The sequence below is a fragment of the Moorella naiadis (nom. illeg.) genome, from assembly GCF_051020825.1.
In the GTDB taxonomy this organism is placed as follows: Bacteria; Bacillota; DSM-521; order Neomoorellales; family Neomoorellaceae; genus Neomoorella; species Neomoorella naiadis.
This window is the reverse complement of record NZ_JAXGFQ010000007.1, coordinates 56,472-113,148: the sequence shown is the minus strand read 5'-3', so window position 1 is coordinate 113,148 and position 56,677 is coordinate 56,472. Positions and strand designations below refer to the sequence as shown.

58 protein-coding genes and 2 tRNA genes (2 of these 60 only partly in view) are annotated in these 56,677 nt (G+C 58.3%); 6 read left to right on the top strand and 54 right to left on the bottom strand.

Annotated elements, in window-relative coordinates; genetic code table 11:
- From SDD30_RS06630 to SDD30_RS06600, 7 genes are all read right to left on the bottom strand, one after another.
- A protein-coding gene (locus SDD30_RS06630; RefSeq protein ID WP_434074133.1) for an aminopeptidase crosses the window boundary here: on the bottom strand, positions 1 to 516 show its beginning. The gene continues 915 nt to the left of window position 1, outside the view; only the first 516 of its 1,431 coding nucleotides appear in the window; it begins with the start codon at positions 514 to 516; its stop codon lies off the left edge, out of view.
- A gap of 274 nt (positions 517 to 790) precedes the next feature.
- Entirely contained in the window at positions 791 to 1,507 is a 717-nt protein-coding gene (locus SDD30_RS06625; protein WP_434074132.1) for a CvpA family protein, read from the bottom strand.
- A 14-nt stretch (positions 1,508 to 1,521) separates the two neighbouring features.
- Complete coding sequence (gene panB / locus SDD30_RS06620; RefSeq protein WP_434074131.1) at positions 1,522 to 2,361, bottom strand: 3-methyl-2-oxobutanoate hydroxymethyltransferase; 840 nt, start codon at positions 2,359 to 2,361, stop codon at positions 1,522 to 1,524.
- Between the two features lie 270 nt (positions 2,362 to 2,631).
- Positions 2,632 to 3,087 (bottom strand): DUF441 domain-containing protein, encoded by a 456-nt coding sequence (locus SDD30_RS06615; protein WP_434074130.1) that lies wholly within the window; start codon positions 3,085 to 3,087, stop codon positions 2,632 to 2,634.
- Between the two features lie 102 nt (positions 3,088 to 3,189).
- Positions 3,190 to 3,924, bottom strand: a complete 735-nt coding sequence (locus SDD30_RS06610; RefSeq protein WP_434074129.1) for a 2-phosphosulfolactate phosphatase — start codon at positions 3,922 to 3,924, stop codon at positions 3,190 to 3,192.
- Between the two features lie 95 nt (positions 3,925 to 4,019).
- On the bottom strand, positions 4,020 to 4,835 hold the full coding sequence (gene comA / locus SDD30_RS06605; protein ID WP_434074128.1) for a phosphosulfolactate synthase: 816 nt from the start codon (positions 4,833 to 4,835) through the stop codon (positions 4,020 to 4,022).
- A gap of 130 nt (positions 4,836 to 4,965) precedes the next feature.
- Positions 4,966 to 5,238 (bottom strand): YqhV family protein, encoded by a 273-nt coding sequence (locus tag SDD30_RS06600; RefSeq protein WP_434074127.1) that lies wholly within the window; start codon positions 5,236 to 5,238, stop codon positions 4,966 to 4,968.
- Between the two features lie 75 nt (positions 5,239 to 5,313).
- Between SDD30_RS06600 and SDD30_RS06595 the strand changes: the two genes are divergently transcribed.
- Positions 5,314 to 6,534: an MFS transporter gene (locus SDD30_RS06595; RefSeq protein WP_434074126.1), complete on the top strand. Its 1,221-nt coding sequence runs from the start codon at positions 5,314 to 5,316 to the stop codon at positions 6,532 to 6,534.
- 90 nt (positions 6,535 to 6,624) lie between these two features.
- On the opposite strand, the gene phoU is transcribed toward SDD30_RS06595, so the two are convergent.
- The 16 genes from phoU to SDD30_RS06515 all read right to left on the bottom strand — a co-directional run bounded on the left by phoU (position 6,625) and on the right by SDD30_RS06515 (position 22,108).
- On the bottom strand, positions 6,625 to 7,296 hold the full coding sequence (gene phoU / locus SDD30_RS06590) for a phosphate signaling complex protein PhoU (RefSeq protein WP_434074125.1): 672 nt from the start codon (positions 7,294 to 7,296) through the stop codon (positions 6,625 to 6,627).
- Positions 7,297 to 7,400: 104 nt separating this feature from the next.
- Positions 7,401 to 8,159, bottom strand: coding sequence for a phosphate ABC transporter ATP-binding protein PstB (pstB, locus tag SDD30_RS06585; RefSeq protein ID WP_434074124.1), 759 nt, complete (start codon positions 8,157 to 8,159; stop codon positions 7,401 to 7,403).
- Between the two features lie 21 nt (positions 8,160 to 8,180).
- Positions 8,181 to 9,113, bottom strand: coding sequence for a phosphate ABC transporter permease PstA (pstA, locus tag SDD30_RS06580; protein ID WP_434074123.1), 933 nt, complete (start codon positions 9,111 to 9,113; stop codon positions 8,181 to 8,183).
- Positions 9,110 to 10,012, bottom strand: coding sequence for a phosphate ABC transporter permease subunit PstC (gene pstC, locus SDD30_RS06575; protein ID WP_434074175.1), 903 nt, complete (start codon positions 10,010 to 10,012; stop codon positions 9,110 to 9,112). Before pstC ends, pstA begins: the two co-directional genes overlap by 4 nt.
- A 129-nt stretch (positions 10,013 to 10,141) precedes the next feature.
- On the bottom strand, positions 10,142 to 10,666 hold the full coding sequence (locus SDD30_RS06570; protein ID WP_434074122.1) for a phosphatase PAP2 family protein: 525 nt from the start codon (positions 10,664 to 10,666) through the stop codon (positions 10,142 to 10,144).
- Between the two features lie 87 nt (positions 10,667 to 10,753).
- A complete protein-coding gene (gene folP, locus SDD30_RS06565; RefSeq protein WP_434074121.1) occupies positions 10,754 to 11,947 on the bottom strand; it encodes a dihydropteroate synthase in 1,194 nt (397 codons plus the stop codon).
- A 115-nt stretch (positions 11,948 to 12,062) separates the two neighbouring features.
- Positions 12,063 to 13,775, bottom strand: coding sequence for a formate--tetrahydrofolate ligase (locus tag SDD30_RS06560; protein WP_434074120.1), 1,713 nt, complete (start codon positions 13,773 to 13,775; stop codon positions 12,063 to 12,065).
- A 225-nt stretch (positions 13,776 to 14,000) separates the two neighbouring features.
- Positions 14,001 to 14,366, bottom strand: coding sequence for a hypothetical protein (locus tag SDD30_RS06555; RefSeq protein WP_434074119.1), 366 nt, complete (start codon positions 14,364 to 14,366; stop codon positions 14,001 to 14,003).
- A gap of 328 nt (positions 14,367 to 14,694) precedes the next feature.
- Positions 14,695 to 15,204: a transcription repressor NadR gene (locus SDD30_RS06550; protein WP_434074174.1), complete on the bottom strand. Its 510-nt coding sequence runs from the start codon at positions 15,202 to 15,204 to the stop codon at positions 14,695 to 14,697.
- 75 nt (positions 15,205 to 15,279) lie between these two features.
- Positions 15,280 to 15,699: a nucleoside-diphosphate kinase gene (gene ndk / locus SDD30_RS06545; protein ID WP_434074118.1), complete on the bottom strand. Its 420-nt coding sequence runs from the start codon at positions 15,697 to 15,699 to the stop codon at positions 15,280 to 15,282.
- Positions 15,700 to 17,640 (bottom strand): ATP-dependent zinc metalloprotease FtsH, encoded by a 1,941-nt coding sequence (ftsH, locus tag SDD30_RS06540; RefSeq protein WP_434074117.1) that lies wholly within the window; start codon positions 17,638 to 17,640, stop codon positions 15,700 to 15,702.
- 82 nt (positions 17,641 to 17,722) lie between these two features.
- Positions 17,723 to 19,099 carry a tRNA lysidine(34) synthetase TilS gene (gene tilS, locus SDD30_RS06535; RefSeq protein ID WP_434074116.1) on the bottom strand — a complete coding sequence of 459 codons (1,377 nt, stop codon included), beginning with the start codon at positions 19,097 to 19,099 and terminating at the stop codon, positions 17,723 to 17,725.
- A 125-nt stretch (positions 19,100 to 19,224) separates the two neighbouring features.
- The gene (locus tag SDD30_RS06530; protein WP_434074115.1) at positions 19,225 to 21,264 is read right to left on the bottom strand and encodes a SpoIIE family protein phosphatase; all 2,040 of its coding nucleotides are present in this window, start codon (positions 21,262 to 21,264) and stop codon (positions 19,225 to 19,227) included.
- Positions 21,265 to 21,395: 131 nt separating this feature from the next.
- Positions 21,396 to 21,470: transfer RNA gene (locus SDD30_RS06525), tRNA-Glu, on the bottom strand.
- 10 nt (positions 21,471 to 21,480) lie between these two features.
- Positions 21,481 to 21,557: transfer RNA gene (locus SDD30_RS06520), tRNA-Met, on the bottom strand.
- A gap of 119 nt (positions 21,558 to 21,676) precedes the next feature.
- Positions 21,677 to 22,108 (bottom strand): DMT family transporter, encoded by a 432-nt coding sequence (locus tag SDD30_RS06515; RefSeq protein WP_434074173.1) that lies wholly within the window; start codon positions 22,106 to 22,108, stop codon positions 21,677 to 21,679.
- A gap of 210 nt (positions 22,109 to 22,318) precedes the next feature.
- On the opposite strand from SDD30_RS06515, the gene SDD30_RS06510 reads away from it, so the two are divergent.
- Positions 22,319 to 23,269 carry a L,D-transpeptidase family protein gene (locus SDD30_RS06510; protein WP_434074114.1) on the top strand — a complete coding sequence of 317 codons (951 nt, stop codon included), beginning with the start codon at positions 22,319 to 22,321 and terminating at the stop codon, positions 23,267 to 23,269.
- A gap of 48 nt (positions 23,270 to 23,317) precedes the next feature.
- On the opposite strand, the gene lpdD is transcribed toward SDD30_RS06510, so the two are convergent.
- The 23 genes from lpdD to SDD30_RS06395 form a co-directional block, all read right to left on the bottom strand.
- A complete protein-coding gene (gene lpdD / locus SDD30_RS06505) occupies positions 23,318 to 23,713 on the bottom strand; it encodes a prenylated flavin chaperone LpdD (RefSeq protein WP_434074113.1) in 396 nt (131 codons plus the stop codon).
- A 335-nt stretch (positions 23,714 to 24,048) separates the two neighbouring features.
- Positions 24,049 to 24,786, bottom strand: coding sequence for an ABC transporter permease (locus tag SDD30_RS06500; protein WP_434074112.1), 738 nt, complete (start codon positions 24,784 to 24,786; stop codon positions 24,049 to 24,051).
- Between the two features lie 322 nt (positions 24,787 to 25,108).
- On the bottom strand, positions 25,109 to 25,849 hold the full coding sequence (locus SDD30_RS06495) for an ABC transporter ATP-binding protein (protein WP_434074111.1): 741 nt from the start codon (positions 25,847 to 25,849) through the stop codon (positions 25,109 to 25,111).
- Entirely contained in the window at positions 25,846 to 26,832 is a 987-nt protein-coding gene (locus SDD30_RS06490; protein WP_434074110.1) for an ABC transporter substrate-binding protein, read from the bottom strand. Before SDD30_RS06490 ends, SDD30_RS06495 begins: the two co-directional genes overlap by 4 nt.
- Positions 26,833 to 26,870: 38 nt before the next feature.
- On the bottom strand, positions 26,871 to 27,728 hold the full coding sequence (locus SDD30_RS06485; protein WP_434074109.1) for a UbiA-like polyprenyltransferase: 858 nt from the start codon (positions 27,726 to 27,728) through the stop codon (positions 26,871 to 26,873).
- Positions 27,715 to 29,151 (bottom strand): menaquinone biosynthesis decarboxylase, encoded by a 1,437-nt coding sequence (locus tag SDD30_RS06480; RefSeq protein ID WP_434074108.1) that lies wholly within the window; start codon positions 29,149 to 29,151, stop codon positions 27,715 to 27,717. The genes SDD30_RS06485 and SDD30_RS06480 overlap by 14 nt, the downstream gene beginning before the upstream one ends.
- Positions 29,152 to 29,212: 61 nt before the next feature.
- Positions 29,213 to 29,788 (bottom strand): UbiX family flavin prenyltransferase, encoded by a 576-nt coding sequence (locus tag SDD30_RS06475; RefSeq protein WP_434074107.1) that lies wholly within the window; start codon positions 29,786 to 29,788, stop codon positions 29,213 to 29,215.
- The gene (locus SDD30_RS06470) at positions 29,785 to 30,675 is read right to left on the bottom strand and encodes a Ppx/GppA phosphatase family protein (protein WP_434074106.1); all 891 of its coding nucleotides are present in this window, start codon (positions 30,673 to 30,675) and stop codon (positions 29,785 to 29,787) included. Before SDD30_RS06470 ends, SDD30_RS06475 begins: the two co-directional genes overlap by 4 nt.
- Positions 30,676 to 30,755: 80 nt before the next feature.
- Positions 30,756 to 31,148 (bottom strand): S1 RNA-binding domain-containing protein, encoded by a 393-nt coding sequence (locus SDD30_RS06465; protein ID WP_434074105.1) that lies wholly within the window; start codon positions 31,146 to 31,148, stop codon positions 30,756 to 30,758.
- Positions 31,149 to 31,240: 92 nt separating this feature from the next.
- Positions 31,241 to 31,585 (bottom strand): FtsB family cell division protein, encoded by a 345-nt coding sequence (locus SDD30_RS06460; protein ID WP_434074104.1) that lies wholly within the window; start codon positions 31,583 to 31,585, stop codon positions 31,241 to 31,243.
- Entirely contained in the window at positions 31,560 to 31,802 is a 243-nt protein-coding gene (locus SDD30_RS06455) for a sigma factor-like helix-turn-helix DNA-binding protein (RefSeq protein WP_109208124.1), read from the bottom strand. The genes SDD30_RS06460 and SDD30_RS06455 overlap by 26 nt, the downstream gene beginning before the upstream one ends.
- Before the next feature lie 109 nt (positions 31,803 to 31,911).
- Positions 31,912 to 32,415 (bottom strand): spore cortex biosynthesis protein YabQ, encoded by a 504-nt coding sequence (gene yabQ / locus SDD30_RS06450; protein WP_434074103.1) that lies wholly within the window; start codon positions 32,413 to 32,415, stop codon positions 31,912 to 31,914.
- Positions 32,394 to 32,660, bottom strand: coding sequence for a sporulation protein YabP (yabP, locus tag SDD30_RS06445; RefSeq protein ID WP_434074102.1), 267 nt, complete (start codon positions 32,658 to 32,660; stop codon positions 32,394 to 32,396). The genes yabQ and yabP overlap by 22 nt, the downstream gene beginning before the upstream one ends.
- A gap of 67 nt (positions 32,661 to 32,727) precedes the next feature.
- On the bottom strand, positions 32,728 to 33,663 hold the full coding sequence (locus SDD30_RS06440; protein WP_434074101.1) for a SpoIID/LytB domain-containing protein: 936 nt from the start codon (positions 33,661 to 33,663) through the stop codon (positions 32,728 to 32,730).
- 75 nt (positions 33,664 to 33,738) lie between these two features.
- Positions 33,739 to 33,999 carry an RNA-binding S4 domain-containing protein gene (locus SDD30_RS06435; protein WP_434074100.1) on the bottom strand — a complete coding sequence of 87 codons (261 nt, stop codon included), beginning with the start codon at positions 33,997 to 33,999 and terminating at the stop codon, positions 33,739 to 33,741.
- Position 34,000: 1 nt separating this feature from the next.
- Positions 34,001 to 34,276, bottom strand: coding sequence for an HU family DNA-binding protein (locus tag SDD30_RS06430; protein ID WP_434074099.1), 276 nt, complete (start codon positions 34,274 to 34,276; stop codon positions 34,001 to 34,003).
- 76 nt (positions 34,277 to 34,352) lie between these two features.
- Positions 34,353 to 35,882 carry a bifunctional methyltransferase/pyrophosphohydrolase YabN gene (yabN, locus tag SDD30_RS06425; protein WP_434074098.1) on the bottom strand — a complete coding sequence of 510 codons (1,530 nt, stop codon included), beginning with the start codon at positions 35,880 to 35,882 and terminating at the stop codon, positions 34,353 to 34,355.
- 84 nt (positions 35,883 to 35,966) lie between these two features.
- Positions 35,967 to 36,518 (bottom strand): stage V sporulation protein T, encoded by a 552-nt coding sequence (gene spoVT / locus SDD30_RS06420; protein ID WP_109208117.1) that lies wholly within the window; start codon positions 36,516 to 36,518, stop codon positions 35,967 to 35,969.
- Between the two features lie 168 nt (positions 36,519 to 36,686).
- Positions 36,687 to 37,601 carry a mechanosensitive ion channel family protein gene (locus SDD30_RS06415; protein WP_434074097.1) on the bottom strand — a complete coding sequence of 305 codons (915 nt, stop codon included), beginning with the start codon at positions 37,599 to 37,601 and terminating at the stop codon, positions 36,687 to 36,689.
- A gap of 101 nt (positions 37,602 to 37,702) precedes the next feature.
- On the bottom strand, positions 37,703 to 41,326 hold the full coding sequence (mfd, locus tag SDD30_RS06410) for a transcription-repair coupling factor (RefSeq protein WP_434074096.1): 3,624 nt from the start codon (positions 41,324 to 41,326) through the stop codon (positions 37,703 to 37,705).
- Between the two features lie 135 nt (positions 41,327 to 41,461).
- The gene (locus tag SDD30_RS06405; protein ID WP_434074095.1) at positions 41,462 to 41,905 is read right to left on the bottom strand and encodes a hypothetical protein; all 444 of its coding nucleotides are present in this window, start codon (positions 41,903 to 41,905) and stop codon (positions 41,462 to 41,464) included.
- A gap of 92 nt (positions 41,906 to 41,997) precedes the next feature.
- Entirely contained in the window at positions 41,998 to 42,561 is a 564-nt protein-coding gene (gene pth, locus SDD30_RS06400) for an aminoacyl-tRNA hydrolase (RefSeq protein WP_434074094.1), read from the bottom strand.
- Positions 42,562 to 42,911: 350 nt separating this feature from the next.
- Positions 42,912 to 43,532: a 50S ribosomal protein L25/general stress protein Ctc gene (locus SDD30_RS06395; RefSeq protein ID WP_434074093.1), complete on the bottom strand. Its 621-nt coding sequence runs from the start codon at positions 43,530 to 43,532 to the stop codon at positions 42,912 to 42,914.
- A 110-nt stretch (positions 43,533 to 43,642) separates the two neighbouring features.
- Between SDD30_RS06395 and SDD30_RS06390 the strand changes: the two genes are divergently transcribed.
- On the top strand, positions 43,643 to 44,305 hold the full coding sequence (locus tag SDD30_RS06390; protein ID WP_434074092.1) for a PRC-barrel domain-containing protein: 663 nt from the start codon (positions 43,643 to 43,645) through the stop codon (positions 44,303 to 44,305).
- Here the strand turns inward: SDD30_RS06390 and SDD30_RS06385 are convergent.
- The 5 genes from SDD30_RS06385 to ispE all read right to left on the bottom strand — a co-directional run bounded on the left by SDD30_RS06385 (position 44,302) and on the right by ispE (position 49,471).
- Complete coding sequence (locus SDD30_RS06385) at positions 44,302 to 45,249, bottom strand: ribose-phosphate diphosphokinase (protein ID WP_434074091.1); 948 nt, start codon at positions 45,247 to 45,249, stop codon at positions 44,302 to 44,304. The genes SDD30_RS06390 and SDD30_RS06385 overlap by 4 nt on opposite strands.
- 61 nt (positions 45,250 to 45,310) lie before the next feature.
- On the bottom strand, positions 45,311 to 46,711 hold the full coding sequence (glmU, locus tag SDD30_RS06380; RefSeq protein ID WP_434074090.1) for a bifunctional UDP-N-acetylglucosamine diphosphorylase/glucosamine-1-phosphate N-acetyltransferase GlmU: 1,401 nt from the start codon (positions 46,709 to 46,711) through the stop codon (positions 45,311 to 45,313).
- Between the two features lie 322 nt (positions 46,712 to 47,033).
- Positions 47,034 to 47,750, bottom strand: a complete 717-nt coding sequence (locus SDD30_RS06375) for a nucleotidyltransferase family protein (protein ID WP_434074089.1) — start codon at positions 47,748 to 47,750, stop codon at positions 47,034 to 47,036.
- A gap of 12 nt (positions 47,751 to 47,762) precedes the next feature.
- A complete protein-coding gene (locus SDD30_RS06370; protein ID WP_434074088.1) occupies positions 47,763 to 48,461 on the bottom strand; it encodes a GntR family transcriptional regulator in 699 nt (232 codons plus the stop codon).
- Between the two features lie 152 nt (positions 48,462 to 48,613).
- Positions 48,614 to 49,471 carry a 4-(cytidine 5'-diphospho)-2-C-methyl-D-erythritol kinase gene (gene ispE, locus SDD30_RS06365; protein ID WP_434074087.1) on the bottom strand — a complete coding sequence of 286 codons (858 nt, stop codon included), beginning with the start codon at positions 49,469 to 49,471 and terminating at the stop codon, positions 48,614 to 48,616.
- A 216-nt stretch (positions 49,472 to 49,687) separates the two neighbouring features.
- Here ispE and SDD30_RS06360 point away from each other — a divergent pair, with 216 nt between their 5' ends.
- The gene (locus SDD30_RS06360; protein WP_434074086.1) at positions 49,688 to 49,999 is read left to right on the top strand and encodes a late competence development ComFB family protein; all 312 of its coding nucleotides are present in this window, start codon (positions 49,688 to 49,690) and stop codon (positions 49,997 to 49,999) included.
- On the opposite strand, the gene SDD30_RS06355 is transcribed toward SDD30_RS06360, so the two are convergent.
- Both SDD30_RS06355 and SDD30_RS06350 read right to left on the bottom strand, forming a co-directional pair.
- A complete protein-coding gene (locus tag SDD30_RS06355) occupies positions 49,996 to 50,685 on the bottom strand; it encodes a response regulator (protein WP_434074085.1) in 690 nt (229 codons plus the stop codon). The two genes, SDD30_RS06360 and SDD30_RS06355, sit on opposite strands and share 4 nt — an antisense overlap.
- A 303-nt stretch (positions 50,686 to 50,988) precedes the next feature.
- Positions 50,989 to 51,315 carry a winged helix-turn-helix domain-containing protein gene (locus tag SDD30_RS06350; protein ID WP_434074084.1) on the bottom strand — a complete coding sequence of 109 codons (327 nt, stop codon included), beginning with the start codon at positions 51,313 to 51,315 and terminating at the stop codon, positions 50,989 to 50,991.
- Positions 51,316 to 51,552: 237 nt separating this feature from the next.
- Between SDD30_RS06350 and SDD30_RS06345 the strand changes: the two genes are divergently transcribed.
- Together SDD30_RS06345 and nifJ are read left to right on the top strand one after the other, a co-directional pair.
- On the top strand, positions 51,553 to 52,833 hold the full coding sequence (locus SDD30_RS06345) for a DUF4830 domain-containing protein (protein WP_434074083.1): 1,281 nt from the start codon (positions 51,553 to 51,555) through the stop codon (positions 52,831 to 52,833).
- A gap of 214 nt (positions 52,834 to 53,047) precedes the next feature.
- The gene (nifJ, locus tag SDD30_RS06340; RefSeq protein WP_434074082.1) at positions 53,048 to 56,563 is read left to right on the top strand and encodes a pyruvate:ferredoxin (flavodoxin) oxidoreductase; all 3,516 of its coding nucleotides are present in this window, start codon (positions 53,048 to 53,050) and stop codon (positions 56,561 to 56,563) included.
- A gap of 47 nt (positions 56,564 to 56,610) precedes the next feature.
- Here the strand turns inward: nifJ and SDD30_RS06335 are convergent, their stop codons facing one another.
- Positions 56,611 to 56,677 carry the end of a glycosyl hydrolase family 18 protein gene (locus SDD30_RS06335; protein WP_434074172.1) on the bottom strand. Its footprint extends 851 nt past the window's final position, so 67 of the gene's 918 nt are visible here — the last part of the coding sequence; its start codon lies beyond the right edge, outside the window; it ends in the stop codon at positions 56,611 to 56,613.

The window sequence follows — 56,677 nt, the reverse complement described above, 5'->3', positions numbered from 1 at the left end:
GACTACCTCAATGCGGCGCCCGTCCCGTAGCATAATGACCCCATGCAGGGCCAGGGGCAGGGCCGTCCACTGGTATTTCTTAATCCCCCCGTAATAGTGGGTTTTAAACATGGCCAGGCCGTCCTTTTCGTAAAGGGGCATGGGCTTCAGGTCCAGGCGTGGCGCGTCTACGTGGGCGCCGACCAGCCGCACCCCCTCTTCCATGGGAGTGGCACCCATAACGCCCAGGAGCACGACCTTATCCCGCCAGGACAGGAAAAAGCGGCTGCCGGGCTGCAACCCTTGGGCGGCAGGGAGATCCATGAGGGAAGTAAAGCCCCGGCCCCGGGCGGCTTCCAGGGCGGCACGGGCGGCTTCCCGCTCGGTCTTCGCCCGGCTCAAAAAGCCCTTATACCCTTCAGCGAAGGTAAAGACCCTTTCTTTTTCGCCGGCCTCAAGGCGCTCCCAGGCGCTCTTTTTGGGTAAAGAGAGCTCCTTTTGCAGTTTTTGGGCCCTGCTTTCTTCTTTTTCGGTCACGATAATTACCTCCTGCGAAAATAGGGTTCTGGTAAAACGGGGTCCACTTACGACGCAGCAGGATTCACTTAATGTTACGGTCTGCTGATTTGCTCGCACCCTTTTTCGGGTACTTTGTCACGGCGCTTTGACGTTGGGATTTCTCCTCGCGTCAGCCGTCAGCTACCGGGCGGCTTGACCCTTACCCGGATTGGACTTTCACCAACTAGCAAGCAGAAGCTTGGCTAGGCACGCCATCCTTCGTGGCGGGGGCGTCGCCCCCATGAGGGGCTCCCTAGATTAGAGTATGCAACAAACCGGCCAGCCAATCATAAAAATCGCCCAGCACCCCGGCCACGCCGGAGCTGTAGAGCTGCCTGGCCAGGGGTAAAAAACCCGGGGCCGACGCCATAACTGGGATAGTAAGCAAGGGGCGCAGGGTGCCTATGATCAAGGCCAACCAGAAGACAGGGCCTAGGAGGCCCAGGGCCAGGCCCAGGCCCCGGTCGGCCACCCCTAGGGCCGTATTGCTGTGCAGGCCGGGAGAAAAGCGCCGGGTCAGGCGTCGCAGGAGAAAGAGGCTGGTGTAAAAAACGATTACCAGGAGTAGCAGTTCCAACCCCAGGAAAACCAGCTGCCCGGCCAGGGCCTGACCGATGGTTCCCCCGGAGGCCCGGTCCAGGGCCCCGACCAGGTTTTGCTGGACCGGCCCCGGCACAGGCAGGCCCTTTAAAAAACTCTCCGCCTGCTTGACGGCCAGGCTGCTCACCGGCTGCTCCAGGATCGGTGCCGGCAATGGTAGGTGGGCCGCCAGCCCCTGGCTCCAGCGGGCGGTCAGGTGCCAGGCCTGGTTCAAGATCTCGGCCAGGGGGCGGGCATAAAGGAGGGCAACCAGGCCGGCCACCAGATAACTAATCCACCCCGTCAGCAGGTTGACCAGGCCCCGGCGGTAACCCTGCCAGGCCCCCCGGGCTAGGATTAAAAGCAGAATCAGGTCCAGGTAGTTCAACAAAGGGTAGCCATCCTTTACTGAAAGCTATGTTCTTCGCCCGGGAACCGACCCTGGCGGACTTCGTCCCGGTATTGCTCCAGGGCGGCGACCGTCGCCGCGCCCAGGTTGGCATACTGTTTGACGAATTTGGGCCGGAAACGATCAAAGAGGCCCAATAGATCGTGGTAAACTAGGACCTGGCCGTCGCACCCCGGCCCGGCGCCAATGCCAATAACCGGCACCGCCAATTCAGCCGTTATCCGGCGGGCCAGTTCCGCCGGGACACACTCCAGAACCAGGGAAAAGGCCCCCGCTGCCACCAGGGCGGCCGCGTCGGTGGTTATCTTTGCTGCTACGGCTTCGTCCCGGCCCTGGACGCGGAAACCGCCCAGTTGCACCGCTGATTGCGGTGTTAAACCTAAATGGCCCATTACCGGGATGCCGGCGGCCACGATGGCCTGCACTGCCGGTACCACGGCCTGGCCGCCCTCCAGCTTGACAGCGTCGGCGCCACCCTCTTTGATCAACCGGCCGGCGTTAGCCACAGCCTCGGGGACACTGACCTGATAGGAGAGAAAGGGCAGGTCAGCTACCACCAGGGCGGTGGGGTTGGCCCGCATGACCGCCCGGGTATGGTGAATCATATCGGCCATGGTCACAGGCACCGTGCTCTGGTAGCCCAGGACTACCATCCCCAGGGAATCCCCGACCAGGATCATCTCCACCCCGGCCCGGTCGGCCAGTAAGGCCGAGGGGTAATCATAGGCCGTAACCATGGTGATCTTTTCACCCTGCTCCTTCATGGCCTGCAGCCGGGGCAGGGTAATCTTGGCGTGTTGTGCCACCGTTAATCCCCCCAATCCATCTATTGCCATTATAACAGTAAAAGCTTTAATAAAAAACCCCCCTGGGGGGGACTGGTTACCGGTTCAGTCTGGATCGGTGTTTCCGGCGGTGCGATTTCGGGATGAGGTACGCTATTGGGCTCCGGGGCCTCCCGGGGCCAGTTGGGATTGACAACGCGGTTGAACAGTTTTACTACACCTGCCTTTTTTAATTATTCTCCCCTACCGGTGCCGGACTATACTACCCGGCGCCGGTAATCCGAAGCCTGAAGCCCGTAGCCGCCAGCCACTGCCTGGCCATCAGTGCCAAAGGGCCATCAGCTGGACCAGGAGGGCGGCAATGCCCCCGGCCATAAGAGGGCCTACCGGGATGCCGCCGAAAAAGGCGACCCCGATAATCGAGCCGATAACCATGCCGATCATCATCTGGGGAAATCGCTGCAGGAGCTCCAGACCCTGGCAATTCATATGGGTGGCAATTATCCCGCTGGCAATGGCGATCAAACCTGGCACAGAGATAAAGGACTGCAGCATATCCCGGGGAGCCACCCGGCCCGAAGCAAAGGGGACCAGGACCGAAACCACCAGAAAAATAAGGCCGGCCTCCAGGGCCCGGCGTTCCAGAAGCGGGTATAGCCTTTGCAGGTTGGTAAACTGTAGTAATAAAAGAATGGCGGCGGCAGCCGCAATAACATTAGAGCGTCCCAGGATGCCCAGCAGCATCAGCAGGAGTAAAATGATAGTCGCTGCGCTCATGAAGCCAACGCCCCTTGTCCGGCCATCTCATCCCCATTATATGCCGGGGCAGCCCCGGCAAGAACCCGGGGCTGCCCCCGGTTGACAGGGGGCGGTTCCCGCCTACTCCAGTTGTTTAATAATCCCGCCCTGATATACCGGCACGACAGCTGTTGTGCCCACCCGGGAGCAGTAAGCAACATCGTCTTCCATACCCAGGCTGGCCAGGAGGCGGCCATGGTAACTATCCATCATGGCTGCCCCGGGGTCTTGCCGGTGCAGCCGAAAGTATTCCCGGGCCACCCGGGCGCCATCCCGCAGGATATATTCTCCCAGGTTATCCAGTTCCTCTACCAGCAGGCCGGCCGTTAAGAAATCCTCCAGGGAAAAGTGATCCCTGGTGCCGGCGCAGATAATGGTTATATCGGCGGCGCCGGCGGCGGCCGCCCGGGCTACCGCCGGCCCGTTGCCCATGGCCCCCAGGAGGACCTGCCGCCCGCCGGCAGCCCGGCGAATGGCCCGCGTACCGTTGGTGGTCGTTATGATTAACCTTTTGCCGGCTACAACCTGGGGCGTATACTCCAGAGGAGAATTACCTAGATCGAAGCCTGATATCTTCAAGGCATTGCGTTCGCCGCCCAGGAGAACTCGCTCATCTTCCAGACGCTGGCGCATTTCAATGGCTTCTTCCGGTGTCAGGACGGGTATGACCTCCAGGCAACCGGCGGCCAGGGCCGCGGTTATAGTCGTTGTTGCCCGCAGGACGTCGATAACAATGATGGTTTTTTTGTTTATGGCTTCGTCGGGTATGCCATTTAAAGTGGTAAAGACTTCTATTTCCAAACCGTAGACCTCCAATCATCACCCTCCTGTATATATTCGCATCCGGAAGCCGGGATTCCTGCCTTTTTCCTCCGCAAACAGGGCTCTGCCGAAAACGGTCCAGCTGGGGGTTACCCAACTCCGGCCCGGATCAGCGTCGTCCGCAGGGTATCCCCCCGCAGCCCCACCCGCAGGGCCTCCAGGGCCAGGACATCCCCGGGCTGGACGTTCCCCAGGTTGACGTTGGCTCCCAGGTGCATAATCAAGGCTTGCTGCTGCTGCTTCTGGGGCGCCTCCCAAATAATCCGGTCCAGGTCGCTGATACCGGCTACCAGGTTGGCCAGGACATCATCCTTAACAGCGCCCCGGCCGTCATAAATAACAACCCCCTGGCCGGATTCCCGGCCTTCGATAATTACATAATCAGCTCCAGCTTCCAGGTCAATAGCCATCTGGTCCAGGATATAGGCTTCAGTCAGGGCATCCCGGGGATCTTTCTTGCCGACCTCAGTAATAACACCAAAACCGGCGGCGCGGGCCTGGCGCAAGGCCGCCAGGCGCAGGGTGGAACTCAAATCAATGGTGCCATCAGAGATTTCAATAAAAGTATACCCCAGTTCCCGGGCCGTTTGCAGGTAAAGGGACAGGCGGCCCTGCAGGACGGCCACTTCAAAGAAGGTACCTCCGGGGAAGATATCCACACCCCGGGAGAGGGCCAGGCGGATCTTCTCCCGCAGGATAGCTGCCGGGTAAAAAATCGAGGTGCCGAAGCCCAGTTTAATGAAATCGATATAGGGTGCTGCCACCTCCAGCAAATCTTTAAAATCCGTCAAGCCCAGGCCTTTATCAATAACCATGGTCTTCCCCGTCCGCCGTGGTTTTTCCTGGCGGCCGCCAATGGGAAAATCGAGAATATCCCGCCATGCACTCTTTTCTTGCAGTTGCATCTCCAAGTCGCCCCTTCCAGATTTTATTTTGCACTGCTGCTTTACTATCTTTATGCCTGCAGCCATCGGGGGGCAACAGGACAGGACCCGGTACTTTTTCACAGGTCTGATGACAGTTCCCCCACCAGCGTTAGCGCCGGATGCCATAGAAAATCAAACCCACACCCAGGATAATGACCAGCATCCTGGCCGGGTTAATTTTACCCGCCAGGCCCCAGAGTCCCAGGGCCATAACAAGCATCATAATTGTCGGGCCGACCAGGGCCAGGGTGGCATTGATCTTTAAAGCAGCCTCTACCCTGTTTAACTTGAGCATGAGCATGGCCGCCGTCAGCTCAATCAAGCTTGATAGCATGCGCATGGCGGCCATGGCCAGGACGTATTTTTCAAACAGGAAAAACATGGCATCTCCTCCCCTTATCTTTTATGCTCCGGGAGGACAAAATAGAAGCAGTTGTTTGTGAAGGAGTAGGGTAAATTGAAGCCTGCCATGAAATTACCCTTTGCCATCCTGTGTACCGTGCCCTTCATCATGGTCCTGGGCAACTCCATGCTGGTCCCCCTGCTACCCCTGATGCGCAGTGTCCTTAATATCAGCCTGGTTCAGGTCAGCCTTTTTATTACGGCTTTTTCCCTGCCGGCCGGGATTGTTATCCCCTTTGCCGGCTTTTTATCCGATTGTTACGGGCGCAAAACGATCATGGTTCCAGCCCTGATCCTTTATGGTGCCGGTGGCTTGCTGGCCGGCCTGGCTGGCTGGCTGGTGGCTTCCCCCTACTACCTTATCCTGGGAAGCCGGATTCTCCAGGGCATCGGTGCCGGTGGCACCTACCAGCTGGCTATGGCCCTGGCCGGCGACATCTTCCAGACCAAAGAAAGGACCAAAGCCCTGGGCTTGCTGGAGGCAGCCAATGGCCTGGGTAAAGTCGTCAGTCCCATCGCTGGGGCGGCCGTGGGCCTATTGCTGTGGTTTGCTCCTTTCTTTGTCTATGGCCTGCTGGCTCTTCCCATTGGCGTAGCCGTATGGTTGCTGGTCCGGGAACCCGACCAGGGTAATAAGAGCAAGATCGGTGTCCGCAGCTATTTCTGGCAGCTGGGACAGATCTTCCAGGAAAAAGGGCTCTCCCTGCTGGCAACTATCCTGGCCGGAATGGTTGTTCTCTTCATCCTCTTTGGCGTTCTCAGCTATGTATCCGACGTCCTGGAGGCTGTCTATGGCATTACCGGCCTGCGCATCGGCCTCCTGATTGCCATACCGGTAGGCACCATGGCCCTGACTTCTTATTTATCAGGCAGTTACCTGCAAAAGACAACCGGCCAGTTACTTAAAGTCGTAGTCATTACCGGTCTGATCCTGGAGGCAAGCGCCCTGGTAATCATGGGCTTCTGCGCCAATATCTACATCTTCTTCCTGGCCATGGTCTTCATGGGCTGCGGGACGGGCATCGTCCTGCCGGCGGTAAACACCCTGGTTACCAGTGCCTCGGCGAAAGAACGGGGTGGTATTACCTGCCTCTATGGTTCAGCCCGTTTCTTCGGCGTTGCCCTTGGTCCCCCCGCCTTCGGCCTGGCCATGACCCTGGGCCGCGTGCCCCTCTTCCTGAGTGCGGCTGTGCTAGTGGGAATCATTGCTTTCCTAACTGTGGCCTTTATCCAGACCGAAAAACTGCTACCGCCGGAGTTTTTGCCGGGTCACTGAGACCCTGTAAACCCCAACCGCCACCGGCTGTTCTGGAATCAAAAACCCCGGGTTAGGTAGAACCCGGGGTAGCTTTTACATTACTAGGTTTTAATCGTTTAATTCCTTGCGCTCACCAGTAACCAAATAGATGGCATCTTCAGCGATGTTGGTAGCATGATCGGCGATTCGCTCCAGGTAACGGCTGACAAAAAGGAGATGGGTGGCCTGGTTGATTGTTTTAGGGTCCTCCATCATCAAGATCAGCAGCTCCCTGAAGACCTGGTTATGCAGGGAGTCGATCTGATCGTCGGCCCGGGCCACACTGTAAGCCAGCTCCGTATCTTCACGGACGTAGGCGTCCAGGGATTGTTTAACCATTACCTGGGCCAACTCAGCCATCCGGGGAATATCAATCAACGGCTTGATGAGGGGCTGCCCGGTGACCAGAATCCGCTTGGCTGTCCGGGCAATATCCACCGAGTAGTCGGCCATCCGCTCCAGGTCAGTAATGATCTTGAACCCGGCGGCGATTTTACGTAAATCCTTGGCCATAGGCTGCTGGGTGGCGATCAGCTTTAAACACTGGTTTTCAATCAGCAGTTCCAGGTCGTCGACGACTACATCTCCCTCAATTACCTCGCTCGCCATTTTATCGTCCTGTTTCGCCAGGCATTCTACTGATTTGGCAATTGTCTGTTCGACGATACTACCCATGCGCAAAATATTTTGTTGGAGATCATCCAGGGAATTCTGGAAACCCTGCCTGGTAGTTGCGGCCATGGCTAGCCCTCCTGCCGGTTTGTTTCCCTCCATTATACTAACCTCACCCCCCTTTTACTACCTGTTAGAGCTAAAAAGTTATCCTGCCGGTGTTTAAAAGTCTTTTAACCGAAGCGACCGGTAATGTAATCCTCCGTCCGCTGGTCCCGGGGTTTAGTAAAGATGATCTCCGTTTCATCGTATTCTACCATTTCCCCATTGAGGAAGAAAGCCGTGTAATCGGAAACCCGGGCCGCCTGCTGCATATTATGGGTGACGATAACTATTGTGTATTTCTCTTTTAGGGTCTGGATCAATTCCTCAATTTTTAAGGTAGAAATGGGATCCAGGGCCGAGGAGGGTTCGTCCATCAGGACCACCTCCGGCTCCACCGCCAGCAGCCTGGCGATGCAAAGGCGTTGCTGCTGGCCCCCGGATAACCCCAGGGCCGACTGGCGCAGGCGGCCGGCGACCTCATCCCACAGGGCGGCAGCCTTGAGGCTGCGCTCGACGATGGCATCCAGTTCCCGGGACTTGGTAATACCGTGAATCCGGGGACCATAGGCAATATTGTCATAGATGGACATGGGAAAAGGATTGGGCCGCTGGAAGACCATGCCCACTCGCTTGCGTAAATCCACAACATCCACTTCCGGGGCATAGATATTCTGGCCGTCCAGGAGAATCTCCCCGGAGATCCGGACGCCCTCAATGAGGTCGTTCAGGCGGTTTAAAGTACGTAAAAAAGTAGATTTGCCACAGCCCGAAGGGCCGATCAGTGCCGTAACGGCATTGGCCTCGACCTCCAGGTTGACGTCCTTCAAAGCCCGGTTGGAGCCGTAATAAAAGTTCAGGTTATTGATAGTTATTCTCGCTTGCGCCATTCTCCGGTATGCCTCCTGCGCCTAGCTGGCCGTCATGCGCCGGTAGAGGACGTATCCCAGCCAGCGGGCCAATAGATTGAATACCAGGACTACAATTATCAACAGGGCCGCGGATCCGTCAGCCACCCGCCGGACATCGGGGATTAAACCCTCCGAATTGATCTTCCAGATATGGACCGCTAGGGTGGCAGCCGGCCGGAGGGGGTTTAAGGGCGAATTGGGATGCAGGGGATTCCAGTCGGTGAAGTCCAGGACCGGGCTACTCATACCGGCGGTGTAGAGCAGGGCTGCTGCTTCCCCGAATACCCGGCCGGCAGTGATAATCCCGCCCGTCACCAGGCCGGGAAAGGCCGCCGGCAGGACAACTTTCCAAATGGTTTCCCAGCGCGAAGCCCCCAGGGCCAGGCTGGCCTCTTTGAGATCCCTGGGTACAGTATGCAGGGCCTCCAGGCTGATCCGGACCATCACCGGGAGATTCAAAACCGTCAAGGCCAGGGCGCCGGCCATCAGGGAATAACCCCAGCCGGTACTAACGACAAAGACCAGCAGGCCAAAAAGGCCGACAACAATAGAGGGTAGGGACGCCAGGGTCTCGATGGATAGATTCAAGGCCCCGAGTAGGAAATTGGTTGCCCCCTTACTCTGGGGCAGGGCCAGGGTGGGATTAACGTCACCCCGGCCGGCGTATTCCGCCAGGTAAATTCCGGCCCCTACTCCCAGGGGAATGGTGAAAATCATGGACAGAAACAGGAGGTAAAAGGAATTAAAGAGCTGGGGGCCGACACCGCCGCCGGCCTTGAGGTTCTCCGGTGGCCGGGTAATAAAGGCCCAGTTCAGCCAACGACCTCCCTTAAAAAGCAGGTAACCCACCAGGGCAATCAATAAAAGCAGGATGACACCTGCTCCCAGCCAGAAAAAAGCCGTGGCCAGGCGATCCACCGTTCGTGCTTTCACCGGTAAACCCTCCTCCGGCCCACCAGGCGAATAAGGATAATAAAGCCAAAGGTTATTAGCAGCAGCAGGAGGCTCATGGACCAGAGGGCGTTGTTCCAGGGGGTGCCGGGAATAGTATAACCCATATCAATGGTTATAGCACTGGTCAGGGTAGTCATCGGGGACAGAAGGGATGCAGGCAGGCTGCGGGTGTTACCAATAACCATTTGTACCGCCAGGGCCTCCCCAAAGGCCCGGGCCAGGCCCAGGACAACGGCCGTCAGGATGCCTGGACCGGCAGCCGGCAGTAGGACGCGGGAAATAGTTTGCCAGCGGGTGCTCCCTAACGCATAAGCAGCCTCCTTGAGATCCCGGGAAAGGGACCGCAGGCTGTCGGCGGTAAGGCTCACGACGGTGGGAATAATCATCACCGCCAGCACCAGGCAGCCTGCCAGGAGGCTGAAACCAAGGGTATGGAGTTGGTTGCGTAGGAAGGGCACCAGCAGGCTGAGGCCGAGCCAGCCATAGACTACCGAAGGAATGCCGGCCAGGATTTCAATAGCCGGTTGGAGGATCTTGCGTCCCCAGCCTGGGGCAATCTCCACCATAAAAACGGCGGCCACGACGCTTAAAGGACCACCGATTAAAACCGCCAGGAGGGAGACAGCAATAGAACCTACCGTGAAGGCCAGGGTACCCACCAGGGGCCCGCCTTCACTTAAGGGACGATCCGGTTGCCACCTGGTACTAAAAAGGAACTGCCCCAGGTTTATATGGTTAGTTAGAAAAGTGGCCAGGCCCTGCATGGCGATATAAACAACAATGGCCAGAGTAATGATAATTAACAGGGCCGCGCAGGCAAAAGTTAGATAATGGCCCAAGTATTCCCGGTAGAGTTGCTTCCGCCTGGTCGCCGTCATGGTACCAGCACCGCGCTGCACCGGTAGTCCCACTCCCTATCCGCGGACAAAATTCGACTAACAATACCTTTATAAATTATAAGCCGCCCTTGTTAAGTCCTGATTAGAAGTTTGTTAAGCTTAAGTTAATTACCAGGGCCAGGAATGAATTAAAAAAGCGACAAAGGCGCCCATAGTTGCACCGCCAAGGACGTCCGTCGGGTAATGCATACCAACATACATCCGGCTGATACCCGTTATACCGGCGACGGTCACCAGGGGCCAGGTGAGGTAGGGGAAATTGAGGGCGAAGACAATGGCCAGGGAAAAGCTGGCCGCCGTATGCCCCGAAGGGAAAGAGTAATCCTGCCAGGGCCGGTCCAGGTAACGGGTCCCCGGTAGGGCCAGGTAAGGGCGGCAGCGGCCCACCCAGGCCTTAAAGAATCGAACCATCAGGTGACTCCCCGAAAGGGCGAATAAGGCCTGCCAACCCGCTGTCCGTGCCTGTTCCCGACCCAGCATCGCCGTTACCAGGGCCAGGAACAGGGCGAAGGCCGCACTCCCCAGCAGGGTGAACAGGGGCATTACCCGGTCGAGGAAAGCACACTGCAACCGCCGGTTAATGTAATAAAAAAGATAATAATCCCCGTTTCGTACCCAGCGCCTGATCGCCAAACCCCGGCCTCTCCCTCCCGTTAAATTTCACTCCCATTGTACCTTATTTGTAATCCCGGCGACAATACGGCCCCGGTAAAATTTCTGTTAAGATCGCCGCACGATGGCGTCAGTCATCCGGGCGACCCGCACCATGGCCTGGACGTCGTGCACGCGGACGATATCCGCCCCACCGGCAATCCCCAGGGCAACCGTGGCGGCCGTTCCCTCCAGGCGCTGGTCGATGGGTAGGTCCAGGGTCTTGCCAATCATGGATTTGCGGGAGGTCCCCAGCAATAGCGGCTTGCCCAGGACCTTAAATTCGCCCAGGCGGGCCATTACCTCCAGGTTCTGGTCCAAATCCTTACCAAAACCGATGCCCGGGTCAATAATAATCTTTTCCGCCGGGACACCATTGTCCTCAGCCAGCTTGATACTGGTTCGTAAGAAGTTGAGGATGTCGAACATTAAATCCCGGTATTGGGTCCCGTCCTGGTTGTGCATGAGGATTACCGGTGCCTGGTACTGCCCGCAAATCCGGGCCATTTCCGGGTCAGCCTGGAAACCCCAAATATCATTAATCATATCAACCCCCAGGTCTAGAGCGCGGCGGGCAGTAATAGCCTTGTAGGTATCAACCGAAATGGGGACTTTGATCTCCTTGATCAAGCGCCGCAGTACCGGTTCCAGGCGGCGCCATTCCTCGACCGCGTCTACCGGCTCATGGCCGGGACGGGTAGACTCGCCGCCGACGTCGATGATGTCGGCCCCTTCGGCGATCAATTGATGGGCATGTTCTACAGCTACACCTGGATCATAGAATCGGCCGCCGTCGGAAAAGGAATCCGGGGTGACGTTGACGATGCCCATGACCAGGGTGCGCTGCCCCAGGCTCAGGGGTCCCCGCGGGCAGGCTATCTGCCGGCAGCCCTCCTCCTCCCAGCTGGCCAGGGCCTTCCTGATACCCTCCGCCAGCAAGTCCAGACCGAAACCCTGCCGGGGCAGCTTGGCCAGCAGGAGTTCCAGCTGCCGCCGGGTGGCAAAAATCAGGATATCCGTCTTATCCACTGACCAGCCCGCTACCCCGGCGGCCATGGCGGCCTCACCGCCCCGGGCCAGGAGTTCTTGTTTGAGAATATTGGCGGCCCGGGCCGGCACATCCTTAAGCTTCAGGCAATAGTGGCGGGCTTTGGGCAGCATGAGTTCAATCCCGGCGCTATCGGCCCCCACTTCGCCCATGAACCGGGCGGCTGTCGCCGTATCGGTAATGTTAATTATTGCGATCTGGTCCTGCCAGGACATATTGGTTTCCTCCCTCGCAAATATTCTAGGCTCCATTATATCACTGCCGGCGACACAGCAAAAACCCCACCCGCCAGGGAGTGGGGTTTTAGGATTTATTACCTGCCTGATATTGTTAGAACAGCCCGGTGATGACGCCGTCAGCGTCGATGTCGATGTTGCAGGCAGCCGGCCGCTTGGGCAGGCCGGGCATGGTCATGATCGCCCCGGTGATGGGGACGATAAAACCGGCCCCGGCTGAGAGGCGGACCTCCCGAACGGTAATAGTAAAGTTGCGCGGCCGGCCCAGTTTGGTTAGATCATCGGACAAGGAATACTGGGTCTTGGCCATGACTACCGGCAGGTTGCCGTAACCTAGGGCTTCATAACGCTCAATAGCTTTATCGGCTTCGGCCGTATAGTTGACCCCATCGGCCCCGTAGATCTCGGTGGCGATCCGGGCAATCTTGTCTTTAATACTCAAATCAAGGTTATAGAGGACGTGGAAGTTTGAGGGTCTAGTCTCCAGGGTCTGCAAAACCTTACGGGCCAGTTCCAGGCCTCCCGCGCCGCCTTTAGCCCAGACCTCTGAGAGGGCGACCTCGGCACCAGCTTTGGCGCAGAGCTCGTAGAGAAGCTTCAGTTCAGCCTCGGTATCGGTGGGGAAGGCGTTAATGGCTACTACTGCCGGCACGCCATACTTGCTGATGTTTTCGATATGTTTTTCCAGATTGGCAAAACCCTCCCGCAGGGCCGCCAGGTTTTCCGCAGCCAGTTCGCTTTTGGGCACGCCGCCGTGCATCTTGAGGGCGCGGACGGTGGCTACAATGACGGTCACGTCGGGCTTTAAGCCGGCGTAACGGCATTTAATATCATAGAACTTCTCCGCTCCCAGATCGGCACCGAAGCCGGCCTCAGTGACCACATAATCCGCCAGTTTTAAGGCCGTCTTAGTGGCGGTAATGCTGTTGCAGCCATGAGCGATATTGGCGAAGGGACCGCCGTGGATAAAGGCCGGCGTATTCTCCAGGGTCTGAACCAGGTTGGGCTTAATGGCGTCCTTCATGAGCAGGGCCATGGAACCCTGGGCCTCCAGGTCCCCGGCTGTAACCGGTTTGCCGTCGTAGGTATAGCCGACAACAATGCGGCTAAAGCGTTCTTTGAGATCCATTAGATCACTGGCCAGACACAGGCAGGCCATAACCTCAGAGGCCACGGAGATGTCAAAACCGCTCTCCCGGGGCACACCGTTGGCTTTGCCCCCCAGGCCGAGCACGATGTTCCGCAGGGCCCGGTCATTGAGGTCAATGACCCGCCGCCAGGTGACAGTACGGGGATCGATATTCAGGGTATTGCCCTGCTGCAAGTGGTTATCGAGCATAGCTGCCAGGAGGTTATGGGCATAGGTAACGGCGTGGATGTCGCCGGTAAAATGTAGGTTGATATCCTCCATGGGGACCACCTGGGCATAGCCGCCCCCGGCAGCACCACCCTTAATACCAAAGCTGGGTCCCAGGGAGGGTTCCCGCAGGCAAACCATCACTTTTTTACCCAGGCGAGCCAGGGCATCGGTAAGACCGACGCTGGTGGTTGTCTTCCCCTCCCCTGCCGGGGTGGGGGTAATGGCGGTCACCAGGATCAGTTTCCCGTCAGGCCTGTCTTTGAGGCGGCGGTAAACATCCAGGGAGATCTTGGCTTTATACTTACCATAAAGCTCGACCTCGTCTTCCTCCAACCCCAGGACCTGGGCTAGTTCCATAACGGGCTTCATCTTAGCTGCCTGGGCGATTTCGATATCAGTGGGTACCTTGGCCAATGTGAACACTCCTCTCTTGGGGAAAATGGACATCCAGCATTTCGTTTCTTATTGTGAAGTTCTACACAATGTCCATTTTTCCTGCTGCTGTTGTTGTAGATTGAAAAGTAAATTTTATGTTTCTTTATGGCCCATCGGGCGTACCAGCGACTATGCACTATTATATACTATTAATCGCAAAAGACAAACAACATTTTTTGCCTTATAGCAATCCAGGGAAAGCAAATAATTAAACCTGCCGCAACTACCGGGCCCCCTCTATGGCTTACAGGATACAGGGTTGGCCTCTGTAGCCGGCTCGCTCATAATTACCGGGGAGTGCGCCAGCAGGAGGGCGTGTTGCGCCACCGCCAGGATGGCTGCCACCGGAGCAGGGCCCAGGTCAGCTCCCTTGACCAGCACGTTCAGGGGCCGGGCGGCGGCCTGGACAGTCTCCAGGACCCGGATCAAGGGGAACTCCTGCCAGTCGTTGAGCCGGACTATCACGGCCGATCCTTTCTCGGTTTCCTGGCCGCAAGCGCTAACGGCCTGGCCACCCCTCTGTTTTACGATCCTGGCCAGGTGGTGGGCCACCCGCACATCATCGCTGCTGAGGTAAAGGGTATACTCCAGAATGCCGGCCATAGGCCCCCCCTCCCCGAAAAATAGGCTTCTGACAAACTGGTTACAACTTACAGCAACCGTTACATGGCTGGCGATACAGTCTTCAGGCTCCGTGGTTCTCGGCGAGCAAACTTAGCGCTCAGCCTTCCTCGGCGCCGGGGGTGGCTGGGCTTTATCCCTTTGAGCAATCATGCCGGGGCGTGTTACTTCTCGTTTCTTAAGCCACGTTACGATCCCCATCCCGTTCACCGTCACCTCGCTACGGCACAGCTCGAGTTTGCCGGCGCCTCGAACCAAGTCGCCTTCCGCCTGTACCCGCCAGCCCCGCGACCTGAGTTTACGAACCTTTTCACTTTAACAGAAAGCCCGCCTGGGAGAGTTTCTCTTCAATGCGATCCAGGATGTCCTCTCTGGCTGCTTCAACTGTGTGCAGGTGGACCCCTTTACCAGTGAGGGTATAGAGGGGGCGGGCGCCGCTGCCCGCCAGGTTGGCGACAAACCTTTGAACATCATAGCGGGAGGAGAGCATTAAGTAGCCGCGGATTTCACCGTAAAGGGGATGTTCCACGATGACGTCAATGACCTTGCCGCCGTAATCCACTATCAAAAGAAGCTCTTGCTCCAAACCGGCCAGGTCATGGCGGCAGGGGAAGGTCCGCCGGCAGGTTTCCTCCTGGCCGGGAAGGAGGTAGCCCTGGGGCGTAGCCAGGATATTAACCCCGGTAGCCCGCAGAACGGCAATGTCCTGCACGATCACCTGGCGGCTGACCCCCAGGGCGGCGGCCAGATCCGTCCCTTTGTGGGGAAGGTTGTTATCTAAAAGCTCGAGGATTCTTTGCCGCCGTTCCCGGGTTTTCATGGCAACCTGCATCGCCTCCGGCTAGTAAAAATATCTGCCCGCTATAAGAAAAGGGCCGGTTTCCCGGCCAGAACCCTACCCCAGCTCTGCCGGGGTAAAGTAAAGGGCAATTTCCCGCTGGGCACTAGCCGGAGAATCGGCGCCATGGATGACATTGTAACTCATTTCCAGGGCAAAATCACCCCTGATGGTACCCGGTAGGGCCTCCTGGGGATTGGTGGCCCCCATCATCTGCCGTAGGCCGGCTATTACCCCGGGTCCTTCAAGGACCATGGCTACTACCGGACCGGAGGTGATGTGGTTAATAAGATCCTGGTAAAAGGGTTTACCCTGGTGCTCGGCATAATGCCTGGCTGCCAGTTCCGGGGTCAGCCGCAGCATCTTTAAAGCTACAATCCGGTAACCCTTACGTTCCAGGCGGGCCAAGATGGTCCCCACTAGACCCCGCTGGACCCCTTCTGGTTTAATCAGGCTAAAGGTACGCTCTAGAGCCAACTACCATACTCCTTTCAAACCCTGTAAATAGGTTAACTTAATGAGGGGATTCCCGAGACTCCCCTTCCCCGTGTCCTGGCCGCCGGTGGCAGCCGGTTCGGTGGCTTCCGGGGTATTACCGGCCGGGACGTTGTGTTCCCGGTCATAGGCCTCAATAATAGACGTAAACTCTTCCGCCTCCAGGGTTTCTTTCTCCATCAGAGCCCTGGCCACCAGGTGCAGTTCCGCCAGGTGCTTCTGCAACAAGTCCTTGGCCCGGTTGTAACAGTCATCGATAATGCGCCGGGCCTCTTTATCAATGGAAAAGGCAACCGCCTCGCTATAATTGCGATCCCGGGCGATATCCCGGCCCAGGAAAATTGTTTCCTGCTTGCGGCCAAAGGTCAGGGGACCCAGTTCCTCTGACATGCCAAACTCGGTGATCATCTTGCGGACCAGTTCGGTGGCCCGTTCCAGATCGTTCTGGGCGCCGGTGCTAATCTCTTTTAAAACCAGGGCCTCGGCCACCCGGCCGCCCAGAAGCATAATCACCTGGTCGATAATCTGGGACTTGGTCATATAACGGCGATCCTCCTTGGGCAGCAGCAGGGTATACCCACCAGCCCGGCCCCGGGGGATAATGGATACCTTGTGCAAGGGGTCGGTATGGGGCAGGTAATGACCCAGGAGGGCGTGGCCGGCCTCATGGAAGGCCACCAAACGCTTCTCGTAATCGCTAATGACCCGGGACTTCTTTTCCGGCCCGGCGATCACCCGTTCGATAGAATCCTCCATTTCTCCCATACTGATCTTATGCTTACCTCGCCGGGCGGCCAGTAGGGCCGCCTCGTTGACCAAATTAGCTAAATCGGCACCAGTAAAACCCGGGGTGCGGCGGGCAAGGACATCGAGATCAACAGTGTTATCTAGGGGCTTACCTCGGACGTGCACCTTGAGGATATCCTTGCGGCCGTTCACATCGGGTATATCCACTACTATCTGGCGATCAAAACGGCCTGGGCGCAGTAGGGCCGGATCCAGGATGTCGGGCCGGTTAGTGGCGGCAATGATAATAATACCTTCATTGGCATTAAAACCATCCATCTCCACCAGCAGCTGGTTTAAGGTCTGTTCCCGCTCGTCGTGACCGCCGCCCAGGCCGGCGCCCCGCTGGCGACCGACGGCGTCGATCTCATCAATAAAAACAATACAAGGGGAGTTTTTCTTGGCCTGTTCAAAGAGATCCCGCACCCGGGAGGCGCCAACGCCGACAAACATCTCCACAAAGTCCGACCCACTGATGCTGAAAAAGGGCACCCCCGCTTCCCCGGCCACAGCCCGGGCCAGCAGGGTCTTCCCCGTACCGGGCGGACCAAAGAGCAGGACGCCTTTGGGGATCCTGGCCCCCAGCTCATTAAACTTGCGCGGGTTTTTCAGAAATTCGACTACTTCCTCCAGTTCTTCTTTGACCTCATCGGCCCCGGCCACGTCAGCGAAGGTGACCTTGCGCTTTTCGTCGGTATGCAAGCGGGCCCGGCTCTTGCCAAATTGCATGACCCGGGAACCCCCCCCCTGGGTCTGCTGCATCATAAAGAAAACCAGGCCCACCAGCAAGAGGATAGGCAAGAGACTGCCCAGCAGGCTGGTCCACCAGGGCGGTTGCGGCGATGGTTGGGTTTTGGTGATAACACCTTTACTGATTAACTTATCCGTCAGCGGGGTTGAAGATGGGGCATTGACCGTAAACTTGGCGTTATTCTTTAAGACCCCGTCAACTTTAATAATATTATCCTGAGGCGTCAACGTAACTTCCCGAACCTGGTCCTGATCTATTGCCTGGTAGAAACGGGTGAGATCCCATTCCTCGACTGGCTTTTCCGGCGGTGTTGATAACCGGATTACGGAAACCGCCAGTAAGACTATCAGCAGATAGATCGCCAGGTTCTTAAAAATTCGGTTCAAAGGGTTACCCTCCTCTTGCCCCGCCCCTTCATCTTATAGGTATATATTGTAACACAGGGAAAATATGATTGCAATTCACCAGTCAGGCATCTTGCGGCCACGGTTCCAACTGCAAGTGCAGGGTTTCCCTGGTGGCCGGGGTTACTTTGAAGTCGTCGGCCAGGCCCAGGCCCGCGACCCAGGCGATGCGGCCGCCGCTGGTAACTAGGGGTACCCGGGGGCGCCGGGCAGCAGGCAGGTGGCGATCAATAAAATAATCATGCAGCTTCTTTTTTCCCTTTAAACCCAGGGGATGGAAAAAATCTCCCTGGCGCCAATTACGCACCAGCAGGGGTTCCTTTAGTTGTTCCCGGTCCAGCCAGGCTTCATCCTGCCGGCCCGGCGCAAAGGTCCGGGGGGGAGGGGCAAACTCGGCCCGGATGGCTTGCCCCAACTCTGGCAGGGGCGTTAAACCCGGCACTGCCAGGGGGTAGGCAAAAGCAAGGCGCTCCGGTTCCCCCCGGGGTAGTTCCAGGTGCAGCTCCGGGCCCTTGGCCAGCAGCCGCCATCGCCCCGGCCAGGTAAGGGCGCCGCCATGCCGGGCTATTTCCCGCGCCTGTTCCACCTGGTGAAAGCTAACCTGGCGGCCCAGGGCGGCAGCAGCTAGTTTTAAAACCCGGCGCTGGAGGGCCGGGTCCAGGTCAAGCCATCCCTGGCGGTACAGGATCAATCCATCCTCATCCCGGCTCTTAATAAGGTCGGTCAGGGCCCTATCTGCCAGGTCCGCCAGAACCCTTTCGTCTTCTTGTAAAATCATGGCCGTCCGGCCCAGGGTGGCAACTATAGCTGGATTATACTCCCGGGCCAGAAGGGGCAGCAGCTGGTGGCGGATCTTGTTGCGGCGGTAGGTCACGTCGTCGTTAGTAAAATCCCGGCGGGGCTGGAGACCCTGCTCCCGGCAGTAAGCCTCAATGGTGGCCCGATCGATAAATAATAACGGCCGGATTAGATCGCCCCGGCGGGGCAACATCCCTTTTAAACCCTTCAAACCACTGCCCCGCAGGAGATTCAGCAGGACAGTCTCAGCCTGGTCTTCAGCCTGGTGACCGACGGCTATCCTCGTGGCCCCGGCAGCAGCCGCCGCTTCCCGCAGGAAACGATAGCGTACCTCCCTGGCAGCAGCCTCCAGGGAGAGGCGGTGTTCTTTTTGGTAAGCTAAAACGTCGCGTTGGGCGATTATTACCGGCAATCCCCAGCAGTTGGCCAGGTCGCGCACGTACGCGGCATCGTCCGCCGCCTCCAGCCGTAAACCGTGGTTCAAGTGGGCCACCTGCAGGGTATAATCAAACTCCCCCTGTAAAATCATTAAACTATGCAACAAAGCCAGGGAATCCGGTCCCCCGGAAACCCCGACGATTACTTTGTCACCAGGTACCAGTAAGCGGTATTCCTGGATTGTTCGCCGGACTTGGTCCAGCACAGAGCATGCCTCCGCTAATAACTTGCTTCCTTATTTCGTCGTCAACTGCCTTTTTCCTGCTTTCCCTGGTGAGTTTTTCCGGAAATAATATCCTTTATACGCTTAGACACAACGACCTGGATCAGCTATGCCCCAGCGGCCTTCTCCACCCGGGCCACCACCACCGTCATATCATCAGGAGGGTCACCGTCCACCAGGGCCCGGGCCTGCCTTAACAGGCGGTCGGCAATCTCCTGGGGCCGGGCCTCCCCGGCCCGCTGTAGGGCCTTGCTGACCCACTTCTCCTTTTCGTTTAAATCCCGGTGGGCCTCCAGGACACCATCGCTGACCATGACCAGCAAATCACCCTCCTGCAGCTCTTCCCGTAAGGGTTCTACCTCCAGATCCTCAAGGATGCCCACCGGCAGGGAGTGGCTACGCAGGAGTTTAACCCCGTCCTGGCGCTGGATAAAACTGGGGCAGGCCCCCAGCTTGTAAAACTCCGCCTGGCCATTCTGGCAATTGACCAGGGCCAGGTCGAGGGTGGTAAAGTTCTCCCTGGACGTCCGTAGCAGGAGGATCATATTGACCGTTCGCAGGGCGAGTTCGGGACTAAACCCGGCGGCCAGCAAGTCCTGGAGCAATTCCAGGGCCGTACCACTGGCATCGGCTGCTTCCCGGCCGGCCCCCATACCATCACCCAGCATCAAAAGCTGGTGGGAGGGTTCCAGGGTGGCTGCTACAAAGGCATCTCCCGACACGTCCGCCCGGTGGCGTGGGATCGCAGCCATGCCGACGCTGACCTTTAAGGCCAGCGGCCCGGTATTATCCCCGGTGCTATCGGGATGCCCGGCTCCATTACCTATCATGGCGGCCAGGTTATCAAAGATACTGGCCAGCCACGTGGTTAGGCCGTCCTCTACCCCCTGGTTCTGGCCCTGGCCGGAGCGAGTGGTCAGGGCGGCCAGGAGTTCGCGGCCACGGCTGCAGCGCGATGCCAACCATTCCGGGAGGTCGGCAGCCGTAAGGGGAGCTCTACTTCCCCGCTGTAATAAATCCTGCAACGTATTAAGCATCTGTTCCCCTTCCAGCTCCCAGCAGACCTTCCCTGCCGGACAACCCCGGCAGGCAGCCCGGGCCACCTGGCGTACGACATTTAAAGGGCTCTCATCAAAACCATGAAACCTGAGGTTCCGGGCCAGGCTCTTCAGGGCCTGCTGCAGGTTTTCCTGGCGGCGGGTACCGGCCGGTGCCGCCTGGACAGGGGCCGTCGTCGTCAGGAATTCCCGGAAGTAATTAACCAGGAAGAGCGGGGTAAGAACCAGGGCCAGGATAGCCAGGCCGCTTTCCCGGAGGGCCGCCAGGACCCCTGCGCTCCCTAGGAAATAATTGGCCAGCACCAGGTGGGCCAGCAAAAAGCCGCTGATTACCCCGGGCTTACCCAGGGTGCGCAAGGAGCCGGCCACCAGGCCGGTGAAGGCCATGAGCCCGGCCAGGGAAGGGGTAATCAAGGCCGCCATGCTGGGCAAAAAGCCCACCGCAGCCCCGGCAGCGGCACCTACACCGGGCCCCCCGGCCAGGGCCGCCAGGAGCAGAATATAGCGACTGATAATGCCCTGAATAGCGAGGCCGGCTACCTGCCAGCCCTGTAGGCCCAGGAGGAGGCCTAGGAGAAAAAGGCCGCCCCCAAGCAAGCGCTCCTCCGGCCGCCTGGCAGCAGCCGTCTCCAGGAACCCCAGGGTCAGGCCCCAGGCCAGGAGAGCTTCAAATATTACCTGGACCCAGCCATAGAAGGAGGGTTGCCAGATGGTCAGGCTTAAACCCCGGACCAGGATAATAGCTACCGGAGCCAGGGTAGCCCTGGTCAGGGGACCACGCTGGCGCAGGGAGGGATAAAAGGTGCCCGCCAGGCCTAAAAAGAGGAAAATCAACAGCCGACTGGGTACCTGAGGCGGACCGGCCAGCCAGACACTGACCCCGGCTACCAGAACGGCCGGCCAGAGGAGACGTTTCCGGGAGCCGGCCGCAATAATTATCGCCGGTCCAAAGGGGAAGAGTTCCTCTAGGAGAGCGGCCCGTACCAGGAAAAATGTCGCCATCAGCAATAAAATATCGAGAAGCAACTCATTACCCGCTAGGGTCCTGGACTGCTGCCGCCAGGGATGGACACTGGTATGCCCGGACATGTAAAACCACCGCCTTTGCCATTACCTGGTAATTATTATAGGCCCTTTTTCCTTCAAATTTTGTCAGGTTTAGGTAAAGGCAAGGGACAATTTCTCGACAAAAAAATCACCCCGCTATCGGGGTGGTTTGCTGGTGACCCGTGGGGGAATCGAACCCCCGTTACGAGCGTGAAAGGCTCGTGTCTTAACCTCTTGACCAACGGGCCAAATTGGATCTGGTAGCGGTGGTAGGATTCGAACCTACGACACTGCGGGTATGAACCGCATGCTCTGACCAACTGAGCTACACCGCCACGCACATGATATTATGCCTGAAGAGCCCCGGTTTGTCAAGGGAAAAATCAACCTCATCATAGGGACGGCCGGTTCGCCCTACCCCCGGGGCGAGGCGTTCCCGGGCCCCGGGCAAGGCCTAATTTAACATCAGCCGGGCGCCGGTGGCCAGGAGGACCAGGCCGGCGGCCTTCCACCAGGTAAAGGGTATCTTGTCCAGGCCAAAGAGCCCGAAGTGATCGATTACCAGGGCCGAGGTTACTTGGCCGACGATAATGGCCGTGGTGGCCAGGGCGACACCCACCCTGGGGATGCTGGCTACCACCCCGTAGGTAATAATCACCCCGATCAGGCCCCCCAGCCAGAGGTACCAGGGACAGTGCCAGATCCGGCCGGGGTGACTACCGCCCAGAGGAAAGAAGAGGAGGACCGCCACTACCAGGGTAGCAGTAAAATGGACAATCAACGTGGCCTGGAGGAGGCCGGTGATTTTGGCCAGAGCCGAATTTAAGGAGCCCTGGAAGGCCATGGCGATACCGGCAACCAGGGCGATTAAAAGAGCCAGCCACATAGCTACATCCCCGCCAGTAGACTTCTTACCTTGCACTTATAATGTGCCCTCTGGACAAGGGTATCTAAACGCCTGGTAAAATTTTACTCGAAGTTCCCAAGGGTTCAAATTGCTAATTATCTTGACATAACTTCCCATTGCCCTTACGTAAAAAATTTTCCTGTCCTGGTGCATACTATTCTGGAGGGATTTTACCGGGAGGGAAAGATTATGTCATCAAAGCATTGCCTTCTTTTTTTTCTAGCCTTTTTTTTACTCCTGGGAACGCCAGCCCTGGCCCATAAGTCCTGCCCCTGCACAGACAATGGTTCCCGGGTCCTCGAGCTTACCGATCCCCCCCTCACAGGACTGGACGTCAGTGATCTCCAGCTGCGCCTGGCCCAACTCGGGTTTTACTTCGGTCCCTGGAACGGTATTTTTAACGCAGCCACCCACCGGGCTGTAGTCAATTTTCAACGGGACCATCACCTGCCCCCCTTGGGCCGGGTCGATGGGGCCACCTGGCAGGAACTCGCCCGGGGGGTAAGGGTTGCCTTCTCTGATTCCGGGCCTCCACCCCCGGGGAAACAGCTGAAGATCATCGTTGATACTGAACGCCTGGTATTATCCCTTTTGGTAGACGGTCAGGTATTCCGCCAATATCCAATCGCCATCGGCAAGTATGACAGCCCCTCACCCGTAGGGGAATGGAAGATCGTCGATAAAGCCTATGAATCCGGCGGGGCCTTTGGCACCCGCTGGATGGGCCTCAACGTCCCCTGGGGTAACTACGGTATCCACGGCACCAACCGGCCCTGGTCCATCGGCTGGGCAGCCTCGGCCGGTTGTTTCCGCATGTACAATGAAGATGTCGAAACCATCTATCCCTGGATCCCGGTGGGTACCCCGGTAGTAGTTAAAGGGCCCTATACCATGCCCAGGGGTCCCCTGAAACCCGGCCAGGGTTCCCCGGAAGTCCTCACCCTGCAGGCGCGCCTGCGGGAAAAGGGCTTTTACCTCTTCGGGCCTACTGACGGTGACTACGGCTTGATGACTGAGCTGGCCGTTAAGGGATTCCAGTTCTACCACGGTCTGGCGGCCACCGGTATAGCCGATGCCCGGACCTTGCGAGCCCTGGGTTTTGACGTTCCCCTACCGGACCCGGAAGCTTCCGGTCACTGAATGTTGGTGACGACTGTTGATTGGTTACCTAAGGCGTTAAAGTTACTTCTAGGGGAGACTCAGGCGCCCAAACTCCTTGATAGCCCTGACGGCCCTGCCCACGGCCCGTTGGGCATTCTCCTGGAGTTGTACCAGTTCTCCAGGTGTAGCCCCGTCCAGGTGTATGCCGGCGACGACGACCACCGGGGCCTGGCAGGCTGCCGCCAGGGTAGCCGCCGCCGGCCGGGCCACCTCGTCGTCCTTATGGCCCGTCAGGGTCAAGACCGAGGTAGTGGCACTGGTACCTTCTCCTCGCAGGCTCGGCCGCGGTATCCCCAAAGCCACAGCGCCGACGTGGGTTTTTTCACCCCCCAGCAAGTGAACGATAAAGCCCTCTCCGGTTATGAAAATCCGGCAGGATACCCGATAACGCCCCCTGCCGACCAGGCAGTTTATACCTCCCATTAACCGCACCCCTTTCCTTGATAACTCCCCGGGAACTGGTTGGACCATTATACTTGTGTCGAACTCAGCCGGCTTCGGGCGCGGCCTTAACTCGACCCCTCGGGTCGCAAACAGGCAGCCGCACTGATCCGCAAGCATCCTCGTTCTCTTGATACTAACGCGCCAAGGCGCCCTCCGGGAACCTGCCTCGCCCCGTATCGCAAGCACCTACGATCCCCATCCCGTTCACCGTCGCCTCGCCGTGGCACAGCTCGAGTTTGCTGACGCCTCGAAACAAATCGCCTACCGCCTGTACTCGCCAGCCTTCAGCCAGCCTACTCTTTTTGTTGTCCCTGCTACCTTTGCCAGGGACAGAGAAGGTATTCGCAAAGATGCAGCAGAATATATAACACCAGGCCCATCCCGGCCATGGTTAGGATGCCGGCAAACATGGTCCCGTAGTCGGCCCGGAAAAGACCGTCCAGGATGAAGTACCCCAGGCCGCTGTTACCGGCGATGGTCTCGCTCAGGAAAAGAACGGAAATGGCACTGCCCAGGGAGATGCGGCTGGCTGTAATAATGTCCGGCAGGCAGGCCGGCAGGATCACGTGGCGGAACAGGCTGGCTTTGCCGGCGCCCAGGGAAGCGACGGAAAGCAACAGCTGCTCCGGGATCTTACGGGCCGCATCCCGGGTAGTAATTAGAATCTGGTTAAAGATCACCAGGAAAATAATAAGCATCTTGGCCCCGTCGCCAATTCCCAGCAGGACCATGGCCACCGGCAGTAAAGCCACCTTGGGAATAGGGTAGAGGAGGTAAACCATGGGGGCTAGGAAAGAGTCGAGAGCCCGATTGCGGCCGGCCCAGAGACCCAGAGGTACCGCCAGGAGGAGGGCCAGGGTCAGACTGACGACCACCCGGTAAACACTGACGTAAAGGTGCTGGGCGAGGTCCGGCCAGGAACGGGTCAACCCCTCCAGGGCCGGCCCAGGCCCGGGCAACCCCGGATTATTGATTACTCGGGCCAGCAACCACCAGCAACTAAACAAAAAGAAAATGGACCCCAGGTAGGTTACTGTTCGGCGTTTCTCCATCCCGCTTCTCCCCTCCCAAATCCCACATCTATTTTCCGAGGAACCCCCCATGGGGGCGAGCCGCCACCAACGAAAGCATGAAAATACGGGCAATTAGTGGGGTAAGGCAGGTTCCCGGTGGGCGCCTTGGCGCGTTAGTATCAAGAGAACGAGGATGCTTGCGGATCAGTGCGGCCGCCTGTTCGAGGCCGAAGGCTTAAGTTTTGGCCGCGCCCACAGCCGGCCGAGTTCGACACAAGTATAATGGCGATAAGTGGCGCCCGCTGGGAACCTGCCTCACCCCGGCAGCAGGATGATATTAAGGTCCATTTTTAGTAGAAGCCTATTTTCGGAGATGTTGGCGCACCCGAGTGCAGTTATGGTGGAAGGTTCCGGAAAAGCGGTAGTCCGGGCTACCGGCTTCCGGGTTCTCCAGGATGGCCTTAAGGCGTCCTGGGGCAGCCGTCAGGACGACAATCTGCTGCCCCAGGAAAACGGCCTCCTCGATGTTATGGGTAACCAGGACTGTCGTCAGCCGACGCTGCCGGCGGATATCCACCAGGGTCTGCTGCAAGCCCTCCCGGGTCAGGGCATCAAGGGCCGAAAAAGGCTCATCCATCAGGAGGGTATCTGGCTCGAGGGAGAGAGCCCGGGCAATGGCCACCCGCTGCTTCTGGCCGCCACTCAGCTGGGCCGGGTAGCGCTTCTCCAGGCCAGCCAGGCCCAGGTCCGCTAGGAGGGGCGCGAGGATCCCTTCCTGCTGCCGCCGGGGGTAGCCCCGCAGGTCCAGGCCCAGGGCGGCGTTTTTCCAGACCGTTTTCCAGGGCAAGAGACCGTAATCCTGGAGGATAATGGCCGTCTGCCGACGCGGCCGGGTTACCGGGGCAGCGTTAATCTGGATTTCCCCCCGGGTGGGTTTTAGCAATCCTGCCAGCAGGTAAAGCAGCGTAGTTTTGCCGCAGCCTGAAGGCCCAATTAGAACGCAAGTTTGACCGGCAGGTACAGTAAAGCTCATATCCACCAGAGCCGGCGCTTCTAAACCGTTGTTAACATAAGCATAGGAAACACCGGTAACCCGGATCACCGGTTATTCCCACCGGAGCTAAGCAAATTCGGGTCAACCAGCTCTTCGTATTTATAAGGCGCAGTCAGGAGTTTTTTAGCCACCATCCAATCCAGCACCGCTGCTACCTCCTCCTGACGGGGCAGTTGCGGCTGGGAGTAGTGGGGCGCCAGATAGGTGTCTTTGAGTTCTGCTGGTATCCGGGCCTTTTCAACAAAGAGTTCCCGGTAGGCTGAAGGGTTCTGGGCTATTAAATTGGCGGCCCCGGCATAAACCTGGAGTAGTTTCCTGATGGCCGGAGCTTTTTGCTTGATGGCTTCCTCTCGGAAGAGAAGTACCACTTGGGAGAGGTTACGGCTAATTTTGGTATCATCTAGGATTACCCTGGCCCCTTTCTGGGCAGCCAGGGAGGCGAAGGGATCCGGCAGCAGGGCGGCGTCCAGCTTACCCCCCAGCAAGAGCTGGAGGCGTTCCGGAATCTGGGGTACGGGAACCTTCTGGACGGCGGCAGGGTCCACTCCCCCGTCCCGCAGGAGGCCGTCGGCCACATATTCGATAATGGTGTTTTCCGAAATACCGATTCTCCGGCCTTGAAGCTGGCCCGGGGAAGTAATACCGCTGCCGGGTGCAGCCAGGAGGGCAAAACGCCCCTCGGCCGGGGTGGCCCCCATGGTCAGGGAGACGATCCTTACCGGTGTCCCGCCTTTCCGTAGCAAGGCTGCCGCGACAATATCCGCCACCTCGCCGTCGATACTCCTGGACTGCAGGGCCAGGTCGCGATCCCGGGCACTATTAAAGGGTACCAGTTCAACCTGCAAGCCAGCCTTAGTAAAGAGGCCTTCCTTCTCAGCCACAAAAAAGGGGAAGTTATCCTCCACGGGAATTAACCCCAATTTCAAGCTCCCTTCCTGGCTGCTACCGCTACCGGCCGGGCTGCTGCAGCCCGCCACCACCGGGATCAGGAGAATAAGGAGCAAAAACAGTGCTAGTCCCCTGATTTTCATAATATGGCACCTCCGCTAAAGGCTGGCACCCTGGCTGTCTATTTCAGGGTTAGGGCCAGCAGGGTAAAGACAAACATCAGCACGCTCAAATAACCATTCATATTTAAAAAAGCCAGATTCAGGTGCGAGAGGTCATCTGGCGCTACCAGGCGATGCTCATGGATCAGGATTACTGCAGCCACCAGGACCCCCAGGTAGTATAGCCAGCCCAGATGTAAAAGGAAGCCCAGGCCGGCCAGCATGACGATGGAAGAGGCGTGCAGGGAGCGGGCGATAACCAAGGCCCGCTCCTTACCAAAACGGGCCGGTATGGAGTGGACGCCGTAGCGGCGATCGAAGTCATAATCCTGGCAGGCATAGATGATGTCAAAGCCCGCCACCCAGCTCCCCATCCCCAGGCCCAGGATAACAACCGGTAGGTCAATGGTTGCCCGGATGGCTACCCAGGCCCCCACCGGCGCCAGGGCATCGGCCAGGCCCAGGGCGAAATGACAGGCCCAGGTCCAGCGTTTGGTATAGGAATAAAGGACTAGCACTAGGACGGCAATGGGCATTAACTGGACACAGAGCCGGTTTAGGCGGATGGCGGCCAAAAAGAGCAAGGCGAAAGACATAAGGGTGTAAATCCAGACTTCGGCTACGGATATAAGCCCCAGGGGTAGGGCCCGGTTGGCCGTGCGGGGATTAAGGGCGTCAAGGTGGCGGTCAATGAGGCGGTTCAAGGACATGGCCGCCGTGCGCGCCCCAAGCATGGCCAAGGTTATCCACCCCAGCTGGGCCAGCGTCGGATGACCGGCCGCAGCAGTAAAGGCCCCCAGGTAGGCAAAGGGGAGGGCGAAGATGGTATGCTCATATTTAATCATATCGAGAAAGATCCTGAACTTACGCCAGGCCATACTCCCGCCACCTCCTATCAATTAATTCCAGGACCTCCCGGCTGGCCCGGGCTTCCTCCGGCCAGGGACGTACCGCCCCTTCTTCCGGCAGTTTCCGGGTGGCGTCCAAACCCATCTTACTGCCAAAACCCTCAGCCGGGGCGGCATGATCCAGGATGTCTACCGGCCCATCAACAATAACGGCATCCCGGCGGGGGTCGATATTCCCCAAAACCCGCCAGGCCACTTCCTGCAGGTTATGGACGTCTACATCGGCATCAACAATGATAATGAGCTTCGTAAACATCATCTGCCCCATCCCCCAAAGGGCGTGCATGACTTTATGCGCCTGGCCGGGGTAAGCCTTACGGATGGCGACAATGACGCAGTTATGAAAGACCCCGGCGGGGGGGAAGTTGAGGTCCACTACCTCGGGGAGCTGGAACTGGATCAAGGGCAGGAAGAGACGTTCCGTTACTTTTCCTAGGTAGGCGTCCTCCATGGGCGGTGGTCCCACCACCGTGGCCGGGTAAACCGCCTGCCGGCGCCGGGTTAGGCAGGTCAGGTGGAAGACAGGGTAATTATCCGCCGGCGAGTAATATCCTGTATGGTCGCCAAAGGGGCCTTCCCGGCGGGTTTCCCCATAGTCGACATAACCCTCGAGGACGATCTCCGCCCGGGCCGGGACATCAATAGCCACCGTCAAGGCCGGTACCATCTCCACCGGTTCTCGGCGTAAAAAACCGGCCAGGAGCATTTCATCCAAGCCCGCAGGCAGGGGGGCTGTAGCGGCGTAGATGACGGCCGGGTCAGCGCCCAGGGCGACGGCTACCTCCAGGCGGCCCTTGCTGCGGCGCAGATGCTCGGCGCCGTCCTTGTGGATATGCCAGTGCATGCCGGTGGTAACGGCGTCAAAGACCTGCATCCGGTACATACCGGCATTCCGGCGGCCGGTTGCCGGATCATGGGTAAAGACCAGGGGCAGGGTCAGGAAACGGCCGCCGTCCTCCGGCCAGAGCTGCAGTACCGGCAGTTCTTCCAGGGAAGGGGGGTCTACCCTGACCTCCTGGCAGGGCGCCTCCTTTACCCGGCGGGGGAGGTAGCGGCCCAGTTCAGCCAGGCGGGGGAGGAGGCGCAGTTTATCCAACCAACCACCGGGATCGGCCGGCAGGTCCAGGAGAGCCTGGAGACGCCGGGCCGGTTCCTCCGGGTCCGGTATTTCCAGGGCCGCCTGTACCAATTCCTGGCTGCCGAAGAGGTTGGTGGCCACAGGCAGGGCTGAACCCTTCACCCGCTCGAAGAGCAGGGCCGGCCCACCCCTTTTGACTACCCGGTCGCTAATGGCGGCAATCTCCAAGACAGGATCGACCTCTACTTTAACCCGGTGCAGCAGGTTGTGGGCCTCTAAATAGGCCAGGTAGGCCTGTAAATCCCGATGGGCCATATTTCTTCACCTTTCCCGGGTATTAAAATTCGCCACCAGGCGATTATCTCCTTCTCACCTCTCACTTCTCACTTCTATTTTGGGGCAGGCCCCAGCGGGGTACCAGATTCTGCTTTAGGCCCAGGTGGTCCAGGATACGGGCCACCAGGTGCTTGACCACATCATCAACAGTTTGGGGCCGGTAGTAAAAGGCCGGCATGGGGGGCATAATCACCGCTCCCAGACGGGCCAGGGTTAACATATTCTCCAGGTGGATAGCGCTTAAGGGCGTCTCCCGGGGGACCAGGATCAGCTTGCGCCCCTCCTTGAGGGTAACGTCGGCCGCCCGCATAATCAGGTTGGCGGCATAGCCATGGGCTATGCCGGCCAGGGTCTTCATACTGCAGGGAATAACCACCATTCCCTGGTGGGGAAAGGAACCGCTGGCCACCGGCGCAGCCAGGTCGTTCTCCTGGTAGCAGCAGGTAGCCAGTTCCTCCATGGTAGCAGCGGTCAGACCCGTCTCCAGGCGCAGGGTCTCCCTGGCCCAGCGGCTTAAAACCAGGTGGACCTCGGTACCGGCCCCTTGCAGGGCCTCCAGGAGCCGCACGGCATAGACGGCACCGGTGGCTCCGGTAACAGCAACTACTATTTTCATCCCAGTTGCTCCCCTCGGGCCAGGGCCAGGAGCAGGCCCCACAGGAGGTCAGCCTCGCTGACCTGTACTGCTGCCACTCCCAGCCCGGCCAGGATTATTTCCAGAATGGTAACACCAGGGACGATAATATCGGCCCGCTCCGGCTGTAAGCCCGGCAATTCCCGCCGGGCCTCCGCGGGCAAGGCCGCTAGGCGCCGCCGCCAATCCGCGACCCTAGCTGCCGGTAAGATCAGGCCGTGAACCAGCTCCGGCTGATAGGCCGGGAGGGCCAGTTCCATGGCCGCCAGGGTGGTAATGGTCCCGCCGGTACCGATAATTAGCCCGGGCCGGCTTTCCCGGATTCGGGCCAGGTTCGGCGCCAGCAGGCTGGCTATCGCCTCTCTATCCAGACCCTCTTCCATGACCCGCACGGCACCCACGCGAACACTGGTAAACTGGAGCTCCCTGCCCTCCCGCCAGCTGAACTCCGTGCTGCCACCGCCAATGTCAATAACCAAGGGATTGGCGACTGGTACGGTCAGGCCGGCCAGGGCTCCCTGGTAGGCCAGGCGGGCCTCGGTAGAGCCATCAATAATATTAACATCCAAACCGGCTCCTGTCGCTACTGCCACAGTTAAAATTTCTGGATTGCGGGCCTCCCGGGTAGCGCTGGTGGCAATGCAGGCCATCCCGGCCGGGTTGTATCCCCGGGCCAGGCCGGCCAGTTCGGCCACAGCTGCAGCCGTCCGCCGGACCGGCTCTTCCTGGAGCCAGCCCCCGGTAGCCCCGGCCAGGAGCCGAGTACTGCGGAGTTCGGCCCGGCAGGGCGTTACCCGTTCCCCGGCGACATCTCCTACTAGAAGACGCACCGAATTGGAGCCTATATCCAGGGCCGCATAACGGTTCACTGGGCTTCACCTGCTAACAAAAGTTAAAGGCACCATTAAGGTGCCCGGATAAATTAGTCCATATCATAATAAGACCAGCTTTAATACCGCGAACCACGACCGCCCCGTTTAGAATCTGTATGCCGCTTTAAATCCTGGATGCGCTCGTCACTTTCCTTCATAAAGCGAGCCAGTTTATCCTCAAAGGAAGCCGAAGAGAACGGGCGCCCGTGACGCGGGCCGTGTCGTTCGACATAATCGGGATTGGCGCGCTTGATGGAAAGGCCGATCTTCCCTTTCTCATCAATATTGATGACCTTTACCCTGACCCGGTCCTTTTCTTTAATATAGTCATTAACATCCTTCACATAGGTATCAGCCACCTCGGAGATATGCACCAGACCTGTCACACCGCCTGGTAGTTCCACGAAGGCACCGAACTTGGTGATCCCGCTGACCACCCCTTCTAAAACAGTGCCCACAGTGATGGACATACGAGCCGTATTCCTCCATTCCTGGTCAAGCTGATCCCATTATATGCAAGAGTTAAGAAATTTGTCAATAACCAAGATGCGCCTAAGCCGGTTTAATCGCGAAATTGCTGGCCCGGCTGCGGTGGTTTAAGGGGCCGTACCTGGCCGGGTTGAGCCGGCATAATCACCCGCTCGCCGGGTTTTACCAGGCCCAGTTCCTCCCGGGCCACCCTTTCAATATAGCTGTCGCTGTTCAATTCCTGAATTTGTTGTTTTAAGCTGGCGTTTTGCTGTAGCAGGGCGGCTTTCTGGTTTTCATAAGCCCGCATTTGGAGGTTGGTCTGGTAGAGGGCCAGGCCCAGGTGGCCAAAGGAGTATAAGAGATAAAGAATAATAACCAGGGCCACTACCTGCGGCCAAGGCCGCCGGCACTTAGGCAGGTGAATTACCTTGCTCATCATCTTCCCCCGCAAATAGCCCCAGGGTTTCGCCGGGCAGGACAATAACTACCTGGTAGCCCTTAGTCCGGGCCCGGTGGTAAAGGGTAGCCACACTGCTGGCGCTCAGGCCCAGGCGCCGGGCAACCTCTTCATTACCCAGTCCCATCTCCTTGAGGGCTACTACCTGGCGTTCCCGGAAACTCAGTTTCTCCGCACCCCGGATTTCAATTTGCACGTTCTCTTCCCCAGGCTTATCCACATATTATACACAATCTGTGGACAAATATTGGACAAATATATAATTCGCCGCCCTAGTGGAGAATCCTGCCGCCCGGGTAAATAAATTAAATATCTACCGGTCCCCCTGGACCACCGGGGCCACCGGGTCGCCGCCAGCGCCGCCAGAGAAAGCCCCAGGGTTTAAAAGGCAGAGTCAGAAAATTAAAGACCAGGCGGCCAGGCAGGAGGATGACCAGCACCGTGCCCTTGAGGAGCCGCCGACAGGAAACCAGCACCGTCCCCAGGAGCCGGCCGCCGGCATAAAGGCCGCGCCGGGTACCCTGGCTGCAAAAGAGGCCGTAGAAGACGGCCCCCAGGCCCAGGGCCAGGAGGGTATAGGCCCGCACCTCGCCCCAGTTGAGTAACATCAGCAGGGTAAAGGCCAGCAAGGTGAATACCAGCCAAAACAGGGCGTCGCCGGCCAGAGTGGTGAGGTACCGGGGCCGCCAAAAGTAACGGCCCACCCGGTAGCAATCGTAGGTGAAAGCCAGGATCATCCCCGCACCGGCCAGGGCCAGGAATAATCGCCACTGGTCCAGGACCGGGATCATCGAAAGAGGCGCTGCCACAAGCCCTTCCCCCTGGCGCCCTTCCCCTCGCTGTAATTAAGATTGTTCACCCTGCCGCTGACCTCCAGGTTGCCGGTCTCCAGGCTCAGGGTGCTAATATTAAAACCGCTACCTTTAATGGTCAGGTGGCCCATGGTGGTCTCCAGGAGAATCTCTTCTTCGTCGTAGCTGAGCACCTGGAGGATGCCGCTTAAAACCAGTTTTTCCCGGTTGATTATCGTCAGCTGGTGTTGCCCATCACTCATCCCCCATACCCCCTCCCGTAAATTTTATGCGGGGCAGGGGCTAAAAAGTATAAAAAAAGCTGGCGGCCTACCAGGCCTTGACCAGCTCCACGCCTTTGAAGAAGTACTTGATTATATCCTGGGGCGATTTACCCTGTTGCGCCAGGGCTTTAGCTCCCCACTGGCTCATACCGACACCGTGACCGTAACCCTCGCCCTTAAAGGTCACCCGATTCCCGGTTGTGGTAATACCGGTTATCAAGGTGGAGCGCAACCGGTCGTTACCCAGGGCCAGCCGCAGGGCCGGGGCATCCACCGTCAACCTGCTTACCTGTAACTGGGTGGCCCGGCCGGAGGGGCCTTTGGCCGCCACCTTGACGGCCGTAATGGGTCCCGGGTCCTGGCCGGTCACCTTGCGGACGGCCGCTGCCAGCTCGGCTTTAGTAAAAGTAGCCGTCCAGCCCTTGTTTTCCGCAGTAGTTATGGCCATGCCCGGATCAGGTACGCTCTGGATATAGGGCGCCGGTTCCCGGCGAAAATTCAAGCCCTCCACCGCCGAGGCCGCTGTCCGGGGGCCACCGGAGGCGTAGAACCAGGCGTTGATATAATCGCCCTGGTACTTGACAACCTCTCCCCGGGTCATCTCGACAGCCCGGCGGACGTTGTCGTTGATTCTGGTGGGATCATAGGCCTGGAATTCCTCCACACTGGTGGAGGCGTCGGTGCCGTGGGCCTTAACGCCGCCCTCGGCGATCTTTTTCATGGTAAAGGTCCGGACCAGGATGGCCTGGGCCGCCAGGGCGTTGCGGGGCCAGGACGGTTCCATCTCGGCGGCCACCACTCCGGGCAGGTAGTCTTCTATTTTCATCCGCTTGACTTCCCCGGTTTGATTGACATAAAGGGAGATGGTTGGTTCCTGGACCGCCGGGGCCGGTTTCCTGGCCGGTGCCCGGCAGCCGGCCAAGAACTGACTTAATAACAAAATACCCAGCAAAACTGCTCCCAGCTTCAACCTGTAAACCATGTCTCTTCCCTGCCTTTAAAGGTTTAACCTTAGTATAGGCAGGAAACAGGCCGGGGTATGCACCCCGGCCTGTTTTTAAGCTTCACCCTGGCCCTCGGCCAGCACGCGATAGGTTTCTTTCGCCTGGTTGGCCGCAATATGTTCTGGTACGGCCAGGACCTCAACAGTTTGCCAGCGACTACCGAGCTTCAGGGTCAGAACATCTCCCGGTTTTACCTCGGTGCTGGCCTTGGCCGGACGGCGGTTGACCTCTACCCCGCCGCCATCGCAGATCTCCTTGGCCAGGGTGCGTCTTTTCACCAGGCGGGAGATCTTGAGGAACTTGTCTAGCCGCATGTTACCGGGATACGGCGTCTTTTAAGGCTTTCCCCGCCTTAAAAACAGGTGCCCGGGTGGCGGCGATCTGGATCTCTTCGCCCGTCCGCGGGTTACGGCCTACTCTGGCCGCCCGTTCTTTAATCTCAAAGGTACCAAAACCCACTAGCTGTACCTTCTCGCCCTGGGCCAGGGCTTCTTCGATACTTGCCAGGACCGCGCTGACCACCTTTTCAGCATCCTTTTTGGTCAGATCCGCTTTTTCGGCGACACTGGCAACCAGGTCCATTTTATTCACTATAATCCCTCCTGCTATAGCATGTGCCCTTATCGTCATGTATTCGCTATAATCCAGCAATCTCCTGCATTTCCAGCTACGAAAGGCTAATTTTTTTCGCTTTTTCCCAGCAGACGTCCATCTCCGCCAGGGTAAGGTCCTTAATTTCCCGGCCCTGGTCCCGGGCCGCCTGTTCAATAAAGCGAAAACGGCGGCTAAATTTGTCGATGGTTGCCTGGAGGGCCGCCTCGGGCTCCACCCGCAGCCAGCGGGCCAGGTTGACCAGGGAGAACAGGGTATCCCCCAGTTCAGCTGCCTGTTCCTCCTTGCCGGCGCTATTGATAGCCCTTTCCAGCTCGTCCATCTCTTCCCGGACCTTGGCCCAGACATCAGCCACGACCGCCCAATCGAAACCCACCCGGGCGGCCTGTTCCTGGACCTTCAGGGCCTTTAACAGGGCCGGCAAACCCCGGGGAACGCTCAGCACCGACGGCGCTTCCTCCCCTTGCTCTCTCTTTTCGGCGGCCTTGATCTGGTCCCAGCGTACCAGCACCTCCCCGGCAGTATCTAGGACTGCCGTGCCAAAGACATGGGGATGGCGCCGCCGCATCTTGGTGCAGACAACCTCCAGGCAGTCGGCCAGGGTGAATTCGCCTTCTTCCTCGGCCAACCGGGCGTGAAAGACTACTTGTAGCAGTAAGTCTCCCAATTCTTCGCATAGTTTATTCGTGTCCCCACTGTCGATAGCCTCCAGGACCTCATAGGTCTCCTCCACCAGGTAGCGCTTCAGGGAGTTATGGGTCTGCTCCCGGTCCCAGGGACAGCCTCCCGGTTCCCGCAGCCGGGCCATGATGGCCTCCAGGCCGGCCAGGGTCCGGTCCCGGGCTGCAGGACAGGGAGGCAGGTAGAGGCTAGTCAGGTGATCGACCCAGTCCAGCCGGTCGATGGTATACAGGGGTACAGTGGCCACCCGTTCACCATCAGGGAGTCCGGCCCCGCGGATGACTGTCGCCGGATGTTCATCGGGGTAGACCTTCATGAGTTCCAGTTTAAGATCCCCGGCCACCCGGCGGTTGTACACCTGGGTGAGAAGCAAACCGCGGCCAGGGTCCAATCCCCGCGCCGTAAAGATTAGGGCGTCGCTGATGGTTAAGCCCCCGGCGGGGTCGATCCGCAAGACGGTAAAGAGGGCATCCAGGCAGCTCATGGCCGGTATGACCTGCAGTTCCACACCGGCTGCCGGTGCCTGCTCCAGGAGCAAGGCTACACTCTTTTCAGCCACCAGGGGATGCCCGGGTACGGCATAGGCTATGCTCCGGGGGTTCCGGGCAGGGAGCGCACCGGGGTTTTCCTGCTGGCCAGGCCAGGAGGCCGGGGCCTGGCCCCCGGCCTCCTGGAGCAAAAAGCTGGCGATCCGCCGGTAGAGTTCTTCAAAATCGGCCGCGTCTTCATAAAAGGAATCAAAGGATTGCCACTCCAGGCCCCGCTCTTCCAAGGCCGCCACCGCGGGGTGATGGGAGGTCCGGAGGTAGATCCGGTCCACCCCGGCCATGGCGGTCAAAACAGCCGCCGGCACCCGGGCCGGATCCCCCGGCCCCAGGCCGGCAATGATTACCTTGCCTGCCATTAGCTTCGCCTCACAGGAAAAGAATACCGCTTAATTGTACCAGATAGGCAGGTAAAAAGAAAGCGGCGCCTGGGGCGCCGCCCATTATTGCTCCATTTGTTTGGCCAGGAAGCCGGCCGCCGTTTCCGCCAGTTTTAACTCCATATCCCCCATTTTGACCCCCGGTTCCCGGGAACACAGGATGACGGCGCCAATGGGGTCGCCCTCAGCGATTATCGGGGCGATAACTTCGGCCGTAAACTTATGGGCTTCGCCCTCGCCGTCAATGGGGAAAAGGTCTTCACCCGGGGAATTGGCCAGGATAGATTTGCGTTCCTCCATTACCCGTTCTACTGCTTGCCCGATGGGTTTATCCAGGAATTCCTTCTTGGGGGCACCTGCCACCGCAATAATATTGTCTCGATCTGCGATACAGGCAATATGGCCGATAGCTTCGTGAAGGGAATCTGCGTATTCCTTGGCGAAATCCCCCAGCTCACCAATGGGCGAGTATTTCTTCAAAATCACCTCGCCTTCGCGGTCCACGAAAATCTCCAGGGGATCACCTTCGCGGATCCGCAGGGTGCGCCTGATTTCTTTAGGTATCACTACGCGTCCTAGATCGTCGATGCGTCGTACAATGCCTGTTGCTTTCACTGCAGTCTATCCCCCCTTTACCCTTTTACAGGTAACCTTTTTCCTTAGATAGCTTTCACTGTTAGTATATAATCCATCGGGGGGGTTTATTCATTTTTTCCCTGCCTTTTCTATAACTGGTTGCCTTGCATAAAAAAGCTTGCAGCAGGAAAAAATAAAATTTCCGGCTTAATGTCCTTCAGCACCCACGCAACTGCCGGCCCCGGCGTCACCTTCCCCAGGCTGGTTACCGACATAGACCCGGGTGGGGTAAGCTAAACGGATACCGTTATCTTGGCAGGCCTGCCAGATTTTCTCCCGCAGGGCCCTTTCCACTTCCCAGAGGGAACCGGGCCAGGTCCGGGCGGTAACGGTAAACTGCCCCCCTTTGTCCGATTTATCGATATCGCTCACCCCATAGATGTGGGGCGGCTCGGCCAGACCCTGGCCGCCGGGGTTGGGAATAAAGGCCTGGTAATACTCTTGCTCCACTTCCCGGCAGGCCTGTTCCAGGACCGCCCGGATACGTCGCGGATCTTCTTCAAAGGGAAAGGTAGCCGTGACTATAGCCCGTAGTTCGTCCCGGTTGTAATTGCGGATGGTTTTAATTTCGCTGTTGGCAATATAAAACTTTTTGCCGCTCCATTCCCGGATGGTGGTCATGCGCAGGCCCAGTTCCTCCACCGTACCTGTCACCTGGCCGTTAATCTCCACCAGGTCGCCGACGTGGAACTGGTCTTCGAAGATGATAAAGAAGCCGGTAATTATATCCTTAACCAGGCTCTGGGCGCCAAAGCCGATGGCCAGACCCACCACCCCGGCCCCGGCGAGAATGGGGGTTATGTCAACAAACCGGTCCAGGGCCATCATCACAGCCACGGCATAGATCAGGTAGCGCAGCGCCGAACCGAGGAGGGTTTCCAGGGTTTTTTCCCGCTGGGGATCACGCCGGGCGACCTGGAAGATGCGGTGGATAAAGCCGGAAAGCAGCCGGTAGAGGATCAGGGCGGCGACCATGATGACTGCCGCCCAGAAGAGCTTCTCCAAGAAGAATAACAGGCCTGGCTGTAGTCGTTGCCAGAGGTGGGTGATATCAACCGTCACGGTCGCAGCTCCCCTCCATAAATAGGGTTCTTCCAAAAATAGTTATTAATGCCATCCTGCTGCTGGGGTGAGGCAGGTTCCCTCCGGGCGCTGGTTGCGCCTTATACTTGTATCGAACTCGGCTGGCCGGCACCGATGGCGGTCCGGGGTTCCGGCCGGGCGGCGTTACCCTCGCTGATGAGTTCTTTAATCCTGGCCAGGATCTTGTCCAGGAGGTCCAGTAACTCCTCCTGGCCCAGGCCCATAACCCGGACCCTGATGGTTAGGCCACCGGCGGAAGAAAAGGCCAGCCGCCGGGGGAAGTACTGGGTCAGCTGCAGGAGCTTCTCTCCCCGCAGAGGGGTATACTGGCCAAAGCTCAGCTCCACCTCCCGGTTTTTCTGGGTGACGCTAATTACCCCCACCTCCCGGGCCAGGAGGCGCACCCTGGTCAGGGCCAGCAGATTCCGGGCCTCCGGCGGCGGTGGGCCGTAACGATCCTCCATTTCCGCAGCGATATCCGCGACGCCGGCCAGGTCGCCGGCAGCCATCAGGCGGTGATAAAGCTCCATTTTCAGGGTGGCTTCCGGGATATATGCATCACTCAAGAAGGTGTCTACTGCCAATTCCATGGGGGCGACCTGGTAATCCACTGCAGCCGGAGCCGGCGCCTGTACCGTCCCTTCAATATCCTCGCGCTGCTGTTTTAATTTCTGAACGGCCTCCTCCAGGAGCTGGCAATAAAGGTCAAAGCCAACGGCCATCATGTGGCCATGCTGCTCAGGTCCCAGGAAGTTACCGGCGCCCCGGATCTGCAGGTCCCGCAGGGCGATTTTATAACCGGATCCAAAAGCGGTAAAGTCCCGGATGGCGGCCAGGCGTTTCTCCGCCACTTCGCCCAGGACTTTATCCGGCCGGTAGGTAAAATAGGCGTAGGCCAGGCGGTTACTACGGCCGACCCGCCCCCGCAGCTGGTAGAGCTGGGCCAGGCCGAAATTATCGCTTTCATCGACAATTAAGGTATTGGCATTCTGGATATCCAGGCCGTTTTCCACGATGGTGGTACTCACCAGGACATCGTACCGGCCGTTGATAAAGTCCAGCATGACATTTTCCAGCTCTTCTTCGCTCATCTGGCCGTGGCCGATGCCTACCCGGGCCTCGGGCACCAGTTGCTGGATGTGGTAGGCGAAACGGTCAATATCCTGTACACGGTTGTGGACCACAAAGACCTGGCCGCCCCGGTCCAGCTCCCGGCGGATGGCCTCCCGCACCATTTCCGAGTTGTACTCGACCACATAGGTTTGCACCGGGAAACGATCCTCCGGCGGCGTTTCAATCAGGCTCATATCGCGCACCTCGGCCATGGCCATATGCAAGGTACGGGGAATGGGGGTGGCCGTCATGGTCAGGACGTCAACGGTGTAGCGCAGCTTTTTCAGCCTTTCTTTATGGGCGACGCCGAAGCGCTGTTCCTCATCGACAATTACCAGGCCCAGGTTCTTAAAATTAACATCACTGGAGAGGAGACGGTGGGTGCCGATGACTACATCCACCGTACCTTGCTTTAAAGCTTCGACCACCGTCCGCTGTTCTTTGGGTGAACAGAAACGGCTTAAAACAGCCACCTTCACCGCGAAAGGGGCAAACCGGGCTTTGAAGGTCTCATAATGCTGCTGGGCCAGGATGGTTGTCGGCACCAGCACAGCCACCTGCATACCGTCCATAACCGCCTTGAAGGCCGCTCGCATGGCCACTTCCGTCTTACCGTAACCGACGTCGCCGCAGAGAAGACGGTCCATGGGCCGGGGCTTTTCCATATCAGCCTTGACCTCGGCAATGGCCCGGAGCTGGTCCGGGGTTTCGGTATAGGGGAAAGCCTCTTCAAACTCCCGTTGCCAGGGGGTGTCGGGCCCAAAGGCGTGGCCGGGGATGGCCTCCCGCCGGGCATAAAGATCCAAGAGCTCCCGGGCCATCTCCTGGACGGCTTCCTGAACCCGGCTCTTCACCTTGTTCCACTCATTGCCCCCCAGGCGGTAGAGGCGGGGAACATGACCTTCGCTGCTTACATACTTCTGCACCAGGGACACCTGGTCTACGGGTACATAAAGACGATCCTTGCCGGCATACTGGATGAGAAGATAGTCTTTCTTGACCCCGCCTACGTCCAGTTGCTGGAGGCCCAGGTAACGGCCAATGCCATGGTGGACGTGGACGACATAATCTCCTTCTTTGAGATCGCTAAAGGAGTTAATCTTGCTCCCCTGGCGGGATGCCTTAACCCGCCGCGGCCTTTTTACGGGGCCGTAGATCTCTGTGTCGCCGATAATAGCCAGGCGCATCTCCGGCCAGGTAAAACCCTGGCGGAGGCGCCCAGAAACAATTATTATCTCCCCCCGTTGTAGGGATTCCCGTACCTCGGACTGGGTGCTGGCTTCGATTCCCTGTTCCGCCAGGGCCTGGCGCAGGGCGACCACCCGGTTCGGGTCAGCAACCATCAAAATGCTGCGGTACCGTTCCCGGCGCCAGCGGCCCAATTCCTCGACCACCAGACCTAATTTACCCTGAAAGGCAGGTAGAGTTTGGGCACTAAGGCCCACCGACCGCTGGGGGCTGGTCCCCGGGACTCGGCGGGGCAAAAGGGAGAAGTAAAGGCGCTGGTTACGCTGCCACAGGCGCTCCAGATCGGCGCTCTCCAGGTAGGCCTGGCCCTGGGAAGGTAAAACCAGACCGGCGGCCAGCATATCGGTAAAGAGGTTCAGGCGCTGTTGCTCCCGGCGACGCATCTCCTCCAGCAGGTGCGCTGGGTCATCCAGAATTACCAGAGGCCGGCGCTGGAAGTAATCAAAGAGGGTGGCCTGGTGGGGATAGAAAAAGGGCTGCAGTTGCTTGCTGCCTTCGGGCCAGGAGCCGGCCTCCAGGATGGCTATTAAGCCCTGAACCCTTTCCTTTAATTCCCGGGCCGCCTGGGGCTGGCGCCGGCGCAGGAGGGTATAGGTCTGGGAAAATTCTGCCTCCAGCGCCGCCAAACCCGGCGCCAGGTCCGGGGGCGGGAGAACCTCCTGGGCCGGGCCCAGAAGCACGGCCCGCAGTTCGGCTACCGAACGCTGGGTCGCCGGGTCGAAACGGCGCAGGGAATCGATTTCATCGCCCAAGAGCTCCAAACGCAGGGGTTCCTCCGCCCCCAGGGGGAAGATGTCAATAATACCTCCCCTTACCGCCAGCTGGCCCGGGGCTTCCACCACCTCTTCCCGCCGGTAACCCAAGGCAATAAGTTTCTGTAGGAGGACCTCCCGATCAATGACCTGGCCCACCTCCAGGGCCTGGAGAGCCTGGGAGAGAGGCTCCGGCGGCGGCAGCCGGCGGAGGAGGACTTCTACCGGTGCGACGAGAATCCGGGTCCGGTCGCTGACCAGGTCCGTGAGGACCTTCAGCCGCTGGGTAGCCAGTTCCGGGCTGGGAGTATAGACCTCTACCGGTAGGAGCTCATCCGGCGGCAGGTAACCAATACCCTCCCCTGGCCAGAAGGAATCGATATCTGCTGCCAGGCGCTGGGCTTCCTCATTGCCGGCTGTCACCACCAGCATCGGCTGAAACTCATCCAGCATGGCCGCCAGCCACAGGCCTTTCAAGCCCTCTGGTAGGCCGTAAAGCTGTAACTCCCCCAGCCCCTGGCGGAGACCACTGCTGATGGCGTGGAATTGTTCACTATCTCTGACAATTTCCAATATGCCTTTATTGTACATCTAGCGCACTCCACATAAATATTAACAAGTCCTGGTCAAACTTTAATGGACTAATAAAAGGCCCTGACCACGGGCCTCATCTATACTATCAATTATAACTTCAGTATACATTATATTCGTCCCCCGTGACAGAAGTCAAGTTTTATAACGGTGCCAGGCACGGCAATGGAGGCTGATAACACCCCTGTTCCAGGCCAGATGGGCCAGGAAGCCAACCGCCCAGGCCAGGCCGGGCTGGCCGGTACGATTATAGGCCTGGAAGGCCAACCAGCCAAAGAAGGTATGGCCTCCTAGGGCTGCCAGGGCCGGCCCCCACCTGGTAAGATTGCTCCGTTCAGGTCCGGCCGCCATTGGCCTGCGCCCGAGTTCCCACAGTCCCTCTACCAACCCAAAGGTAATATGAACACCAGGCAAAGAGGTCCCCGTGATCAGGGCCAGGCCTGTCTTTAAGGCCTCTTCAACAAAGGGCCCCAGAGCGGCCGGCACATCCCGAACCCGCCGGCCCAATAGCAACTGGTTCCAAAGGCCGGCTACTAGGGCGGCCAGAAAGCCGACCAGGAGGGTTTTAACAGCAGGCAAAATTACCACCCCGCCAGGGTAGAATGACCCTCAAGCTAGTGCCTGGCAGCCCGGCCCCGGCAGAGGCGGCAGGCCCGGGCAGTGCCGATCTATTACTGGTTAAAGCGGTTCATGGCCTCCTCCATATCGCCCCCTTCCAGGAGAAAACGGGCCGCTTCTGCCGCTTTCAGGAGCACCGGCCGTACCAGTTCCCAGTCGTTCTGGCTAAAGGGCTGCAAGACGTAGTCAACTACATCTTCCCCAGCCGCCGGCCGGCCAATACCTATTTTTAACCGGGGGATATTGGTTGTCCCCAGATGCATCATAATCGACTGCAGGCCCCGGTGGCCCCCGGAACTGCCACCAGGCCGGAGACGCAACCGCCCCGGGGTCAGGTCCAGGTCATCATGGATGACCAGGATGGCCTCCGGGGCAATGCCGTACCAGCGCGCCAGGGGGGCGACGGCCTGGCCGCTGTTGTTCATGTACGTCTGGGGCTTGACCAGGAGAACCCGGTTGTTCCCGACCAGGCCCCGGCCGATTATGGCCTGCTCCCGGTTGCGGTCCAGGCTGATCCCCAGATCATCGGCCAGAAGGTCGATAGCCATGAAACCGGCATTATGCCGGGTAGCTTCGTAACGGCGCCCGGGGTTGCCCAGGCCTACGACCATCAGCACCGGCGCCACCCCCTTCCGAAAATAGGCTTTGGCATATATGGCGGTTGTTGGGACTCAAGTTGCTTCTAGGGGGGAGGCAAGTTCCCTTCGGGCGCTGGTTGCGCCATTATATTTGTGTCGAACTCGGCCGGCTTCGGGTGCGGCCACAACTCGGCCCTGCGGGCCCCAGGCAGGGTGGCCGCGTTATTCCCCAGCCGGCCTCGTTCTTCTAAACTAAGCGCCAAGGCGCCCTCCGGGACCCTGCCTCCCCCCTACTATCAATATCGCCGTCAAGCCGCGGCTACGCGGAGTTTGTACCCGCCATCCCCTGCCACAACTAGCCTTCGCTGGCGGAAACGTCAGCCCCGTCTTTACTCCTCCGGCGGGGTTTCTTCGACCGGCGTCTCCCCAGTGGTCCCAGTATCGGCCGCGCGGGTGGTTACCACCAGGGCGACAATGGTATCCGGATCCGCGAGCACCTTGACGCCCGCCGGCACCTTAATATCACCTACAGTTAGGTGTTCACCTACATCCAGGTTGCTGATGTCCACCACAATATTCTCGGGTAGATCCCCCGGCAGGCTTTCGACCTCTATTTCCCGGGCACCATGCTGGAGGATACCGCCTTCCTTGACCCCCCGGGCTTCACCCTCCAGGACTACCGGTACTGTCGCCTTGAGTTTATCCTCCAGGGAAACCTGGTAGAAATCAACATGGGTCAAGTTACCCTTAATGGGGTGACGCTGAACCTCCCGGATCACGGCGGCGAACTCTTTTTCCTGACCTTCCGCAGCGATCTTTAACTTCAATAAGGCGTTCCCACCCTCTTTAGCCAGGATGTGTTCGAGTTCCCGGCCGGGGATGACTACTGCCAGGTTGCCGGCTTTCTTGCCGTAAAGCACCCCCGGTAGTTTTCCTTGCCGGCGCAGTCGCCGGGCCGACTGTTTACCTGCTTGCGGACGTAAATCTACCTTTAATGTTTGGGCCTGCATATGTCCCAGCTCCTTTATTTTTTAGGTTTAGTTTTAAGTTTAGCCTGCTTGCCGGCAGCATAAACCTCCCCCCAGCTGAATAAGCATGTATAAGCCGGGAGGTGAGGTTGATGTTTTATACTAGTAAAAAACTCATGGGCATGCCGGTAGTAAGCCTGGCTGATGGTCACCAGCTGGGCCGTATAAAACGCCTGCTCATTGACCACCAGCAAATGGCCATCGCCGCCTTTACCGTTGATCGCAAAGGGTGGTTTAAGGAACAACCGGTCATACCTTACAGCCATGTTAAAAGCGTCGGTAGCCACGCCGTTACTGTTGATGAGGCCGCGGCCGTAGTCAAGCTCAGTTCGCTGCCCGAGCTGGAGGCCCTGGCCAAACACCCCCTGCCCCTGCTGGGGGCCAGGGTCATTACGGAGGAGGGCACCGTCCTGGGCGTGGTAGAGGATTTCCGTTTTGACCCCCAGGACGGTAAAATCCACTACCTGGACGTTAAAGCCGGCCTTCTCCAGGGGGCGCGTTCCCTGGAGACCGCCCAGATCATCATCTGTGGCCGGGACGCCCTCATTGCCCGGGCCGGCGCTGAAGAAGCCCTCCAGAAACCCGGCGGCCTGTTAAGCATCAACTGGCAGGACGCCTGCAAAAACGCCGGTAAAACCCTTGACAGCGCCGGGGGTATCCCCCGCAAAGTCGGGGAAACTGTCAACCGCTACTGGCGGCGCCTGCCCTTTGGCCAGAAAAAGGACGACGGGCCGCCCCCCGGCCAGGACAGCTAATCAAAGAGTTTGCTGACCGAAAGGTCTTCGTGGATGCGGATAATGGCCTCACCCAGGAGGGGGGCAACTGAAAGGCGCCGTAGTTTGGGTATCTCCTTACCTGCCGGCACAGGGATAGTGTTGCAGACGACTACCTCCTGCAGGGGGGAGGCCATCAAGCGTTCCCGGGCCGGTCCGGAAAGGACCGGGTGGGTACAGCAAGCATATACGGCCCGGGCGCCCTGATCCAGTAGAGCCTGGGCCCCCAGGCAAATGGTCCCGGCCGTATCAATGAGGTCATCAATCATGATGACCGTTTTATTTTTAACGTCGCCGATGAGGTTCATAATCTCCGCTACGTTAGGCGCCGGCCGTCGCTTGTCGATGATGGCAATCTCGGCGCCAATGCGCTCGGCGAAGTTGCGGGCCCGGGTCACCCCCCCCAGGTCTGGGGAAACAATCACCGCCTGCTCGAAACCCTTGCTATTAAAGTAATCGGCCAGGATGGGGACGGCCGTCAGGTGGTCCACCGGGATGTCGAAGAAACCCTGGATAGCGGCCGCGTGCAGGTCCATGGTCAGGACCCGGTGGGCGCCGGCGGCGGTGATGAGGTTGGCCACCAGTTTGGCAGAGATGGGGTCCCTGGCCCGGGTCTTGCGTTCCTGGCGGGCATAACCGTAGTAAGGTACGACGGCCGTGATCCTCCGGGCGGAGGCACGGCGTAGGGCATCGATCATGATCAGGAGTTCCATCAGGTTGTCATTGACGGGTTCGCAGGTAGGCTGGATAACAAAGACATCCTCCCCCCGCACGCTTTCATCAATGACGACGCTGATCTCGCCGTCGCTGAAACGTTTTACCTTGGCCGCCCCCAGGGGTACGCCCAGGTAGGCGCCGATCTCCTCGGCCAGTTTAGGGTTGGCGTTGCAAGTGAAGATTTTCAGGCGTCCGCTGTCGGTTTCCATTTGTTGTTAGATGACCTCCAGGTTTACCGGGAAAAGTTTAACTTTGCTTATTTCGCCCCGCTTAAACTTTTTCCTGCCTACCAGCGGCGCTTTTTTTGCCCCGCCCGGTTAAATTTATCTGCCTTCCCCGGGCCAGGGCCAAGGAACCGGCGGGAACATCCTCGGTAATGGTCGACCCTGCTCCTACCAGGGCGCCGGCACCGACCCGGACGGGGGCCACCAGGTTGCTGTTACTGCCAATAAAGGCCCCATCTTCAATAACTGTCGGCCATTTCTTTTGGCCGTCATAGTTACAGGTAATTGTGCCAGCCCCAATATTCACCCCGGTACCCACGGTAGTATCGCCCAGGTAGGCCAGGTGGGGAACTTTGGAACCGGTGCCGATGCGGGTAGCTTTGAGTTCAACAAAGTCGCCCACTTTGGTCCTGTCCTCCAGGATGGTCCCCGGGCGCAGGTAGGCAAAGGGACCGACCCGGCACCCAGCGCCGATCTGGCTCTCCAGGGCCACGGTATGAATAATTTCACTACCCTCCCCTACCTGGCAGTCCCGCAGGGTGGTTCCCGGTCCCAGGATACAACCAACGGCAATAATAGTATGCCCCTCCAGGAAGGTTCCTGGATAAATAATCGTATCCCGGCCGACCTGGACGGTGGCGTCGATATAGGTAGCTACCGGATCGATTATGGTCACTCCGGCCAGCATCAGGTTGCGATTAATCCGGCGCTGCAGCACGGCCCCGGCGGTAGCCAGCTGGGCGCGGTCGTTGACTCCCAGGGTCTCTTCCGGGTCGCCGGTGGCAACCGCCAGGACCGGCAGGTTCTCCTGGCAGGCCAGGGCCACCACATCGGTCAGGTAGTATTCGGCCTGGTCGTTATCCGGCTTTAACTGCTCCAGAAAGGGCCAAAGATAAGCGGCCGCAAAACAGTAGGTGCCGGTGTTGACTTCCCTGATTGCTCGTTCCCTGGAGCTGGCGTCCCGCTCCTCAACAATCCCCGTTACCCGCCCCTGGCCGTCGCGGATGATGCGGCCGTAGCCGGTGGGGTCATCGAGAACAGCCGTTAAAATAGTAACGGCAGCCTGCCTGTCCTGGTGCTCCTTTAAGAGTCTGGCCAGGGTCTCCGGCCTGAGGAGGGGGGTATCCCCGCAGAGCACCAGCACTGTTGCTGCCGTGTCAGCTGCTTCCCGGGCCCGGGCCAGGGCGTGTCCGGTGCCCAGCTGTTGTTCCTGGAGAACGTAGGTGTAACCGGGGCCCAGGGCTTCCCGTACTTCTGCCGCCCCGTGGCCGATGACGATAACCTGTTTGTCTATACCGGCTTCCCTGGCTGCCGCCAGGACGTGTTCTACTAGGTAACGGCCGGCTATCCGGTGCAGCACCTTGGGTCGCCGGGAATGCATACGCTTACCCTGGCCGGCAGCCAGGAGCACGGCCACGGTGGTTTCTCCTTTTTCTACTGCTGCCATAAAAATTCCTCCGTAAATAGGGTTAAGCTGTAATTAGCCTTTTTGGGGCTGGAGGTTACAGGCGGTGGGCGACTTGGTTCGAGGCGTCAGCAAACTCGAGCTGTGCCGCAGCGAGGTGGTAATGAACGGGAGGGGGATCGTAACATAAGTGTAGGAACTGAGAGTTCCGCCCCCCCGCTGCGTTTATTTAAAAAGATAAAGGCCTGCCACCTATGCCGCCGAGCAAGGTTGAGCGTATAGTTTGCTAGCCGAGAACCACCGGAGCCCTGAGCTGTACCTCCAGCCCCTCATACTTACATAGTAAACATGCCAGCCCCTTCCCTCAGCCTCCCAGGACGCGACGGGCGAGTTCCAGGTCGCTCTCTTTATCGACATCGATGCCGATCTCCGGGTAAGGGGTAATTACTCCTGCCCCCCGGGCTCCCAAGAGGTGGGAGAAGCGTTCCTCGGCCTCGGCAATAGTTAATTGCCTGGTAAGAAAGCGGAGAATAAAGCCCAAGCCTATTAAACGGCTCAGGGCCAGAGGGCTTTTGCGCAGGCGTACCAGCTCCTGCCCCTGGCGGGCACAAACCCTCAGGGCGCCAGCCTTAATTAAAACCATATTCCCCCCCGTGAAGGTCCCGTCCCGCAGGCGGACATAAGTGCGCTTGACCCCGGGATAATGGGCCTCATTAGCTTCCCGGCGGACAATGGGATAATAGAAATCCGCCGGGCGCTGCCGGCAGCGCTGGAGAAAATCCTCTACCGCCTCGGGCTTCAATAAGGGAATGTCAGCCGTCACCATCAGCAACCACTCGGCCTCGGGAAAGGCTGCCGCCCCATTGAGGGCACTCTCGACCGTTGTTTTACCGGCCGCTACCAGGGTGACCTCCGGAGAAAGGACGGCAGCCAGCTCCGGTGGGCCGGCTACTACCACCCGGCGAATACTGGGGGCGACCTCCAGAGCAGCTACCACCCAGGCAACCATGGGACGCTTACCAATAGGGAGTAGAGAACGTCTCTCTTTATCCCCGGCCAGAATAATGGCGTCAACCTGCATATTTCCGCCCCCTCAGGCTCTACGTCTACCGCCAGAACGCATTTCTTTCCTGATAGCTTCCATCATCCGGTTTTCGGCATTCTCAATGTGTTCTTGGGCAATCCGCTGGGCGAGCTCCACATTCCGTTCGGTGATCGCCTCTACCAGCTGCTTGTGTTCCTCCAGGGTCTCCGGCATGCGCCCGGGGGTACCCATGGAGATGGTGCGAAAGCGCTGGATCTGTTCCCGTAGGTTATTAATAATCTGGACCAGGCGATCGTTACGGCTGGCCTTATAAAGTACGTCATGGAACTGGGTGTCCACCTCGACTAGGGCCTCCAAGTCATTGGCTGCCGTACACTCGGCCACCCTGATTAGCAGGCGTTCCAGCTCATCCAGTTCCTCGTCGGTAATGCGTTCGCAAGCCAGGGCTGCCGCCAGGGATTCCAGGGCCGAACGAATCTCAAAGACGTCGGCTATATCCTTGGTGGAGAGGTCGGCTACATAGGCCCCTTTGCGGGGTATCATGACTACAAAACCCTCCAGCTCCAACTTGCGGATGGCCTCTCGCACCGGCGTCCGGCTGACGCCCATTTCTTCTGCCAGCTGGACCTCCATGAGCCTCTCGCCAGCCTTGAGCTGGCCGTTGATAATGGCTTCGCGCAGGGCTTCGAAAACTATCTCCCGCAGAGGTTTATAATTCTCTAGTTTACCACTGAGCAGGTTTTTCACGGCTGCCCTCCTCCGATATGAGATGTGAGAAGTGGGAGGTGAGATGTGGGAGGCTTGTAGAAACTGGCTTAAGCCAGTTCCTGTTTAAAGCTGTCCTGCCCCTCATTTCTCCCGTTTACTGGGGGTGACAGCCACCATAAGGGGCTCCCCTACTATAAGGTTCGTGTTATAAAGGTTTCCGGGTAGGTATCCTGCAACCGGGAGGCGATGCGCCGGGCTTGTTTCTCACCGGCAGCTACGCCGAATACCGCCGGGCCGCTGCCGCACATAACCGCCCGTTCAGCCCCTTCGGCCAGCAGGCGCAGTTTGATGGCCGTAACCTCGGGGTAGAGACGGCAGGTCACTGCCTCCAGGTCATTACCCAGGGCGGCCAGGAGTTCTTCCCGGTTACCACTGCTGATGGCTGCCAGAGCCCTTTCCTCATCAGGGGGTTCCAGGGGCCCCCGGCCAGGGTTGGCATCCCAGGCCTGGTATACATCCGCCGTACGAACGCCGAAGGACGGCTTGACGAGTACCAACCATAGGGGCGGGACCGGGGGTAAAAGGGTTAACTCTCCCCCCCGCCCCCGGCCCAGGGCGGTACCGCCCAGGACGCAGAAGGGTACATCTGCTCCCAGGGTTGCCCCCTCCCAGGCCAGCTGCCCCGGTGTCAGGCCCAGGTTGAAAAGGGTATTGACCGCCAGCAGGGTAGCCGCCGCATCACTGCTGCCGCCGGCCAGGCCAGCGGCAGGGGGTATTTCCTTCTGTAAAGTAATTTTTACCCCCGGAAAACCGTACCGGGTTTGCAACCGTGCTGCGGCCTGGTAGACCAGGTTACCTGGCCCGGCCGGTACCAGCATTCCAGTGGTCTCCAGGTGGAGGCCTTTATCATGACGGCTAAGGGTTAACCTGTCTGCTAGGACAATGGACTGGAAGATGGTGCTTAAATTATGATACCCATCCGGACGCCGTCCCAGGACCCTCAGAGTTAGATTTATTTTACCATAGGCCGGTACCGTCAGGAAATCCAAAAATGATCCCCCTCGCTCCCCTTAAATACCTATGTACAATTGGCTATTAAACCAAGGATTCCTCTTTTTTATAATAAATCCCTTCTTACCCCGCCGGTATGCAGGTATACCTTCAGGGAACTAAATTATTGCCAGAAAATGCCGGGGAAAAGCAGGAAGGAGAGAGATAAGGACGAATACTTTAAAGGCAAAATAAACTCCCCCAGGGGGAGCCTGATGAGGAAGGAGATCAAGATGGCTGGAGAACTTTTTCTCAAGAACTATATGGAGGATTGCGTCTGGGAGCTGCTGGATGATGTCCTGAAGCAGGATCCTGAAGCCTGCCGCTGCGAAGCCTGCCGTCATGACATTGTCGCCCTGGCCTTGAACCAGCTGCCGCCCCGTTACGTGGTCCGGGAGAAAGGGGCCGTCTATTCCAAAATAGCTATGCTGGAGGCCCAGCACCGCGCCGATATCTATCGCGCCCTAACCCAGGCCCTGATGATGGTCAAAAAGGCCCCCCGCCATGGCCAGGAAAGCCAGGATTAATCCCGAAACTTATAGCCTACCCCGCGGACCGTGATAATATAACGGGGGTTGCTGGGGTTGGCTTCAATCTTTTCCCGCAGGTGACGGATGTGCACGTCAATAGTCCTGGTATCGCCGTAATACTCCCCTTCCCATAGACGCTCCAGAAGGGCTTCCCGGCTGAAAACCCGGCCCCGGTTCTCCGCCAGAAGCTGGAGCAACTGGTATTCCTTCAGGGTGAGATCCACCGGTTCACCCCTTACTGTTACCAGGTGGCTGGCCGGGTTGATTACTAGGTCGCCAATGCTAATAATACCGTCGTTCTGCTCTTGTTTTTCCGCTGCCCGCCGCAAGATAGCCCGTACCCGGGCGACGAGTTCCCGCGGGCTAAAGGGTTTGGTCAGGTAATCATCCGCCCCCAGCTCCAGGCCCAGGACCCGGTCCACCTCTTCCCGACGGGCCGTCAACATCAGGATGGGCATATTGCCTTTAGCCCGCAAGCTGCGGCAGACTTCAAAACCGTCGATCCGGGGGAGCATGACATCCAGGATAATCAGGTCAGGTTTCTCCCCATCGGCCTTTTGCAGGGCTTCGGCCCCGTCACCAGCGGTTACGACACTAAAACCTGCCTGTTCCAGGTTAAACTTCACCAGCTCTACGATCGCCGGCTCATCGTCAACTACCAGTATCTTAGGCAGCCTTATCACCCCTTCGGGGCTATTATACCTGTTTTCCAGGCTGGCCTGCAAGTATTAACAGGTCGGGATCAGGTGGCTACCTCCGGGGGAAAGGTCACGGCAATTTCCCGGCCGGGAGCCATCAAACCCTGCCGTATCTGGTAAACTCCCGCCAGGTATCGGCCGGGTCATTGGGCGGTCTGGCCGCAGCCGCTAATCAGGGCCAGGAGCAAAACCACCAGCAAACATAGAATCGAATCAGACCCCTGCTCTTAATCCTCAACACTATAAGCGCCTTCTTATGTTTGCTCCAGCATAACGGGGTTAAAAAAATCAACCGAAATAGCGCTGGAAGGTCGCCTCAATGGCTGCAGCAGCCTCCCTTTTAAACTGCTGGTAACGCTGCACCATCTGCCTGCCCGCCGGGGTCAGCTCCGCCCCGCCGCCGGTCTCACCTCCCACGCGGGTAATCAAGAGAGGTTGCCCCAGGCGTTCCTCAGCCTTTTTGACCTGGCCCCAGGCCTGACGATAAGACATCTTCAGGCTCCGGGCCGCCTGGTTGATGGAGCCCAGCCGATCAACCTCCTGGAGGAGTTCGAAGAGACCCTCCCCGAAGATGTGCTCACCCTCTTCCAGCCAAAGCTTATAGCGTACCCGCATCCCTTTCACCCCGTTATACCCTATTATTATTGTAAACTCCTGGTCAAAAACGGTCAATAACTTTTACCATTTTTAGCAGAAACCTATGTAGTTACCCGGAAAGGTTATTTTTCCTGAAATCCGGGGAACCTTATCAAAAAAACAAACATCTATTGATATAGAAGCCCGACAGGGATATTATTATAGATTGAACTGCCCTTTTAAACCCACATCAACCTTATAACAGGAGAGAAGCCCATGCTCCGGCGTTTAATTGTCCTTTTGCTGTTCCTGCTGTCCTTGAGCCTGGCCGGGTGCCGCTCCCAACCCCCCCCGGCTCCGGCGACAGCCAGTTTTCAGGAGTACAAGAGTGATATTGTCGGCCTTGAATTTTATGTAAACCAATCCTCTGGTGAACCCAAACAGATCATCAATCTAAATGATAAACAACTCACCCGCCGCCTGCTGGATTTCCTGGGACAGCTACCCGGCACCAACCCGCCGCCGTCCTCCTGGGGTGGGGCCCGGGACTACCTGGCCTTTAAATTTACCCGCAATGGTGAAACCCTGGCCAGTAAACAATATCCTTATTACCACCAGGATAACGGCCCCGGTTACCTGGAACTGGAGGACGGCTGGCACCAGGTACCCCTGAAGTTCAGCACCAATCTAGCCACTCTGGCCCAGTATCCCGAGGCCACCAGCGACGTCGACCCGGCAGACGTCGCCTTCTTGAAACAATACGGCTGGACTGTTTTTTATAAAATCAAGAGTTATACAGGCGGTCTGCCGGATACATTCCAGCATGAATCCGGGGAATATCCGGTATCCCTTTACTATGCCTATAATAACGAGTTGAGTAAGGACGTCGGCCTGGATCTGACACCCTACCTGGGGAAAAACGTCCAGATTAACCTCTACAAGCTGGAAGAGCCCCTGCCGGCTTTTATGAAACCGCGCCAGGATGCCAGCCGGGCTGTAATCGTCAGGGACGGCGACAAAATAGTCGGTGCCTGGCTGGACGCTGGCCGTCACGATGCCTTTGCCTGCTCCTTAAAGGGTCGCCGGATGGAGGAGATCACCGGGAAAACCTGGGGGCAATGGGTGGACCAGTTTATCGACCACCATAATGAGCAGGAAAAGCTCATTAGCCAGATGACCCCGGAAAAGGTCATTGAGACTTACTACGAAGCTATCGATCATAAAGACCCGCGGACAGCCCATGCCTGTGAAACCAGGCGGCGCCTGGTTACTTACCTCTTTAAAAACATGGACAATAACCGTCTCTATAACTACTCCTATGCCACTAATGATGCCGATGAGATTAGTAACATCACCCGGGCCCGGGTCATCCGTATCCAACCCTACCAGGTCCCCGGGCCGGAGGATCCGAACATCAAGCGCTATGTCGTCGAGGTTGAGCTAAACGTCAGGCGGGTTATCACCTATGATAGCGGCCGCCAGATCCGCTTTTTCACCCTGCGCCGGGAGACGCCTACCACCGGCTGGCGCATTGATGACATCGGCACCGGTCCTTAAGACGCCCGCCCCTCCTGCTCCAGGCCCATTCCCACAGCTGTACAAGGCAGATAATCCTTGCCGGAGTCCCTCCGGGCTCTGAATTTTTATTCGGGATCTCAGACCATTGTGTCTTTTTTATACATTATACTTTAGTATTGACCATTAATATAGGTAGTGCTAGAGTAGTATGGGGTAGGGGGGTAGGTTGAATTTTTATCGAGGAGGATGAACTATGCCCAAGCAAACAGTTGATGGCAACACGGCAGCTGCCCATGTGGCTTACGCCATGTCTGAGGTGGCTACTATTTACCCGATCACGCCATCCTCGCCCATGGCCGAAATCGCCGATGAATGGGCCGCCCATGGCCGCAAGAACATTTTTGGCAAAACCCTGCAGGTAGCAGAGATGCAGTCGGAGGCTGGCGCCGCCGGGGCAGTCCACGGCTCCCTGGTAGCAGGCGCCCTGACGACTACCTTCACCGCTTCCCAGGGCTTATTATTGATGATCCCCAATATGTATAAAATTGCCGGCGAGTTACTACCCTGTGTCTTTCACGTAGCTGCGCGGGCCCTTTCTACCCATGCCCTGTCTATTTTTGGTGACCACGCCGATGTCATGGCCGCCAGGCAGACAGGCTTTGCCATGCTCTCCTCGGCTTCGGTACAGGAGGTTATGGACCTAGCCCTGGTAGCCCACCTGGCTACCCTGAAGGCCCGGGTGCCTTTTGTCCACTTCTTTGACGGCTTCCGGACCTCCCACGAAGTCCAAAAGATCGATCTTATTGAATATGAGGATATGGCCAAACTGGTGGACTGGGAGGCTATCCGCGCCTTCCGGCAGCGGGCCATGAACCCGGAACATCCCCACCAGCGGGGTACGGCCCAGAACCCGGATATCTATTTCCAGAGCCGCGAGGCGGCCAATCCCTACTACCTGGCTACGCCGGAGATCGTCGCCCGGGTGATGGAGCAGGTCGCCGGCCTGACGGGCCGTCATTATCACCTCTTTGATTATGCCGGTGCTCCGGATGCCGAGCGGGTTATCGTTTCCATGGGTTCTTCCTGTGACGTTATTGAAGAAACCGTTAACTATCTGGTCACCAAAGGCGAAAAGGTCGGCCTCATCAAGGTACGCCTCTTCCGTCCCTTCTCGGCCGAGCACTTCCTCCAGGTCCTGCCGGCTACCGTCAAGGGGATTGCCGTTCTCGACCGGACCAAGGAACCAGGCTCCCTGGGCGAGCCCCTCTATGAAGACGTCCAGACCGTCCTGGCCGAGAACGGTAGGGACATCCTGGTCGTCGGCGGCCGTTACGGCCTAGGTTCCAAGGAATTCAGCCCGTCCATGGCCAAGGCTGTTTTCGACAACCTGGCGGTGACCACGCCCAAGAACAAATTCACGGTAGGTATTACCGATGACGTCACCCATACGTCCCTGGAGATTAAGGAACACATCGACACGGCTCCCAAGGAAACCTTCCGTTGCAAATTCTTCGGCCTGGGTTCCGATGGTACGGTGGGCGCCAACAAGAACTCCATTAAGATTATCGGCGACCACACCGATATGTATGCCCAGGGATACTTCGTCTATGACTCCAAAAAGTCGGGTGGCGTTACTATCTCCCACCTACGTTTCGGCAAGCAGCCCATCCAGTCGGCTTATTTAATTGACCAGGCCGATCTAGTTGCCTGCCACAACCCTTCCTATGTGGGCCGCTACGACTTGCTGGAAGGGATTAAAACCGGTGGTATCTTCCTCCTGAACTCCACCTGGAGTGCCGGGGAGATGGACAGCCGCCTGCCGGCTGATATGAAACGCACCATTGCTACCAAAAAATTAAAGTTCTATAATATCGACGCGGTAAAGATCGCCCAGGAAATCGGCCTGGGTAGCCGGATCAACGTCATTATGCAGACAGCCTTCTTTAAGATCGCCAACGTCATTCCAGTGGATGATGCCATTAAATATATTAAGCAATCCATCGTTAAGACCTACGGCAAGAAAGGCGATAAAATCCTGAATATGAACTTTGCCGCCGTCGATCGTGCCCTGGAGGTCCTGGAAGAAATCAAATACCCGGCCAGCTGGGCCGACGCCGTGGATGAAGCGGCTGCTACCGTTGCCGCCGAGCCTGAATTTATCCAGAAGGTCCTGCGGCCCATGAACGCCTTGAAGGGCGATGAGCTGCCGGTCAGCACCTTTACCCCCGACGGGGTCTTCCCCCTGGGTACGACCAAATATGAAAAGCGGGGCATCGCCGTCAATATCCCCCAGTGGCAGCCGGAGAACTGCATCCAGTGCAACCAGTGCTCCCTGGTCTGCCCTCACGCTGCCATCCGGCCCTACCTGGCCCAACCAGCAGACCTGGCCGGAGCACCGGCGAGCTTTGTGACGAAGGATGCCATCGGTAAGGAAGCTGTCGGCCTCAAGTTCCGCATCCAGGTATCGCCCCTGGACTGCACCGGCTGCGGCAACTGTGCCGACGTCTGCCCGGCCAAGGTCAAGGCCCTGACCATGGTACCCCTGGAAGAAGTGGCGGCCGTCGAAGAGGCTAACTACAACTTTGCCGACCAGCTACCTGAGGTCAAGGTCAACTTCAACCCGGCCACCGTCAAAGGCAGCCAATTCCGCCAGCCTCTACTGGAGTTCTCCGGGGCCTGCGCCGGTTGCGGCGAAACCCCTTATGTCAAACTCGTCACCCAGCTCTTTGGTGACCGGATGATTATTGCCAATGCCACCGGGTGCTCATCCATCTGGGGCGGCAGCGCACCGGCCTGCCCCTACACTGTCAACCGCCAGGGCCATGGCCCGGCCTGGGCCAGCTCCCTCTTTGAGGACAACGCCGAGTTTGGTTACGGCATGAGCCTGGCTGTAGCTAAACGCCAGGACGAGCTGGCCACGGCCATCAGCAAGGCCATGGAGGCTCCTGTTAGTGCCGACTTCAAAGCCGCCTGCGAGGGCTGGCTGGCCGGCAAGGACGACGCCGATCGTTCCCGGGAGTATGGTGATAAAATTAAGGCCCTCCTGCCGGCTGAGATCGGCCAGGCCAGCGGCGGGCTGAAGGACTTGCTCCTGGACATCGACCGCCAGCAGGACTACCTGACCAAGAAATCCATCTGGATCATCGGCGGTGATGGCTGGGCCTACGACATTGGTTACGGCGGTCTGGACCACGTCCTGGCCAGCGGGGCCAACGTCAACATCCTGGTCCTGGACACCGAGGTTTATTCCAATACCGGCGGCCAGTCCTCTAAAGCCACCCAGACGGCTGCCATCGCCCGCTTCGCTGCCGGCGGTAAATTCACGAAGAAAAAGGACCTGGGCCTCATGGCCATGTCCTATGGTTACGTCTATGTAGCCTCGGTGGCCATGGGCGCCAACCACAGCCAGTTAATCAAAGCCCTGGTTGAGGCTGAGAAATACGACGGTCCTTCCCTGGTAATCGCTTATGCTCCGTGTATTAACCACGGGATCAATATGAGCCATAGCCAGCGGGAAGCCAAAAAAGCGGTCGAAGCCGGCTACTGGCCCCTCTACCGCTTCAACCCGCAGCTGGCGGAAGCGGGCCAGAACCCCTTCATCCTCGATTCCAAGGTGCCGACTGCCAGTTTCCGGGACTTCCTGATGGGTGAGATTCGCTACACCGCCTTGAAGAAGGAATTTCCAGATAAGGCCGAGGAACTCTACGCTAAGGCCGAGGCCGACGCGAAGGCCCGGCTGGAGCAATACAAGAAGCTGGCCGAAGGGTAATACCGGAGGCGCTGGAAGGCCAGGAGCGTTAACTCCTGGCCTTTATTTTACCCCCTGAGTTCCCAGATACGCGGGTCTTCCAGGCCCAGGCGCCAGACGCCGATACCGGTCAGG

Excerpts from the sequence above, each read along its gene's own strand:
- SDD30_RS06500 (WP_434074112.1), bottom strand. The coding sequence starts at position 24,786 with ATGGAGAAACGCCGAACAGTAACCTACCTGGGGTCCATTTTCTTTTTG.
- SDD30_RS06395 (WP_434074093.1), bottom strand. The coding sequence starts at position 43,532 with ATGCAGGCCCAAACATTAAAGGTAGATTTACGTCCGCAAGCAGGTAAA.
- phoU (WP_434074125.1), bottom strand. The coding sequence starts at position 7,296 with ATGGCCGCAACTACCAGGCAGGGTTTCCAGAATTCCCTGGATGATCTC.
- lpdD (WP_434074113.1), bottom strand. The coding sequence starts at position 23,713 with ATGGGAGGTATAAACTGCCTGGTCGGCAGGGGGCGTTATCGGGTATCC.
- SDD30_RS06615 (WP_434074130.1), bottom strand. The coding sequence starts at position 3,087 with ATGAGCGCAGCGACTATCATTTTACTCCTGCTGATGCTGCTGGGCATC.
- SDD30_RS06555 (WP_434074119.1), bottom strand. The coding sequence starts at position 14,366 with ATGGCCGGCATTCTGGAGTATACCCTTTACCTCAGCAGCGATGATGTG.
- glmU (WP_434074090.1), bottom strand. The coding sequence starts at position 46,711 with ATGGCAGCAGTAGAAAAAGGAGAAACCACCGTGGCCGTGCTCCTGGCT.
- pstC (WP_434074175.1), bottom strand. The coding sequence starts at position 10,012 with ATGACGGCGACCAGGCGGAAGCAACTCTACCGGGAATACTTGGGCCAT.
- SDD30_RS06375 (WP_434074089.1), bottom strand. The coding sequence starts at position 47,750 with ATGCAGGTTGACGCCATTATTCTGGCCGGGGATAAAGAGAGACGTTCT.
- SDD30_RS06475 (WP_434074107.1), bottom strand. The coding sequence starts at position 29,788 with ATGAAAATAGTAGTTGCTGTTACCGGAGCCACCGGTGCCGTCTATGCC.
- SDD30_RS06510 (WP_434074114.1), top strand. The coding sequence starts at position 22,319 with ATGTCATCAAAGCATTGCCTTCTTTTTTTTCTAGCCTTTTTTTTACTC.
- SDD30_RS06480 (WP_434074108.1), bottom strand. The coding sequence starts at position 29,151 with ATGGCCCATCGGGATTTACAGGCCTACCTGGCCTATTTAGAGGCCCAC.
- SDD30_RS06485 (WP_434074109.1), bottom strand. The coding sequence starts at position 27,728 with ATGGCCTGGCGTAAGTTCAGGATCTTTCTCGATATGATTAAATATGAG.
- SDD30_RS06465 (WP_434074105.1), bottom strand. The coding sequence starts at position 31,148 with ATGTCCATCACTGTGGGCACTGTTTTAGAAGGGGTGGTCAGCGGGATC.
- SDD30_RS06360 (WP_434074086.1), top strand. The coding sequence starts at position 49,688 with ATGAGGAAGGAGATCAAGATGGCTGGAGAACTTTTTCTCAAGAACTAT.
- SDD30_RS06435 (WP_434074100.1), bottom strand. The coding sequence starts at position 33,999 with ATGCGGCTAGACAAGTTCCTCAAGATCTCCCGCCTGGTGAAAAGACGC.
- nifJ (WP_434074082.1), top strand. The coding sequence starts at position 53,048 with ATGCCCAAGCAAACAGTTGATGGCAACACGGCAGCTGCCCATGTGGCT.
- SDD30_RS06530 (WP_434074115.1), bottom strand. The coding sequence starts at position 21,264 with ATGTCCGGGCATACCAGTGTCCATCCCTGGCGGCAGCAGTCCAGGACC.
- yabN (WP_434074098.1), bottom strand. The coding sequence starts at position 35,882 with ATGGCAGGCAAGGTAATCATTGCCGGCCTGGGGCCGGGGGATCCGGCC.
- SDD30_RS06515 (WP_434074173.1), bottom strand. The coding sequence starts at position 22,108 with ATGTGGCTGGCTCTTTTAATCGCCCTGGTTGCCGGTATCGCCATGGCC.
- mfd (WP_434074096.1), bottom strand. The coding sequence starts at position 41,326 with ATGTACAATAAAGGCATATTGGAAATTGTCAGAGATAGTGAACAATTC.
- yabP (WP_434074102.1), bottom strand. The coding sequence starts at position 32,660 with ATGAGTGATGGGCAACACCAGCTGACGATAATCAACCGGGAAAAACTG.
- SDD30_RS06345 (WP_434074083.1), top strand. The coding sequence starts at position 51,553 with ATGCTCCGGCGTTTAATTGTCCTTTTGCTGTTCCTGCTGTCCTTGAGC.
- SDD30_RS06350 (WP_434074084.1), bottom strand. The coding sequence starts at position 51,315 with ATGCGGGTACGCTATAAGCTTTGGCTGGAAGAGGGTGAGCACATCTTC.
- SDD30_RS06490 (WP_434074110.1), bottom strand. The coding sequence starts at position 26,832 with ATGAAAATCAGGGGACTAGCACTGTTTTTGCTCCTTATTCTCCTGATC.
- comA (WP_434074128.1), bottom strand. The coding sequence starts at position 4,835 with ATGCAACTGCAAGAAAAGAGTGCATGGCGGGATATTCTCGATTTTCCC.
- panB (WP_434074131.1), bottom strand. The coding sequence starts at position 2,361 with ATGGCAATAGATGGATTGGGGGGATTAACGGTGGCACAACACGCCAAG.
- SDD30_RS06600 (WP_434074127.1), bottom strand. The coding sequence starts at position 5,238 with ATGTTTTTCCTGTTTGAAAAATACGTCCTGGCCATGGCCGCCATGCGC.
- SDD30_RS06460 (WP_434074104.1), bottom strand. The coding sequence starts at position 31,585 with ATGAGCAAGGTAATTCACCTGCCTAAGTGCCGGCGGCCTTGGCCGCAG.
- SDD30_RS06385 (WP_434074091.1), bottom strand. The coding sequence starts at position 45,249 with ATGGAAACCGACAGCGGACGCCTGAAAATCTTCACTTGCAACGCCAAC.
- SDD30_RS06560 (WP_434074120.1), bottom strand. The coding sequence starts at position 13,775 with ATGTCCATTTTCCCCAAGAGAGGAGTGTTCACATTGGCCAAGGTACCC.
- pstB (WP_434074124.1), bottom strand. The coding sequence starts at position 8,159 with ATGGCGCAAGCGAGAATAACTATCAATAACCTGAACTTTTATTACGGC.
- folP (WP_434074121.1), bottom strand. The coding sequence starts at position 11,947 with ATGTCCTGGCAGGACCAGATCGCAATAATTAACATTACCGATACGGCG.
- SDD30_RS06440 (WP_434074101.1), bottom strand. The coding sequence starts at position 33,663 with ATGGTTTACAGGTTGAAGCTGGGAGCAGTTTTGCTGGGTATTTTGTTA.
- SDD30_RS06550 (WP_434074174.1), bottom strand. The coding sequence starts at position 15,204 with ATGAAAACCCGGGAACGGCGGCAAAGAATCCTCGAGCTTTTAGATAAC.
- SDD30_RS06390 (WP_434074092.1), top strand. The coding sequence starts at position 43,643 with ATGTTTTATACTAGTAAAAAACTCATGGGCATGCCGGTAGTAAGCCTG.